This window comes from Rubricoccus marinus (genome assembly GCF_002257665.1).
Lineage (GTDB): Bacteria > Bacteroidota > Rhodothermia > Rhodothermales > Rubricoccaceae > Rubricoccus > Rubricoccus marinus.
In genome coordinates this window covers 115,343-168,486 of sequence record NZ_MQWB01000011.1, presented here as the reverse complement: position 1 = coordinate 168,486, position 53,144 = coordinate 115,343, and the positions used below count along the sequence as shown (strand labels likewise).

General features: G+C 69.2%; 38 protein-coding genes (1 of these 38 cut by a window edge). 28 read left to right on the top strand and 10 right to left on the bottom strand.

Annotation, left to right across the window (positions count from 1 at the left end; all coding sequences use genetic code 11):
* Positions 1–750, top strand: a 750-nt coding sequence (locus tag BSZ36_RS19615) for a hypothetical protein (protein ID WP_179271288.1), incomplete at its 5' end; no start/stop codon positions are given.
* 18 nt (positions 751–768) lie between these two features.
* Here the strand turns inward: BSZ36_RS19615 and BSZ36_RS18060 are convergent.
* On the bottom strand, positions 769–2,784 hold the full coding sequence (locus BSZ36_RS18060) for a hypothetical protein (RefSeq protein WP_094551911.1): 2,016 nt from the start codon (positions 2,782–2,784) through the stop codon (positions 769–771).
* A 1,604-nt stretch (positions 2,785–4,388) separates the two neighbouring features.
* Between BSZ36_RS18060 and BSZ36_RS18055 the strand changes: the two genes are divergently transcribed.
* The 16 genes from BSZ36_RS18055 to BSZ36_RS17980 all read left to right on the top strand — a co-directional run bounded on the left by BSZ36_RS18055 (position 4,389) and on the right by BSZ36_RS17980 (position 25,898).
* The gene (locus BSZ36_RS18055; protein ID WP_094551909.1) at positions 4,389–5,489 is read left to right on the top strand and encodes a tyrosine-type recombinase/integrase; all 1,101 of its coding nucleotides are present in this window, start codon (positions 4,389–4,391) and stop codon (positions 5,487–5,489) included.
* A 2-nt stretch (positions 5,490–5,491) separates the two neighbouring features.
* Entirely contained in the window at positions 5,492–5,893 is a 402-nt protein-coding gene (locus BSZ36_RS18050) for a flagellar hook assembly protein FlgD (RefSeq protein ID WP_094551907.1), read from the top strand.
* Positions 5,893–6,105, top strand: coding sequence for a hypothetical protein (locus tag BSZ36_RS18045; RefSeq protein WP_094551905.1), 213 nt, complete (start codon positions 5,893–5,895; stop codon positions 6,103–6,105). Before BSZ36_RS18050 ends, BSZ36_RS18045 begins: the two co-directional genes overlap by 1 nt.
* Before the next feature lie 41 nt (positions 6,106–6,146).
* Positions 6,147–7,826 (top strand): metal-dependent hydrolase, encoded by a 1,680-nt coding sequence (locus BSZ36_RS18040; RefSeq protein ID WP_245837542.1) that lies wholly within the window; start codon positions 6,147–6,149, stop codon positions 7,824–7,826.
* A gap of 379 nt (positions 7,827–8,205) precedes the next feature.
* Entirely contained in the window at positions 8,206–9,126 is a 921-nt protein-coding gene (locus tag BSZ36_RS18035) for a hypothetical protein (protein ID WP_094551901.1), read from the top strand.
* Positions 9,127–9,242: 116 nt separating this feature from the next.
* On the top strand, positions 9,243–9,590 hold the full coding sequence (locus tag BSZ36_RS18030; protein WP_094551899.1) for a hypothetical protein: 348 nt from the start codon (positions 9,243–9,245) through the stop codon (positions 9,588–9,590).
* Positions 9,591–9,602: 12 nt separating this feature from the next.
* A complete protein-coding gene (locus BSZ36_RS18025) occupies positions 9,603–10,526 on the top strand; it encodes a hypothetical protein (protein WP_094551897.1) in 924 nt (307 codons plus the stop codon).
* On the top strand, positions 10,527–12,158 hold the full coding sequence (locus BSZ36_RS19610; protein ID WP_094551895.1) for a hypothetical protein: 1,632 nt from the start codon (positions 10,527–10,529) through the stop codon (positions 12,156–12,158).
* Between the two features lie 163 nt (positions 12,159–12,321).
* A complete protein-coding gene (locus BSZ36_RS18015; protein WP_094551893.1) occupies positions 12,322–13,485 on the top strand; it encodes an ATP-binding protein in 1,164 nt (387 codons plus the stop codon).
* Positions 13,482–16,211, top strand: a complete 2,730-nt coding sequence (locus BSZ36_RS18010; RefSeq protein ID WP_143536995.1) for an endonuclease — start codon at positions 13,482–13,484, stop codon at positions 16,209–16,211. Before BSZ36_RS18015 ends, BSZ36_RS18010 begins: the two co-directional genes overlap by 4 nt.
* Positions 16,212–16,595: 384 nt before the next feature.
* The gene (locus BSZ36_RS18005; protein ID WP_094551889.1) at positions 16,596–16,865 is read left to right on the top strand and encodes a hypothetical protein; all 270 of its coding nucleotides are present in this window, start codon (positions 16,596–16,598) and stop codon (positions 16,863–16,865) included.
* Between the two features lie 16 nt (positions 16,866–16,881).
* Positions 16,882–18,276 carry an endonuclease gene (locus BSZ36_RS18000; RefSeq protein ID WP_094551887.1) on the top strand — a complete coding sequence of 465 codons (1,395 nt, stop codon included), beginning with the start codon at positions 16,882–16,884 and terminating at the stop codon, positions 18,274–18,276.
* Position 18,277: 1 nt separating this feature from the next.
* Positions 18,278–20,077, top strand: a complete 1,800-nt coding sequence (locus BSZ36_RS17995; protein WP_179271287.1) for an ABC transporter transmembrane domain-containing protein — start codon at positions 18,278–18,280, stop codon at positions 20,075–20,077.
* A 146-nt stretch (positions 20,078–20,223) separates the two neighbouring features.
* Entirely contained in the window at positions 20,224–20,928 is a 705-nt protein-coding gene (locus BSZ36_RS17990) for an efflux RND transporter periplasmic adaptor subunit (protein WP_094551883.1), read from the top strand.
* A gap of 197 nt (positions 20,929–21,125) precedes the next feature.
* Positions 21,126–21,887, top strand: a complete 762-nt coding sequence (locus BSZ36_RS17985; RefSeq protein ID WP_094551881.1) for a hypothetical protein — start codon at positions 21,126–21,128, stop codon at positions 21,885–21,887.
* 6 nt (positions 21,888–21,893) lie between these two features.
* Positions 21,894–25,898 (top strand): hypothetical protein, encoded by a 4,005-nt coding sequence (locus tag BSZ36_RS17980; RefSeq protein WP_143536993.1) that lies wholly within the window; start codon positions 21,894–21,896, stop codon positions 25,896–25,898.
* A gap of 15 nt (positions 25,899–25,913) precedes the next feature.
* Here the strand turns inward: BSZ36_RS17980 and BSZ36_RS17975 are convergent, their stop codons facing one another.
* The gene (locus BSZ36_RS17975) at positions 25,914–27,440 is read right to left on the bottom strand and encodes a replication initiation protein (RefSeq protein WP_143536992.1); all 1,527 of its coding nucleotides are present in this window, start codon (positions 27,438–27,440) and stop codon (positions 25,914–25,916) included.
* A gap of 406 nt (positions 27,441–27,846) precedes the next feature.
* Here BSZ36_RS17975 and BSZ36_RS17970 point away from each other — a divergent pair, with 406 nt between their 5' ends.
* Both BSZ36_RS17970 and BSZ36_RS17965 read left to right on the top strand, forming a co-directional pair.
* Positions 27,847–28,452, top strand: coding sequence for a hypothetical protein (locus BSZ36_RS17970; RefSeq protein WP_143536991.1), 606 nt, complete (start codon positions 27,847–27,849; stop codon positions 28,450–28,452).
* Between the two features lie 3 nt (positions 28,453–28,455).
* Positions 28,456–29,178, top strand: coding sequence for a hypothetical protein (locus BSZ36_RS17965; protein ID WP_094551873.1), 723 nt, complete (start codon positions 28,456–28,458; stop codon positions 29,176–29,178).
* Here the strand turns inward: BSZ36_RS17965 and BSZ36_RS17960 are convergent, their stop codons facing one another.
* Both BSZ36_RS17960 and BSZ36_RS17955 read right to left on the bottom strand, forming a co-directional pair.
* Entirely contained in the window at positions 29,179–29,571 is a 393-nt protein-coding gene (locus BSZ36_RS17960) for a hypothetical protein (RefSeq protein WP_094551871.1), read from the bottom strand.
* A gap of 96 nt (positions 29,572–29,667) precedes the next feature.
* Entirely contained in the window at positions 29,668–30,504 is an 837-nt protein-coding gene (locus BSZ36_RS17955; RefSeq protein ID WP_094551869.1) for a ParA family protein, read from the bottom strand.
* Positions 30,505–31,080: 576 nt separating this feature from the next.
* Between BSZ36_RS17955 and BSZ36_RS17950 the strand changes: the two genes are divergently transcribed.
* A complete protein-coding gene (locus tag BSZ36_RS17950; RefSeq protein WP_143536990.1) occupies positions 31,081–35,121 on the top strand; it encodes a hypothetical protein in 4,041 nt (1,346 codons plus the stop codon).
* A gap of 21 nt (positions 35,122–35,142) precedes the next feature.
* On the opposite strand, the gene BSZ36_RS17945 is transcribed toward BSZ36_RS17950, so the two are convergent.
* On the bottom strand, positions 35,143–36,483 hold the full coding sequence (locus BSZ36_RS17945) for a Y-family DNA polymerase (protein WP_218827759.1): 1,341 nt from the start codon (positions 36,481–36,483) through the stop codon (positions 35,143–35,145).
* 65 nt (positions 36,484–36,548) lie between these two features.
* Positions 36,549–37,055 carry a LexA family protein gene (locus BSZ36_RS17940; protein ID WP_218827758.1) on the bottom strand — a complete coding sequence of 169 codons (507 nt, stop codon included), beginning with the start codon at positions 37,053–37,055 and terminating at the stop codon, positions 36,549–36,551.
* Positions 37,056–37,575: 520 nt separating this feature from the next.
* On the opposite strand from BSZ36_RS17940, the gene BSZ36_RS17935 reads away from it, so the two are divergent.
* From BSZ36_RS17935 to BSZ36_RS17915, 5 genes are all read left to right on the top strand, one after another.
* Positions 37,576–37,827, top strand: a complete 252-nt coding sequence (locus tag BSZ36_RS17935; RefSeq protein WP_143536989.1) for a hypothetical protein — start codon at positions 37,576–37,578, stop codon at positions 37,825–37,827.
* A 154-nt stretch (positions 37,828–37,981) separates the two neighbouring features.
* Entirely contained in the window at positions 37,982–38,527 is a 546-nt protein-coding gene (locus BSZ36_RS17930) for a hypothetical protein (protein ID WP_094551863.1), read from the top strand.
* Between the two features lie 341 nt (positions 38,528–38,868).
* Positions 38,869–39,405, top strand: a complete 537-nt coding sequence (locus BSZ36_RS17925) for a hypothetical protein (RefSeq protein WP_143536988.1) — start codon at positions 38,869–38,871, stop codon at positions 39,403–39,405.
* A 95-nt stretch (positions 39,406–39,500) separates the two neighbouring features.
* A complete protein-coding gene (locus BSZ36_RS17920) occupies positions 39,501–40,667 on the top strand; it encodes a methyltransferase (protein ID WP_094551859.1) in 1,167 nt (388 codons plus the stop codon).
* A 267-nt stretch (positions 40,668–40,934) separates the two neighbouring features.
* Positions 40,935–41,114 (top strand): hypothetical protein, encoded by a 180-nt coding sequence (locus BSZ36_RS17915; protein WP_094551857.1) that lies wholly within the window; start codon positions 40,935–40,937, stop codon positions 41,112–41,114.
* A gap of 48 nt (positions 41,115–41,162) precedes the next feature.
* Here the strand turns inward: BSZ36_RS17915 and BSZ36_RS17910 are convergent, their stop codons facing one another.
* Complete coding sequence (locus tag BSZ36_RS17910; RefSeq protein ID WP_218827757.1) at positions 41,163–44,279, bottom strand: sialate O-acetylesterase; 3,117 nt, start codon at positions 44,277–44,279, stop codon at positions 41,163–41,165.
* Between the two features lie 110 nt (positions 44,280–44,389).
* Between BSZ36_RS17910 and BSZ36_RS17905 the strand changes: the two genes are divergently transcribed.
* Positions 44,390–45,307, top strand: coding sequence for an EamA family transporter (locus tag BSZ36_RS17905; protein ID WP_094551853.1), 918 nt, complete (start codon positions 44,390–44,392; stop codon positions 45,305–45,307).
* Positions 45,308–45,362: 55 nt separating this feature from the next.
* Here the strand turns inward: BSZ36_RS17905 and BSZ36_RS17900 are convergent, their stop codons facing one another.
* The 3 genes from BSZ36_RS17900 to BSZ36_RS17890 all read right to left on the bottom strand — a co-directional run bounded on the left by BSZ36_RS17900 (position 45,363) and on the right by BSZ36_RS17890 (position 50,126).
* Positions 45,363–46,376: an aldo/keto reductase gene (locus tag BSZ36_RS17900; protein WP_094551851.1), complete on the bottom strand. Its 1,014-nt coding sequence runs from the start codon at positions 46,374–46,376 to the stop codon at positions 45,363–45,365.
* Positions 46,377–46,513: 137 nt separating this feature from the next.
* Entirely contained in the window at positions 46,514–47,521 is a 1,008-nt protein-coding gene (locus BSZ36_RS17895; protein ID WP_094551849.1) for a glycoside hydrolase family 5 protein, read from the bottom strand.
* Positions 47,522–47,654: 133 nt separating this feature from the next.
* Positions 47,655–50,126, bottom strand: coding sequence for a glycoside hydrolase family 9 protein (locus BSZ36_RS17890; RefSeq protein ID WP_094551847.1), 2,472 nt, complete (start codon positions 50,124–50,126; stop codon positions 47,655–47,657).
* A 72-nt stretch (positions 50,127–50,198) separates the two neighbouring features.
* Here BSZ36_RS17890 and BSZ36_RS17885 point away from each other — a divergent pair, with 72 nt between their 5' ends.
* Entirely contained in the window at positions 50,199–51,413 is a 1,215-nt protein-coding gene (locus BSZ36_RS17885; RefSeq protein ID WP_218827756.1) for a glycoside hydrolase family 5 protein, read from the top strand.
* 70 nt (positions 51,414–51,483) lie between these two features.
* Positions 51,484–53,144, top strand: the 5' portion of a protein-coding gene (locus tag BSZ36_RS17880; RefSeq protein WP_094551845.1) for a glycosyl hydrolase. The gene runs 67 nt beyond the window's last position; the window shows 1,661 of its 1,728 coding nt (coding positions 1–1,661); the start codon lies at positions 51,484–51,486; the stop codon falls past the right edge of the window.

Genomic DNA, 53,144 nt, shown 5'->3' with positions numbered 1-53,144 from the left:
CTCCCGCTCTCGGTCGAGGGGCCATTCGGCTACTCCCTCGCCCCTGAGGCCCCCCTCCCCCGCTTCGACACCACCGGCTTCGTCATCACTCCCCCGCTGCGGGTGCTGGAGGACTCGCAGCACGAACAGGAGACCAATAACGTCATCGACCCGGCCTGGTGGTTCGCTCGTGTCCGGTTCCGCCGCCGTATCTTGCGCGCCGGCCGCGCCCACAGCGAAGAGGAAGACGACCTGGACAGCCTCCCCACGAAGCCCATCTGGACCCAGTTCCTCCCCCCCTCCTCTCACTTCCGCTATACCACGGGGGGCACCTCGGGAGCCATTCCGGTCCGCGACCTCCGGGTGACGAGTCACTCGCCAGGCCAGTGGAAGGTGTGCCGAGGCCGGGACGAACCAGCGCTCCCTCTGACCCCGTCGGCGAAGCCCGACCGAATGCACCTCTGGGTGCTAATCACCGAAGCCTTGACCGACGCCTATGGGCGGCGATCGCAGGAAGCATACCTGGACCTCCAGCCCCTCGAGAAGGGGAAGTTCTCGACGGAGAAGGCGTTCGACCGAGTGAGTGAGTACCGAGTGCGGATCGTCGAGATCCATTCGACTCCCCCCCAGGAGGGGACGGCCCCCGAGCCGATCGAGAGCCTGAGCGGGCCGTCTCTGATGGAGGCCCTGTTCCCGGATGCCGACGCGGGCGTCGAGGCCAGGGCCCGCATCGTCCGGCTATCCGGATACATCCCCGTCACCCACTCGTAAGCCCCAGCAGTTCACCCGCTAGTCGACCGTGGTCTCTTCTACCGGACGAGGGGCAGACTCGCTGAGGCCCTCAAATACGGCTGCGACAAGCACGTCGAACACGGCCCGCGTCTTCCAATGCTCGGTGTGGGCCACGAGCGGTATCCGCGCTTCGAGATCCTCGATGTCGTGTACACAGTATGGGCTGGCGACGCGGCCCGCCCGCCAGGCCGCGAGCGCGTGCTCGTCGCATAGGCTCTCGGAGTTCTTCCGCCCCCTCCGGAGCCGACTCCGAAGCCGGTCCACTCTTATGTCCTGCCCCCCTTTAATCCGGGGCACGTCGTAGAGGTCGAGTGCGCTACCGATGACGTCTCGGGGCGAGTGGACGTTGACCCAGGGGAAAGTCCTCACACTCGGGTCCAGGATGAGAGGCTGGGCTGCGTTCGCCAGCGCCTCGCGGATGTCCGACAGGGATAAATTCTGGGCCCGGAAGATGTAGGCCGTTTTGTCGAGCGGGGACCCGAACGTGAGGAGCAGCCTTGTCCGCTCCTGCACGAGGACGCCGGGTCCAGTGGACCCGGCGTCCTCGGCGAGCATCCGGTTCAAGGCGTCGTACGCGACGACGGAGCCGAGGGAGTGGCCGACGACCGCCACGCCCTCATAGAGAGGCATTCCGTCCTTTCCCCGGGCGTGGTATACCGCGCGAAGGACCGACAACGACGCCTCCCGGATGGCCCGTCGTAGGTCCGCGAATCGGTCGAGCGTGTGTGGCGAGATGTACGCGACCACGTCGCCGAGGTACTGCACGATCACGTTCCGGATGTAGGCCGACACGCCGAACAGCAACACCCAGACGACGGGCCGTAGCACCGTCACCTTCGTCAGCGGGTCGTTCCCGTCGAGCCACCTTGGTAAGACGGGCGAGAGCAGGGCGACAAGGCACGCGAGCACGACGGTGACAGAACCGGCAAGAGCAAAGGTGACAGCGGTGAGGCGGGCCCCTGCAAGCGGCCGACGGTCGGATGAAGAGGATGGGCCCTCGTCTCCATGCTCCTCTTCCCATATACGGTAGGCCTCGTACCGCTTCATCCCATCCCGCTTCGATAGCCATCCGGCGACGGCGCCCGATACGAGCGCCACGGCTAACACGACGGCGACGGGCCCCGGGGCGAGCCTCGGCAACCCCGCCGCGCTGGCGAGCATAGCGAGCGTGCCCACACCGACCCCGATCGTTGCCACTACCCAGACCCAGAGCCCGACCTGGAGGACGCCGAGCCAAAGCCGCCGCACCAGTCCCGGCTCGCCCCGCCGATACCGGGCCGTCACAGTCGTGAGCACCAGAAGCACGCCGAGCCCGACCGTCAACGCGAGATATCCAAACACGAGCGCCGTGAGGGCCCGCGTCACAAGTGGAGCCGGATTGCGTTCCTCGCCGCCCGTGGTGTCCTCCTCGACTAAGCGGGAGTCTTCGGCCGCCGTCGTCGCAACCACATCAAAGGAGGCGTCCACCACGACGCCCGCGATCACGGCGTTCAGCAGCACGAGCGACCCGAGCACGAGCGTCGTCGCCAGAAGCCCCCCAAACGCCCCCCCTGGGACCTTGTGGAGCACCCGCCTCTCAAACATGAATCGCTCGATGGGTTGCCCAACCCCCTTCCGAAGCCCGTGCCACGCTCCCCGGATCAGGAAGCGCAACACGTCACGGAGCGTGACCTCACCCTCCGTCAACGGCGCCCAGTACCCCTCATAGACATGAACGGGAGCGACTGATTCCCCGCCATCGACACAGATCTCGACCCGATGGGTCCGAACCCTCCCCTGCATGACCGGAGCGGCCTTGATGTCGATTCTGCCCTCCCCCACGCCACGCCGGCCAAGTGCCTGGACCATCCCACCCACGGTTTCGTCTAGCGTCGCGAAGCTTAGTTGCTGGCCCATCCCGTGAGCGACGAACACGGCGACGGGCCTCCGCTCCCCACACTTCGCCTCCATCGCCTCCGGCCGCGCGGTGTCGGCATGGAGTGGAGTCGCGGCGCGAGCGCTGACTTTCATCATGGGTGGAACAAATGGCGAATGAGGGGTGGCGAATGATATGTCATACAACCCAATGCCCAGCCCGCCCGACCAAATCGCAAACCATGGGGTCCGACAAGCAACAGAACCATTGTGAACGGTTGGCGAGGACCACCAACCGGTTAGGACGCCCATGAGCACGCTGCGCGCTGTTCACAGACCTCTCGGAACCGGCTGACAGCTCTCGACTCATCAGTGTCTCGGCCTCATGACCGCTTCAGAGCCCAGATGATGACCTTCGTGATCGGTTACCGGACAATCCTGCGCGTTTCCTTGTCGGCCCGCCAGTCTAGGAGCGCCGAACTGAACAATTGAGAGGAGCCTTCGGAAGGCGGAGCGTCGTCCACCTCCAGCCCTGGTCGCGCCTAGTTGTCCACGAATACGTAGGCGACCTTCTCCGAATACCTGGGCAACCTTCGAATAAGTAGGCGACCATCATGTAAGGTACAAGAGCGCCGAGCTAGCGAATAAGTAGGCGACCTTCCTATATGGACAAAGTGCTGCCGGAGCGCGCAGAAGCGAATACGTAGGCGACCATCCTCTAACCCTTCCTCTTCTAATCTGGTAACTAGGCCGAGGTCGGCTGTGGAGAAGCGGCCTCCCGGCTGTCGCCGGGAGCGGTTTGTTTGGGGAAGATGGGGGTGCAATAATGGAAGTACCCGACGGAGGCCATGTGACTGCCGTGCTCCGGGGCGCCCTGTGCCACGCCCGGATAGACGGCCGCTGGCGCGGCCTGAGCCATCGCCTAGCACGGGGACGGCGAGCGCTGCGCGCTCACCGCCCCCTCTCAGCCACGCCCGATGAAATGCGGCACCGAAGGGGGGCGCTGCGAAAGTCAGGCCATGCTGGACCCACCCCCGCCCGCCGTTGGCGGGCGGAGAGCTTCGTCCCACCGCCGAGGCCCGGGAGGCAAGCCTGACCGTCAGCGCGCTGGACGACCGCCGAGCCATACCCGACCGGCGGCCAGGCGAGGGGGCGGCGCGCTGACCGACCGCCGAGTCCGAGGGTGAAGCCGCCAGGCGAAGGGGCGGCGTGCGAGCGCGACGTCGTGCTGGGCCAGGCCGGGGGGATGGGCGCGCGGCCGACGTATTCAGACGCCAAGCCCGCCCACTCCCTTCCTCTCGCGTGGACCGAGGACCTCGACGACCAGCTAAACCGCAGACCTTCGGCGGGGCTCTGGGGCAGGCCTCCAGACGACCGATCTCCCCTTATTCCGTCGGCGCTCGCTCAACGGTCTGCCAGGCTGACAGCTCGGCGATCCAGAGTCGAATCGGCCCGCACGACTCGGCGGAGCCGATGTCGACGAATGGCCGGAAAACCGCTCTTTTGGTGTCCCCATAACTAATGTTATGAGGACAGCCCCTCGAAAAGTTTCAAAGAAGTGGCCGATGTGTTGCCTTTTAAGGGTGTCGCACCAAATGGTGTAAAGCGTCGCGTGCGGCCCGATCTCGGAGCGGCGAGGAGCCGGTCGAGCCCTCTCCCACCGCCGCCCGCGGCGACGAGGTGCGCCGCAGCGGCTTGACACTGAGGCCGTCGCCCCGTTTACTTGTGCCGTCTACCTCATAGTAGACGGCACGCGCTGAGGCGTGCGCTCGACTCCCCAGAAAGGACTGTTGATCTCTCCATCTGACGCGACCGCACGCCTGGCTGCACCCGATCCGGGGAGCAGCGCGAGCGTGGAGATGAGTCTGGCGGAGGCCATCGAGTTGTTCATCGGCCGGACACTCCACACCAAGTCCGGCAGCCGCCACACCGAGAGCGCCTACCGATCCGATCTCAAACACTTCGGGCGCTTCCTCGCCAATGACCGGCTGCGCGTGGGCACCGTCGGGCGCCGAGACGCCGAGCGCTACCTCACCCGGCTCTCGACTAAGCTGGCCGCCCGGACGGTCGCCCGCCGGATCTACTGCGTCCGGTCGTTCTACCGGTTCCTCCGGGGCATCGACGTGGTGACCACCAACCCCTTCGACGCCCTCGACCTGCCCGGCTTCAACCGGAAGTCGGAGACGCACAAGGTCCTGGCCGAAGACGAACTCGAACGCGCCGTGGCCCGGCTGTCCGACGACATGGTGGAGGCCAACCGCCAGCTCGAAGCCTCCGAGCCCGGAGGCGACCGGCAGCGCGCCTTTGCCGCCCTCTTTACGGCCGCCCGCCGCCGAGCCACCTTCACGCTTATGGCGTTTGCCGGGCTCCGGCGTGAGGAGGTGCTGACGCTCCCCCGCGAGGCCATCGTCCCACGACCGGACGGCTACTATCTCTCGTTCACCGGCAAGGGTGACAAGCGCCGCACCGTCCCGCTCGTCGGTTTCGCCTACCCCGCGATGACCGACTGGCTCGCCGTCCGCCGCTACGTGCCCAACGTGGCCGATGAGGTGTTCATCACGCTCGCCGGCCAGGCCGTCGACCCCAAGCAGATCCAGCGCGATTGCGCCCGCCTCCAGCGGCACGTCAAGACCCGGCACAAGCTGACCCCCCACGTGCTCCGCCGCACGTTCGGCACCCGGACGCTGCGCTACACCGGCGACCTACGCGGGACCCAGGAGCTCTTGGGCCACGCCTCGATCCAGACCACCGAGGTCTACACCCACGTCGACGAGGAGAGCCTGCGCCGCCTAATGGAGACCAACACCGTCGGCGCCGCCGAGCACGCCCGAGGCGCCGTCCTCGCCCACCACGTCCCCGTCTAACCATGCGCCGACTTCCCGCCGCGCTGGCCGTGGCCCTCGCCCTCGCCGTTGGCTGCACGCCGCCCACCGGCCCGACCGACTTCCAGGTCGTGTCCGGCTTCCGGGTCGACCCCACGTTCAACGCCTTCAACGAGGCGTGCGAGATCCGGTACACGTTGGAGGAATCGGCCCTCGTCCAGATCCGGATCGTCCGCATCGCCAGCGACGGGTCGAAGGAACTGGTGCGCCAGATCACCGAGGAGCGGCGCGAGACCTCCGGGCCGCGCACCGCCGCGTGGCGCGGCGTGGGTCCCAACGGCCTGTTCGCGCCCCAGGGCGAGTACGTGGTTGAGCTGTACGCCCGACTCGACGGCTCCGACCGCACCGAGCAGTGGGACCTCACCACCATCATGTTCCGCTCGTGATGGCCCGTAGCCCCCTCACCGTCCGCAGGTCACCCACTGGGTTCGTCGTCCATGACCCCGCGCTGGAGGCGGAGTTTGGTCGCCACTCGCTGCCGTTGCCGTTCACGCCAGAGGCCTCTGGCGAGGAGGTGCTCGCCCACCTCCGCCGCGCCAACCCCGGGCGTGAGGTCCGGCTCGCGGACGCACCGCCCACCCCCTCCCCACAGCGATGAGACTGGGCACCCATGTCGCCGGAGGCGTCCTCGGATACACCGTGGCCGCCACTTTCTTCCAGGTCCCCTGGACCGCTACCGGGGTCGTCGTCGCGTCGGCTGCCGCCGCGGCGCCCGACATCGACACGCTAGGCTCGACCGTCGGCCGCGTGTTCTCGCCTCTGGCGCGCCGCATCGAGCGCCGGTGGGGGCACCGGACGATCACGCACTGCTACGCCGCCCAGACAGCCGTCGCCGCGCTCGCGCTGCCGTTCGTTTGGGCAGGACTGCCGCACATCTACGCGGCCATCGTCGTCGGCTACATCAGCCACCCGTTTCTCGACACGTGGACCGTCCAGGGCGTCCGCGTCTTCTGGCCGTGGAGCGACCGCCGGGGCGTCTTCCCCTACTACAACCGCCAGGAGACGAGCTACCGCACCACGACCGGCAGCCGCGTCGACGCTTTCTTCGGCATCTGCTTCGTCTGCCTCACCATTCCGTTCGCGGTCTTGGAGCACGACGGGTACCAGCGGTTCGTCCGCAGGGTACAGGCCGACGCCTCAGCGGCGGTCCGCGACTTTCTGGATTGGAGCGCCGAAGGCTACCTGGTGCAGATCGAAGTCGAGGCGTCCGACCCCCAGCACATGCGCTTGCTCGAAGGCACGTTCGAGGCCATCGGCACGACGGGCGCCAACACGCTGCTCGTACGCGACACGACCGACGGCCGCGTGTTCTCGCTCGGCCCGGCCTACACCGCCAACTTCCAGCCCAGCCGCGTGCTCGCCCACCGCGGCGCCCAGGTCCAAGTCTCCCGTCGGCAGATCGACCTCGCGGGCCGGGTCCTGGCGGACCTCGAGTCCCTCGTGCCCGCGGGCGCCGACGGCCACCCGGTCCGCCACTTGATCGACGGCCAAGTGACGGTGACAGAGGCCGCTGGCGTCACGCCCGACGAGTTCCGGTTCGACACCGTCACCGGGACCGACAAGCGCCTGTCGTTCCAGTTTGCCACGCTCGCGGACCTCACGCGCCTCGACCTCACCGGGCTCATCGTCGAGCAGGGCACGGTCACGCTCCGGGTCTACGTCCGCGACGGCGAGGCCGAGGACTACGACCCGCAGGACATGGCGCGCTCCCAGGTCCGCCGCGTCACCTTCGCGCACAAGCCGTCCGAGCCGCCCCAGCTACTCGTCCGCGAGGGCCAGTCCGTCGCTGTCGGAGACACCGTGGCCGTGCTCACGTCGTCGGCCATGAGCACCGCGCAGCTCGACGTCGCCGAGGCGCAGGCCGACCTCGCCGCCGCCCAGGCGACGGCGCCGCCCGTGTCGGCCGATCCCGTCACGCTCCGCCAGAGGCTCGTCCAGGCTGAGGCATCCGTTCGGCGCGTCGAGGACCGCCACGCCGAAGGCTTCGAGCCCCAGAGCGCCGTCGATGCCGCGCGCGCCGAGGCCTCCGATCTACGCGCCCAGGTCGCCGCCGCCGAGAGTGCCGGAGCCCGCCGCACCGCCGAGTGGCAGCGCACGCGCGCCGAGCGCATCCGCCAGGCGACCGCCCGTCTCCGCCGGGCCACCCTCCGCCAACAGCAGGCGATTCGTGACGGCTACGTGCGGTCCTCGGGCGCAGGCATCGTGCGCCGCATCGAAACCCGCGACCTCGGCCCCGACCGCACCGAGGTCCGCATCGTGCTCGTGTCCGACCGGGCGGGCGACTCCGGCACCCCATCCACCAGCCCCCCAGAGCCCTAAATGGAGAGCGGCCACCGAGGACTTAGAGCCCTGCCTCGGTGGCCGCCACTTCCGTTGCGCGCGGGTACGCGCGCTAGATCGACACCCTCAACCGTGGCGACGTGACGTCGCCAAAGAGCCACCGATCCATGTCCCGATAATACGCGACACGGAGGAGGAGGCTCCCCGAGACCCGACGACCGCCGCCACTCCTCCCGTCCTCGGGAGGGACGGCGCGACTCGGCTACACCGGGCCGAAGCGCACTTCCACCCACCGCCGGTGGGTGGGCGCCCACCGTCCATCCCCGCGGAGGCGTGCCCTCGCCCCGCTCCTTTACACCGGAAGCCCGCCACGGCGACGTCCCGTCGCCGCTCGGGCGACCACACCCTCAACCAAGAGATGCGACTCTCACTTCTGGCGGCCTTTTCGCTCGCCTTGACTCTCACCGCCTGCGACACCGCTGGCCCCGGCCCCGACGTACCGACCGGCCCGGATGTGATCGACCCGATCACCAGCAACCAGCAGGCTCTCGTGACCGCTGCCTTCGCGGAGGTCGAGGAGCTGTTCGACCTCGGGTTCAACTCGTCCTCCGCCGCCCGCGTGGCGAGTAAGGACGCCGCCTCGCTCCCGATGGCGATGGCGTCCATGAGCGCGATGGTCGACACCACGACGTACACCGGCATCTACGATACCGGCAACGCCAAGGGCTACCTCGTCCAGATGTCCTACCGTGAGCCCCAGGGCGTCGGCGTCTGGCAGGCCCGCGTGCAGCACGCCCGCGCGGTCGATCACGACAACAACGCCGCTACGGCGGCGCTGGACGCCGTCGAGTCGGTTACGCTGACCTTCCTCAGCTATCCCGACCTCGACGCCTTCATCACCGCCCTCGGGGCAGGCACCAACGCCTACCTGACTGGCACGTCGGACGACGCCGAAGCCAGCTTCACCAGCTACGACACCTGGCGCGTGGCACAGGTCTACTCGCCCGGCGTGGGCGAGGCCGTCGTCGGCTACGCGAACCAAGAGCTGCGCGAGTCGGTGACCGTCCGCGAGCCCGTCGTGACGCTCAACACCAACGGCACCGGCACGGTCCGTGACGGTGGCGCTGACGGCGCGGTGCGGACGCGCTACTACGGGGCCGACTTCGCGATCGCCGCCGACGGGTCGTTCTCGGGCACCCTCCTTCGGACCCTCAGCTCGTCGGGCGACCTGTCCGACGGCTCGCTCGTCTCCCGCAACGACTACGTCAACGGCACCTTCCGCCAGACGAAGCAGCGCGGCGGTGACGGCGTGGTGGTCCGCGAGAACACCGAGGGGTAGCGCTCGCTTCGCTCGCGGGCCAGTGGCCAGTCGGAAGGGGCCAGTAGGGAAACCTCTGGCTGGGTTTGCCACTGGCTACTGGCCCCTTCCCACTGCCGCGCCGCAGGCGCACCCCCATGCTTTCTCACATCGACCCGTTCCGCCGTCGCTCCGTCGCGCTCGCGCTCTACCGGATGCTGACCGGCCACAAGTACGACATCTGTGTCGTGACCGAGAGCATCCGCGCTGCGGGACTGGACCACGATCGCCAAGCGATAGCCGCGCTCCGGCTCCACCACTGCGAGCACTACGCCGAGATGCCCCCAGGCTTCCACGCCGATCTCGCCAGCCAGACGCTCGCGCTGTTCGCCGGCCGCCCCGTCCTGGGCGACGGCTTCCTCAAAGACCTGGCGGCCACCGCCGGGCTCCGTCCCGAGGATGCGCCCAGCATCCAACGCCTCGTGACCGCCACGGCCGAAGCCTAAATCCCAACTCCCATGCGCCGATTCACCGACGAGCTCGACGACGATCACGAGGACGACCACCGCGCAGCAGCCGGGCCGCTCCGCCTGGCCGTCGTCGTGCTTGCCCTGGCGGCGCTGGCTCTCCTTCCCGCCCCCCTGGCGACCGCCCAGGACCTTCCCGGCTACGGCCTGGACGGGATGCCGCAGGACGACCCGCTGACCGCACTCTCCATCCTGGCCGACACCAGCGATGCCGGGCTGCGCGTGGAGCGCGCCCGCCTCGACCTGGCCCAGACCGAGCTGCACGCCGTCACCGGCTGGCGCCGCTGGCGCCCCGCAGCCGACTTCTTCGTCAGCATGTCCACACGCGGCCTAGCCTTCCCATCGATCAGCAGCCAGGGCTACGATCCGCAGTACGCCGCCATCGCGCGCTGGCCGGGCGACACCTGGGGCGTCACGCTCTCGTGGAGCATGGACCAACTCCTCGACCGCCGCCCCGTCAACCGCGCCCGCAACGCCGTCGAGGTGGCCGAGGCGCGCATTGATCTCTACCAGGCCCGACGCGCACAGCAGCAGGCGAGAGAGCGAGAGCGGGTCATCGCCCGCGCCGAGCGCGAGGCCGACGAGCGCGAGCGCGACGCCGAAGAGCTGCGCCGCGCCGACCTGGCAGCCCAGCAGCTTCGCATCGAGGCGGGCTTTCTCGCACAGCGCGTCGAAGCCCAGCAGGAGTTGACGCGCCTGGCGCAGATGAAGTACGACCAGGGCGATCTCGACTACGAAGGGCTGGCTCGGCAGCGGCTCGCGCTGCTGTCTGCTCAGCACGCCCAGGCGACGAACGCCGCGCGCCTCGCCACGCTCGACGCCGGAGGCGGTACCGACGTCGCGCTGCGCGACGTGGCGGCGCCCGTCGAGACCACGACCACACCTCTGGCATCCAGCACCCAGAGCCCTGAGTAGATGCTGACCACGGCGCGCCCCATCATCGAATCGGTCTCGGCGTCCTTCCTGGACCCGGTCTCGCTTGCCGACCAGCAGGCCCAGGGCGTCGTGTCGCTCATCGTCGTCCGCTACGACGGGACCGGCAACGGTCCCACCGAGAGCGGTCCCGGTGCCTCTGCCGAGAGCCACAGCACGCTCGGTCCCACCTACGACACGTTCGTCGCCGCCAGCGGCCAGCTTCTCGCGGTCGCCCGAACCACGACCGACTACCGGTTCCCGGTCATGCCCGCGACCGCACTCGGGCGGTTCATCGAGCACCGCGACGCTGGGCGCCCGGCGTTCCTGTCGGTCTACGAACTGGACGAGGGGGACTGCGCACGCTTCCTCGAAACGGTGTTCTACTCGGAGTGCCTGAAACTCCACGTGGACGGCGCCGAGTCGGCCGCGCTCGTCGTGCACCAGATCGCGCGCTCGGGTTGCGGAAACGGCATTCTGGAAGTCAACGACTTCTCCGATCCGCTCGCCCCGCGCATCCGGCTCCTCGACCTCGACGGGCTGGCCGTGTCGATCGGGACCGTTCCGCCACCCGAAGAGCGCGACGCGGGCGAAGACCCAGCCATCGAGACCGGGACGGTCGATCCCGGAGGACTGACGGCCGTGCTCGCCGGGCATCTCGACGGCGTCCAGGGCCGCGTGCTTCTCTACGACCGGGCCAAAAACAAGGCCGCGATGCCCGCCCGGACCGACCGGGCGTTCGACCTCGACGGCATCATCGAGCAGGCCAACCGCCTAGCCGAAGCGCGGCGTGGGGCCTCTGGCGACGCCGCGGCCATCGCCATGCAGCGGACGGCGGCCGAGCTCCGAGCGGCCGCGCCCGACGAGCACACCGAGCGAGTCGAGAGCTACCTTCGGGATCACGCCGAACGGCCGCGCCTGGTCGAGCCGAACCACCCGCACGCGACCAACCTGGGTGTGCTGGTGGCGGAGTTGCAGGGCGGCGGTCCCGCCGCGCCGCCCTCGATGCCCACCAGACCCCGTAGCGGTCTCGCCTTGGGCGTGATGGACGAGCCGGGTGCCCCGGCCGAGACGGCAGCAGGCGATGGCGCGAGCGCTCTCCTCCCCTCCACGGAGGGGAGGGCCGTCATCGCTCCGGCCACTCCGGCACCGCCCGCCTCGACGCCTCCCACCTCGGGCACCGAAGGCGACAGCCAGGCCGGGCCTCCGCCCGTCCCCCAGCCTGCGCCGACGGCGGCACCCGTCCCCGCCGCGCCGTCCCCGGCGACGCTCCCCTCCCCCGCTCCGGCCTCTGGCGAGCGCCACCGCCTCGCCACCCAGCTCGACCGGCTCCGGGCTGATGTCTTCGAGCTGTTTGAGGACGCCGTCGGCCGCGAGCGCGCCGTCGCCCACGAGGGCCACATCCTGGCCGACACCGGCATCCCGTCGCCCGTCTCGGCCCACGACACCGTGCGCTACCTCCGCTCGCTGCTCTGCGACGAGCCGCCCAAGCGCTGGCACTTCTTCAAGCGCAGCCGGACCAAGATGTACGCCGAGGTCACGAGCAAGCTGCTCGCCTTCCACGCCGCCAACTCGCACGTCGACGACCCGATCGTCCACGAGGTCACCAAGCTCTGGACCCGGCTCCACAAATAGGCTATGCGTGATGGGCTCTTCCGTAGTCGAGCACGAGCAGGCGGTTTCGCCTGCAAGGCGCGTGAAGCAGTCGATGCGCCAGCATCGGCGATGCAGCGCAACGCGGCAGGCGGGACCGAACGCCGGGCGCAGACAGGACGAGTCCCTTCACACATAGCCTGAGATGGCCTCCACCTCCGCCCCCCGGCTCTCGTCCATCTCCCGGCCCGACGCGCTCGCCGCGTCCGTCCTCGCCTCCGGCCAAGCCGTTGGCGCGCTCCGCCCGGTCGGCGTGCCCGGTGCGCCCGACTGCACCGTCCTCACCGACCCGATCCGGCTGGGCAACGGGCATGTGCTGGCCGAACTCGTGGACCGCGCCATGTTGGGGCGGCACACGCTCTTGCGTGGCGACGAGGGCGTCGGCAAAACCCGCATCCTCGAAGACCTAGTGGCCGTCGTCGCCGGGCGGCGCGTGCTCCTGGACGGCGCCGCCCAGACGCGCGCCCGCCGCAGGTACGTCGAGATGCCCCAGGGCGCGGACGAGGCCTACACGCTCGTCTACGTGGCCGAGGCCGGGCCGAACGGCAGGCTGGTGGACGCGCTCGCCAAAGCCTTTCACGAGTTGGGGATTCTGGCCCTGCCCGGCATCCCGCCCGCGCTTCGCGCCGGAGCGTGCGACGAGTACGAGTGGACCGAGGTCAAGAAGATCCTCCGGACCGTGGACGAGCGGCAGGAAGCCGTGGTCGAGAGCCTGCACGACCTGGCCGGCGGCGGCCGGGCGCCGCGCCTCTTGATCGTCCTCGACGCGCTCGACCGAGCGAGCGCGAGTCAGGGCCTCTTTCTCCGCGAGTTGCAGCAGCGCGCGACCATCATCGGCGCCATTCGAGCCCTCCCACAGAGCCGCAGCCTGCGCACGTTTATCGCCACCTTCGGCCAGATCCCCGTCGAGGCGCTGGGCCAGGAGCACACCGCAGCCCTCTTCGAGTACTTCGTCTCGCGCTACGCCATCGCCAGCCCGGACGTCAAGCACTACCGGCGCGAGGTGCTGCGCCGCGCCGAGGGCAACCCGGCCATCCTCCGCGCCATGATGCACGACGGCGCGCAGTCGCAGATCGTGACCGAGCAGGACGTCCGCGACCTCCAGGCCCGAGACGACGCGCCCTTCTTCAACCTCGGCCTCATCTACGTCTTCTTCCTCATCGGGCTGGGCAGCGTCCGCGTGTTCATGTCAGGCGTCCAGAACACGGACCTGACCATCGTGCTCACGATCGTCACCGTCCTGGGCTACTTGATCTTCCGCGTCTTCCGGGTGCTGTTCATGTTCACGCCCCGGCCCGAGTCGAAATGAGAACCGCCACCCCACCGCCTCTGGCGTCGATCGTGCGCGGCGACCGCCGCTCTGCTACGTTGAGGGCGTTAGGAGGCTCTGCGGCCATTGCCGCAGCACGCTCCCTGGCAGGCGCGGCCGCCCGTGTGGTGGCGGGCGGTCGCGACCGGCGGGCCCCCTCCCCTCTGGCGCCAGAGGCCCGCGTCCTCCTCGTCGCGCTCCTCCTCGCCGCACCCTCCCTCCGTGCGCAGACCCACGCCGCGGACGACCAGACGCTGGCGTTCTTCGACACCCTATGCTGCCAGGCAGGCGGCACGCCCATCGACCGGCATGTCCCCGAGATCGGGCCGGTCTGGACCGTCGAGGGCACAGCCGACGACGCGCTCAAGCCCAAGGTCACGTCCAGCCGTGTAGGCTTCGAGCCCGGCGTACCCGCCGTGGCCGTGAACCGAGGGCCGACCGGCGCACGGACGATCCGCGCCGTCGTGTGGGAGCCCCAGGGCCACACCGCCGCCGTCACGGTCTACCTCATGGAGCGCTACCAGGACGCGCAGAACTATGCCACGCTCCGCTTGCGCTGGACGGCATCGGGCGCCACGATCGCCGTCGATGCCGTCGCCGTCGCCGGGGGCACCACCTCCGCTACAATCGCGCTCGGCACGATCCCCACCAGCGGCTACGCGCGCCTGCTCCCGGTCGAGATCGAGAGCACGCCGACAGCGGGCGGCCACACCTGGAGCGTCCACGTGGACGGTACGCCCCTTCCGTCGGCCACACTTCCCGGGCTCGTGGGCGAGTCCCGGTTCGGGCTCGCCGCCGAAGCGCCCACGCACCCGAACGGGGGCTACCACGCCCGCATCGAGGACCTGGTCGTGCTCGTGCCGAGCACGCCGGTCACCCTCGTCTGTGACGGCCTCCGAGGCTGGAACGCCGAGAGCTGCATCCGCGACGCTTACCCCGTCACGCGCACCTACGACTACGACGAGGCGCGCGACTACCTGTTCGAGACGGTCTGGGTCGAGAACGTCCGCCAGGCCGGGAGCACCGTCTACCGCGACGTGAGCGGCGTCTACGGTGGGCTCGTGCGGTCGTGGACGACCGACACGCCGTTCTCGCCGCGCGACCAGATGCAGGACGCCGACTTCAACACCGAGCACGTGTGGCCGCGCAGCCGAGGCGCGCAGACCCACCCGTCCACCGACGGCGCCGCACACAACGACCTCCACCACCTCGCCCCTGCCTACGGTACGTTCAACAGCGCCCGCTCGAACCGGGCCTTCGGCGACGACTTCGACCACGCGAGCGACACCCAGAAGTGGATTCGAAACGCCACCAGCCGCTACAACTCGTCGGGGCCACCGTCCGACCCCGCGACGTGGAGCCGCGTCGAGTACGACTTCCTCCGCCAGTCGGACAACGGCGACGGCAGGAAGGAGCTGGATGAGCTCGGCCGCTTCGACGTGCGCCACTCCATGCGCGGAGACGTGGCGCGCATGGCGGCCTACTTCCTGGTCACGTACCGCATCGAAGCCGAAGATGGCGACGAAGGCCGCGAGTTCATCGACGCCACGCTCGACGTGCTCCTCGACTGGCACGAAGGGGATCCCGTGGACGCCTTCGAGCGCGAGCGCAACGAGCGGATCTACCGCATCCAGGGCAACCGCAACCCGTTCGTCCTGGACGAGACGCTGATGCGCCGGGCGTTCTACCAGGGAGCGGGCCAGCCCCGTGCGCGCGACCTGTGGATCAACGAGGTCCACCACTCCAACGACGGCGCCGACGCCTTCGAGGGCGTCGAGATCGCGGGCCGCGCCGGAACGGACCTGTACGGCTACCGGGTCTGGGTCTACTCGGGCTACGGCTTCATGTACCAAGTCGACGGCAACGGCACTGACAACTCGCCCGCAGTCGCCTTCCGGGGCACGATCGACGACGAGGGCGGCGGGCTGGGCGCGGTCTGGCAAGGCGCCGAAGGGCTCCGCGGCGGCTGCCAGGGGCTCGCGCTCACCGACCCCGACGGCGTGCTGTTGCAGTTCGTGAGCTACGGCGGCTGCCAGTTCAACGCGATTGAGGGGCCGGTCTTCGACGCCGCCGAGACGGCGCAGCCCGGTGGCGGCTCCCCCGCGCACGCCGACTCCCTCGCGTGGAGCGAGATCATCCGAGGCGAGCGCTTGTCCAACGGCACGCACCGCCGGGTCCAGCAGTGGAGCGAGTTGCCCGCCGGGCACACGCTCCAACTCTCCGGCGCCGGAGACGCCTACGCCGACTTCGCCTGGTCCGGCCCGCTCCCCCAATCGCGCGGCCGTCTCAACGATTGGCAGGCGCCCGCCGCCGCAGCGAACGCCCGCAGCGGGTGGGCCTCTGGCGACGACGTGCCGCTCGGGATGGTGGCACCCGCCCACGACACCAGCCACGATGAGGACCGCGACGGCATTGATGCGCCAGACCTCGGTACCGAGGCGGGCACAGTCGACGACCCGAAGGACGGCGCCAGCCAGCTGGCGGTCTCGCTCCCCGCACCCAATCCGGCGCACACGTCGAGCCGCATCCAGATCACCGCACCCGTCGGCGCGCGCGTCCAGGCGGTCGTCTACGACGCGCTCGGCCGAGCCGTCGCACACATCGACGACGCGCCGGGCGACCTCCGCCTCGACGTGTCCGGCTTGGCCTCTGGCGCCTACATCGTCCGCGTGACCGCTGACGGCAGCGCCCAGACCGTCACCCATCGCCTCACGGTCGCCCGATAGGCGGCCTCACGTCGACAAAGCCCTCAGCGACCATGAACACGACATCGCGACACACTGCCTCGCCGCTCTCTGGTTCGGCGCTCGTCACCCAGGCGGGCGCGGGCGAGCCCACTGCCCGCCGGGCCTCCTCACACCGGGCCGCTCGCGCGGCCGAGGTCGCAGGGGAGGTGGGGGCGGCGGCGCTCTCTACAAGCAACACACCGTGCTCACGCCGTCAAGGCCTTCGGGCCGCGAGCGGCCCTCGCACGCGCCGCTCTCCCCTCCCGAGAGAGGGGAGGCGGCGGCCTTGACTGCGCTGCGCGCGGCGTGGGCGCATAGGGGTGCGCCGTCGGCGCTCCGTTCGGCTCCCGGTCGGGCGTCTTCGTCGTTTTGCCCCGTGTCGCCATGTCGTTCCTCTCTCGCTTCTCCTGGTGCCTGGCCGCGGTCGGTCCGTCGCTCCTCTACGGGCCGGTGGCAGCACTGCTCGCTTGGGCCTGCGTCACCGGCGGCTGGTCGCTGCACGGCTGGGTCCCGTCCGTCCAGTCAGCAGCGGCGGTCCCGTGCGGGCTGCTCTCGGTCGTCTTCGGCGGGCTCGTCGCCAGTGAGTGGCAGCACGCCGCGTCCATCCGTCGGCTCGTCGCCCGGCAAGCGGCCATCGGGGCGGCGGGCCGGTAGCCGCCTAGCGCGCTGCGTGGCCGCGCTGCTCGTCGCCCTGGCGGCGCCTCTGGCGCTCGCTCAGAGCGGCGGGACGATATACCCGGACCTCACCGCCGACGACCTGACGACCGCGCTGGCATCGGCCTACACGCCGACCTCGACGTACAGCTACGACCGCGCCCGCGACACCCTCTTCGCCGTCGTCCACATGGAGCGGCTGGACGATGGAACGTCCACCGACAGCCTGCGCGGCTTCTATTCCGGGCACGCCGTCTGGATCGACCCGGCTCTCGATCCGACGTCGGCCGCCTGGGCGTCGAGCCCACGCTACTCCACCGAACACCTCTGGCCCGAGAACCGGGGTGCGACCGAGGGCACACCGGCCCACAAGGACATGCACCACCTGGCGCCCGTGATGCAGTCGGTCAACAGCTCCCGCAGCGACCACCCATTCGCGGAGATCGACGACGCTGAGGCCGACCGCTGGTGGGGACCCGACGGCACCACCCGGACGAGCGCGCCGCCTCTGGCGACGCGCGACCTCTACACCGAGAAGCGCAACGGCACCTCTCCCCTGCTCGAACCGCGCGAGTCCGTCGCCGGCGACGTGGCGCGCGCCATGTTCTACGTCTGGACCGTCTACGGCACGCACGGCGCCGATCATCTCGACGTCCAGTTCTGGGCCGAGCAGCGCATCACGCTTCTCGACTGGCACGCGCAGGACCCGCCGGACCAAGCGGAGATCGACCGGACGCGCATCATCGAAGCCCACCAGGGCACGGCCAACCCGTTCGTGCTCGACGCGACGCTGGCCGCGCGTGCCTTCGGCCCGCCGCCCGTCCAGATCGCGCTGGCATCGTTCACCGCCGAGCAGACCGCCAGCGGCCAGGCACGCGTCACATGGAGCACGTCGGCCGAGGCGGGTATCGCCGCGTTCCGCATCGACGGCCGCGCCGACGTGTTCGGTTCCACTTGGACAACCTGGGGCACGGTCGATGCCGACGGGCAGCCGTCGGCCTACGGCCTGGACGTCGCCGCCCTCGCCGTCGGCGCCTACCGTGTCGGGCTGACGGCCATCGACGCCGAGGGCGCCGAGACGCCGCTGGGTGATGTCGGGCTCACCATCGAGACGCCGACCGACGGCGAGGACGACCCCGACGCGCAGCCGTTCACGCTGGCGGCGCCCGCTCCCAACCCGGCGACCGGACGCACGACGGCCACGCTCACGCTTGACCGTCCGACGCGCGTGCTCGCCGTGGTCTACGACGCACTCGGCCGCGAGGCGGCCGTCGTCTACGACCGCATCGCCGTCGGTAGCGTGGATGTCCAGGTCGACACGACCGACCTGGCGCCCGGCGTCTACGTCCTTCGAGCCGTCGCCGTGGACGGATCCGCCGCCCAGGCGCGGCGCTTCACCGTCGTCCGCTGACATGGCGAGTGAGACACCAGGACTCCGGCGATCGCTGGCTGACCTGCGCCGCCTGGCGCGGCTGTTCCGCTCGGAGTGGCCCGCGCTGAGGCGCGCGGGCGCGCTCTCCGTCGTCTCGGGTGGGCTCGGTCTCCTCGCGCCCGTCCTGGTGGCCGTGCTGTTCGACCGCGTCTATCCAGCGGGCAACGTGTCGCTTCTCGGGCTCGTCGTGCTCGGAATCATCGCCGCGACGGCGGGCGAGGGCGTGACGCGCAACCTCTACCGCTTCGCCGCCTTCGCGGCCCGAACGCGGATGCGCGACGTCGCGCGGCTGGCCCTTTTCAACCATGTGCTGCATCTGCCGAGCCGGGTTCTGGAGTCGAGACGCAGCGGCGAGATCGCCAACCGCTTCGGGGACGTGCGCGACGTGCTCGACACCGGCGCCGACGCCGCGCTGACGGCCATGAGCCAGAGCGTCTACCTGATCGCCGTCCCGCCGATCCTGTTCCTAATCGAGCCGCGCCTGGCTCTCGTCGCCCTGGTGGCCGTACCCATCACCGCTGCGATCACGGCCACGCTCGGCACGATGGCGAACCGGCGGTGGGCCACGACCTACGACGCCTACGACGAGTGGGCCGCGTTTCGCGTCGAGGCGATCCGCGAGGCGCGCACGTTCAAGTCGATGGGCTGCGAGGCGGCGCTGTACCGCCGCGCCCAGCGCCACGTCGCGCAGGCGCACGAGGGGACGGTCGCCGCGACGGGGCTCTGGTACATCTGCAACAGCGCCAACGCCGTCGTGCGCGCGCTCCACATCGCCGCGCTCACCTACGTCGGCTGGCGGCTCGTCCTGAGCGGCGGCCTCACACTCGGCGGCTACGTGGCCTTTCAGGCCTACGCGGCGCTGCTCCTCGCGCCGCTCTCAGCCCTCATTGACGCTGGCGGCAAGCTCCAGAAGTCCGCCGTCTCGCTCGGCCGCGTCTTCGACTTGGCCGACGAGCCGCCCGAGGCGGACCCGGCAGCCACCATTGCGCGCGCCGAAGGCGTGGCCCGGCACAAACGTGTCGCCTACACCGGCCGCGTCCGGATGCGCGGCGTCCGCTTCCGCTACGCGCCCGACGCGCCGGGCCTCGACCTCGACCGCCTCGACCTCGCGCCCGGCGAGGTCGTGGCGCTCGTCGGGCCGTCAGACTGCGGCAAGACGACGGCGCTTCGGCTGCTCGGCCAGGTCGAGCGCCCCGATGCGGGCGCCATCGAGGCGGAGATCGACGGCGACCACGCGACGACATGGACGCTGATCGGAGACGCACCGGGCTGGCGCGACCGCGTGGCCGTCTGCTGGCAAGAGCCCGGCCTGCTCTCGGCGTCGGTCCGCGACAACCTGCTCGTGGCCGCCGAGGACGTGGCCCGGCGCGAGATCTCGGACGCCGAGATCCACGCCGTCCTCGACGCGTGCCACCTGGGCGACCGCGTCCGCGAACTCGCTCGCCAGTCCGCCGCCGCGGACGGCGGAACCGACGATCCGCTCGACGTGGCGCTGACCGAGGGCGCAGCCTCGATCTCCGCTGGCGAGCGCCAGCGGCTCGCGCTCTTGGACGAAGCCGCCACCAACCTCGACGCGGCGACCGCGCACGCCGTGCTGACGTGCGTCCTAGACGAGCTGCGATCGCACCCCGAGCCGCCCGCCGTCGTGCTCGTCTCGCACCAGCCCGAGCACGCCGCGCTTACCGACCGCACCGTCCGCCTCGGAGCGCGACCCGTCGCGGGAATGCACACGTCGAGCGGCGACGGACGAGCCGGAGCGCTCCCGGCCCTCACGTCCTGACCCATGCACGGAGACGGTACCGCACGCACAGATGCGCCCACGTGGACGCTCACGGTCCCCGATGCCTCAGAGACCCAAGCGCCCTGGGCGGCCCAGAGCGCCCCGTCCAGGGCGCCGAGAGAGCCAGCCGCCGCATCCTCCGCGCCGTGGGCCTGGCGGCCATCGTCGCGGCCGTTGCCGCCCTCACCGTCCCCGTCACGCGCACGGTCGAGTTCGACGGCCAGCTCGTGCCCGAGCGCGTCGTACCTATCCGCGCCGAAGAGCCTGGCTTACTCACCGAGATCTACGTCGCCGCGGGCGACACCGTCCGTCCCGGACAGCGTCTCGCCCGGCTCCGCTCGCCCGAGCTCGACGAGGCGACGCGCGCCTCGACCGGCCACGACCCCGCCCTTCTCGCACGCCGCGTACGCCTGGACGTACACGCGCCACCATACGCCGAGCGCCAGCCCGACGGCGCCGCCGACGTGTCGTCGTTCTGGCGCGGCGGGATTGTGCTCACGGAGGATCTACGCGAGCGGCGCGGCGCGCGCATCGCTGCTGGCGACATCGTGCTCGACCTGGCGGCCGTGGATGCCGACGGCCGCGTGCCCTACGTCGTCCGCGCCTGGCCGCCCGAGCACGAGGCGCTACGCGCTCGCCCCGGAAAGCCCGCTCGACTCACCTTCTCCGCCGTCCCCCAGGAACGCCTCCGACAGGCCTCTGGCATTGTCCGACGTGTCGCCATGGCGCCAGAGGCTGACACCTACTCCGAAGCCTCTGGCGAGCCGCAGGCGGCGCGTTGGCGTGTCGAGGTCGATGTTGACCCTGATGCTGTGGCCACGATCGTCGGCGCGGCCGACACGCCGATATAGTTGCGCGCCGGGATTTCCATCGAGATCGCGATCATAGAACGTAGAGAACCCCTGTTGGCCTCCGTCCAGGCCTGGGCGAATGCCAGGATCGGGCGTCATGGGCATCGCGGGCGGAGGATACACGCTGGCCCTCCCGTAAGCCGCGCCCTCGGTGACACCCCATGACGTAGCATTACCCAAGATCCCAGCGCTCACTCGTGCAAGGCAGCTTTACCGTCCAGTTCTTCGACCTCGTCGTGCACATCATGCCCGGCGTCATTGTCCTGTCGGCTCTCGCTTTCGCGTTTTCCCCGGACCTCCTCGTCGCGCTCGTCGAGGCCGAGAACACAGCTGGTGTTCTCGCGCTCGGCTTTGTCGCCGCCTACGTCACCGGCTTTCTGATCCACGTCGGCCTCACTACCGTCCAGGGTGCCTTTGGTAAGCTGCGTGGCGAGCGCCGCATCCTCGACGCGATTCTCGCCAAGGACCCACATCTCCCTGAAGCCGAAGAGATCGCCACACGACTCTTCCACTTCGACCCCGTCACCATCAACGCCCAAGGCGAGAAGTACACCCGTGTACTCTACCGCTACGCGGAGACCGTAGTCGAAGACCAAATGTCGAGCCGGTGGTCTATGGCCCGCCGAGTTGGCGCGCTCGCCATTTTCAGCCGCAACCTTATCCCTCCCGCCCTCTTCGTCGCAGGAGCAGCTCTGGCGCGCGCCGAGCTCATCGGGTGGCCTCTGGCGCTCGTGATCGCCGCGGTCGCCACGGCGACCGCCGTCCTCTTGTGGTGGAACTGGCTTGTCTATTGGAAGCGGAGCGTGAGCTACACACTCCAAGCTTTTGTCTTCTGGTGCCGCCAGACAGAGCGCGAAGAAAGAACCCGTGCGGTTCAAGCCGCCACACCCTTCCACCTTCCCGCTCCCGCCGCACGACCAAGACTCGCGCGTCGTCTCCTCGACGCGCTTCTGCCCTAACCCCACGTGCCGACGCCTCCCCTTCGTCCGCCCACCGGCGACGCCGCCCGACAGGCTCCCGCTGGCACCCGGGGCTTCGTATACCAAGCGTGGCACGCCGTGCTCGCCTGGATCACGCTCGGCGACGACGAAGCTCTGTTCCTTGAAGCCGCCGAGGACATTGACCTCCGGCGCGATGGACAGATCGTGACCGGTCAGGTCAAAGACACTCCGGACAGCTCGCTCTCCCTGGGCACTCAGGAGGCCCGCACGGCGCTCAAACACTTTTGGCGGCACCGCGCGTGGAACCCACAGGCGCGTGTCTTCCTCCGCTATCTCACACGCGCACGGCGAGCACATGAGCAGACGCCGCTGGGCTCCGGACGCCGGGGCCTGGACGTATGGGACCTCGCCCTCCACGACGACGACGCCCTTCGCGAGCTCCGGACCTACCTCCACGGCGCGGACCTCCGCGATGCCAAAGTCTCTCCGGACCTCCACGCGTTTCTTCGAGCAGCTTCGGACACTGACCTCCGGGAGCACCTCGTATCACGAGTTCAGTGGGACACCGACGCTCCCGACCATGGAGACCTCAAAGGTCTCGTCAGCCGCCATTTGGCGCTCCACGGAAGACGACACGGCATCTTGCCCTCGCTTGCCACGTCCGTAGCAGAGTCACTTTTCACCGAGGCCATCGAGACGGCGAGTGCAGCCGGGGACCGGAGGCTCACCCAAGACGGGTTCCTGAGCCTCTTCGAGGACCGCACCGTCGGTCTGCAACCCGCCGCCGACCGCGCGACGATCGCGGCCACCGCCGCCCAGCTTGCCGCCACCACCGCGCCGCAACGCACGCCTGGCGACCCCGGCTTCCTTGACGTTGTCGAAGGATCGCCTCTCGCTTCTGCCCTACCACGCTCTCGCACGATCGAAAGCCTGCTCGCGCGCCTCGCCGCGTCGCCGCTCGTCGCCGTGCACGGGTCCTCGGGTATGGGGAAATCAACGCTTGCGGACCTAGCGGCGGCTGCATCGCCTGCGCCGTGGGTGCGCCTAGACCTCCGAGGCCTCGAAGGCGATAGCCTGGCCGACCGCCTAGACGAAGCAGCCCTTGCGGTAGCGTCTCTCCGCCTCGGCACGGTCGTCGTTGCCGACGACCTCGCACCTCCCCAAGGACGTGCGGAGAGCGCTCTCCGACGACTCTTTGTCGCCGTACGCGCTCGTCAAGGGCGGCTCGTCGTGACCGCACACTCGCCACTGCCTCATGGCCTTGCCGTTCTCGTCGACGGTGACCCCAACGTCGCAGCCCCTCCGCTCGACGAGGACGACCTCCGCCATCTTGCCCTCAACCGCGGATGCCCGCCTGGCCAGGCATCGGCGTGGGCCACCCTGGCCCTTATCCGCTCTTCGGGGCACCCTCTCCTTGCAGACGTCTACGCACGCGAAGCGGTCCGCGCCGAGTGGCCACCCATCCGACCAGAAGACCTGACAGCTCCGGTCCCGCCGCTAGCCGAGGCCCAGCGCGACGCGCGGAGACGCTTGCGCGATGCGCTGCCCGCCGACGCCGCCGATCTCGTCATGCGGCTCAGCGTCTTCACCATTCCGTTCACGCGCGTCCACGCACTCCGCCTCGCCCATGTGCCACCTCCCATCTCGGCAGCGGGGGACGGACTCGACCGCCTGATCGGTCCCTGGATCGAGCCCTACGGGCCGCTCCGGTACCGCGTCTCTCCTCTCCTCAAAGGCGCGTTCGCCACCGACCTTCCTCCCAGCTTGCAGACGCAGCTCCACACCGATGCAGCCGACGCATTGCTCGACGCTCCATTCACCGCCGTCGACATCAGCGGCGTCCTCTCCCACGGCATTCTAGGCAACAACGGACCCGCCCTTTTCAATGCATATGCCATCTGGTCCCAGGCCGACGAGAGCGTCCGCGAGGGTGTTGCGCCCTATATCGACTGGTTTCCTGCCGTTGGCACCGGCGGCGCGTACGCCCTCGTTGGCCCAGGCGACCCCACACTCAGCCTCACGCTCCGGTCGCTGCAATTCGAACTTGCGACGGCGTCGGGTCGCAGCCAGCAAGCCTTGGCCGTTCTCGACGCCTGGGAGCGCGATCTCACGGGCGCTTCGGGACTTCATCCAGAGGCCCAAGCGCTGTTCGAGCTGCAACTCCGCACGCACCTAGCAATCAATCTGGAAGTTCCCGTTCCCATCGAACGCGCCGCCGAGGCGGCTCAGGCTCTCCTGGCAACCGACCGCTTCGACCCAGACGTCGCGTTCATCGAGGCTCCGCTGGCAGACGGAACGCCTGGCCTTCTCGATCACCTCTCCTCCTCGACGCTCGCCGAGTTTCTCGACTTTCGCTGCACACGCGCGCCACACCTCACGGCACTTCTCAATCTCGACCTCCGCGAGCCGCTCCGCTCGGCCGTCGAGGACGCACTCCGCCAACGCTACGCTCTCACCGTGGGTATCGTCGGCCGCGTCTGGTCGAACGAGTCCCTGGAAGACGCTCCCGACTGGCCCGCGGTCCTCAGCGCGTTCGAGCTGGCTGGTGCTCTCGCCCGCACTCGGCGCCTCGACGCCCTCCTCACCGCCGTGGCGATCGGCCAAGCCACCGTCCACGCAGAATATCTCAGCGACACCCGGAGCGCCTTCGACGTACTCGACGCCGCCGACGCTTCTCTGCCGACACCGGACCCTCGCGTCGCCGCCTACCGCGCCAAGGTTCACGCGTACGACGGGGATCACGAACAGGCCCTCGCGGTCTTCGAGACTGTCCTACCCCGCTGGCGCGAAGTCTCGGACAACGACGCGCTCTGTGTGCCGGGTAGCTCTCTCGCCTACGACTTCTCCGATGCCATTCGGTCTGCCGGTGCGCTCGGTCGCTACGCCGACGCGTCGCAGTGGGCGGCTCTGGGCGTCGAAGCCGCTGAGCCTTTGGCGGCCTTCGTGCCATCGCTCCGCATCGGCTACGTCGCCGAGCGCGCCCTCGCCCGAGCGCTCGACCGAGACGTGTGCGGCGCCGTCGAGCTCCTCGCGCCCGTCCTGAATTCCCTGCCGCCCCCCGAAACGTCCATCCTTCGCAAGCTCCACCGCCGCCTTACGGTTCTAATTGCCTGGCTGGAAGAGACGGCAGGAGGGCGTGCCTTCGGGTTCTCCGCGCCTGAGCTTGGGCAGATCAGCCGCACCGACGAGGATGAATTCGACGACGTGGATCTCATGTCGCTTGCGAGCCTGTGGAGCGCGCTCGGCGAGGCCGAGCGCCACGCCGAGTGCGGTACAGACGTTCTCGAACGCGCCCGTTCGGAGCGGGCAAGTGCTCCAGACCATATCTCGACCACCGCTGGCTTCTTCTCAGACACCACGGACCTCGTCCAGAACGCGCCCTCAGACCTGCCCAACCAAGTCGCGCGGCTTCTCCACGCTGCCCAGGTCCACCTTGGCGACACCACAGCAACCGAGTCCACACCCCCACTCAGCGAGATCCCGCAAGGCACCCACACGCTGGTCTACCTCATGTCGCTGGCGACTACGGGGCCGTTCGCACGTGGCGAGGCCGCAGACCTTCCGCTCCATACCTGGCGCGAACAGGCCGAGGTGACTGGGGCGGATATGTCCCTCGTCAACCCGTGGATCGGCGTCGCTACGCTCGCCGTCGCCCACACGCTCGGCGACACAAACGCCACCCCTCACCTGCGGGACGCGGCCACCTCGCCGAGCGCACCCGCCATCCAGTGGACGGCGAGCCTCGCGCTCACCACGCACCCAAGCACTCAGCTCGAACACCTCTACGCCCTCGCCTTCCTCGTCGAGGCTAGCGGCGAGCCTCCCTTTCGGCCGGCCGTCGCTCGCTCCATCGCTACCCTCGCCGGCGTAGAGCCGACATCGTCACACCGTGACGGAGTCCACGCGGCGGCGGAAGCCGTCCTCCGCCGCCCACGCGCCAGCCAGTTGCCTCTGGCGATTGCAATCCGCCTCGCTACGCTTGCGAATGGCGGCGACCGGCAGACGGACCCCGCCGCGCCAGAACCGTAACAGTGCTTCATTACATCAGTCCCGAGGACTGTGCGCGTCCAGCGCCTCGTACCGGAACGCTTTAAGCGTCGTCCGCACCGCCACCGAGTCCTCACCGCTGGTCTCGTACGTCCGGTAGAGATACGGCAGTTCATTCCGCAATCGCTCTACCACCTCTGTCTCAATCCCAGACCGCTCTGTGTCGGAGAGTACAGACCAAGCAGCGTCCAGTCGCGCCGCACGCGCGTCGCTCTGGGTCCGAGTCTCCTGCTCTGCGCGCAGTTTGCGCGTGCGCGACGCATCCTCCGCGCGCTGGCGGGCACCGTCGGCCTCGCGCGCCTTCCGCTCCTTCGCCGATTTGCGAGCTGCCACCTCGCGCTGAATGGGAGCCTCTCCCCCACCCCGGTAGTCCGTCCGGATCGCACCGATCGTGAACGCCGCCACGTTCGAAATCGCGCGGCCCCGCTCGATCTCGCTCTCCACGTAGGCCAAGTTGCCCTCCACGCGGCCGGCGTCGTACTCCGTTGCCACGTCCAGCGCCTGCGCCTCCGTCAGCCCGAACGTCACCAGGCGCCGCTGCAAAGGGTCGAGCAGATCGCCCGGCTCCGGCGCCATCGCACGGGGGTCCGGGAGGTTGCCCGGAAACTCCCCCGCGCTCCCGGCCTCCTGGGCGGCCCGCTTCGCGCCGCCGCCCAGGTCCAGTTGGAGTTGATCGCTCTCCTCGATCCGGAACTTCAACGCCGCCACCCGACGGCCCTCCCTCTTCCGCTCCATCGAGACCCGGATGTCGCTGAACCGGTTGACCTCGGTGATCGCCGGTTTCAGCACGTCGCGGTTGAGGTACTTGAACGAATCGTACTGCCCTGGCTCCACACCGAGCAGGTCGCGCCACTGCTCCACGGAGATCCAGCCCGTCGACCCCACCTTCCGGAACCGCACGCAGTTCTCGTAGAGCGCCAGCGCGTACCCGCTCCCAAACCGCTCCTGCACCGAGAGGTTGATGCGAGCGTAGATCTCCGGGTTGTACAGCTTCTTCCGCAGGTCCGGTGCGTAGGCGTAGCGACACACGCCACCGCGCGTCACCGCCTGCGCGAGAAACGTCGAGACGCCCCACTCCTCCCCGCCCTCGGCGTCCAGGATGTTCCAGGTGATCGTCGTCCCCGCCAACGACTCCAACGACGCCCGCAAGAGCGCGTGGTCGTTCGAGTCGAAGCCCGCCACATCGGCCAGGGTCCGCAAACGGATCTCATGCTCGAACACCTCGGGGTTGGGCAGGTCCTCGTAGGCGTTGAGGAGCAGCACGTTCGAGACCTTCCGCTCCAATAGCGACAGCGAACCCTTCACGTGGACCGCGCCGACGTGCTTCTTGATCTCACCAGGAGCCACCCCCATCGCGTTAGGTGAGGGTTTACGGGACGGCACGCTCATTTCGAAGCGGGAAAAGGGGGGGTGAGTCGAGGATACGACGAACGGTGATCTGAGCATCCCGCATCCTATCACCTTTGGCGGTTGCGGCACCCCATCCCGTAGACGGTCACCTGTCGCCGTCCTGTAAACGATCACCTTTCGACCCCAGTGCCGTGGATAACTCCTCTGAGGTGATGGTTTACGGGACCGATCGCCATCCCGTAGATCATCACCTATGCTCCCGTAGAAGGTCACCTTTCGTCCCGCAGACCATCACCCTTTCTCCCGCTAACGATCACCTTTGTCCCTGGAAGCGATTGTCGCGCAGCCGTTTACGGACCGTAAACTGTATTTAAACTCTTCTAAACACTCTTTAAACGACGACGGCTCCCGTAAACGGTCACCTGCCGCCGTTCGTCGTCGTCGTCGGGTGATGGTTTACGGGATTGGGCTCTTCTCATGGTCGCACCTTACAGGCCTTCACAGGTCTCTCGCATCCACGAATCGCCGCCCGATGTGAAGGGTGATGGTTTACGGGACGCTTCTCCCCCTCCCCGCCTCTATGAACCCCGATCTGATTCTCTCCCGGCTCGACATCGTCCCGTCGGAGGTCACCGATGACGTCGTCGGTGACCTTCGGAGCGCAGGCTTCGACGTTGAAACCCACAAGCGAGAGAACCATCCGTTCGCCTCGCTGGAATGGCTCGTCCCGACGGCCATCACCCTCGTCATCTCGCAGTACGCCAGCGGCCTCGTTCGGGAAGCTGCGAAGGAGCACTACCCGGTTCTCAAACGCGCCCTCCTCCGGCTCGTCGGCCGGACGACAGGTCCCGAGCGCCAAACCCCTGTCTCCCGGGTTTCCACCTCGGGGAAGGACACAACCGGAGAGCCGCCCGTCGTGTTTTCCGTCCTGACGACGCTCCGGGACGAGAAGCGCGTGCGGTTCATGTTCACGCACGACCTCGACGCCGACCAGCACGAAGCGGCCGTCTCGGACCTTCTCGGCGCTATCGACCGCTACGCCTCCGGCGCTCCGGACGACCCAATCACGGCTCAGATCCCTGCCGAAGGCACGTGGCCAAAGAACGACCTCGTCCTCCGGTACTCGACTCAACCTGGGTACGGATGGCGCATCGTCGATCTTCGCCCTCCCCAACTCAGCTCGTAACCCATGGCGCGTACTGCCAGCGCAGAGAAGATCCGAGACCGCTTCACCGACGACGTCGGTCGCCTCGAATCGTTCTTCCACCGCACCTCCGCTGCACTCCGGGGCACCGAAAGCGAACAGGCCGACGTCAGCCGTTTGTCGCTCGCCGTATTCACCAGCGCGGCGGTGTCCTTCGAGTCGTTTTGGTCGGACCTATTCATTGCCCTCGTCAACCGGAAACCCGCCGTCTACCAAGCCCACCTCGTCGATAAAGCCCGTAGGCAGATCGACGAGCACGTCAGCGGGACTCTTCGCCCCCTCGTCTCCGTCGGCACGCCCTCTCGGCTCACAGTCCAGGACGTGTCTGCGTTTCTCGACGCGCAGGGTCGCAACGTCACCTTCCCGAGCGCGAGCGCGCTGTCCAGGCGCGCTGGACAATGGCTCGATCCCTCGTTCGCGGCACCCATCCGAACGCTGGCGAATACCGAAGGCGAGATGTACGAGGCCGTCCGAGAACTCCGCAACTACGTCGCCCACAGAAGTCCCGAGTCGCGGAACCGGTTCAACGACGCCACAGCCAAGCTCTCCCCCGGCCCCTACGCCCCACTCCACCGTGGAGACCAGACCACCCGGAACGCGGGCTCCTACCTCAAAGCCTACATGGACACGCCCACCGGCAAGACCCGCCGCGTCATGGTCTACACGGACTGGATGAAGCGCTCCGCCGCAGGCCTGACGGTGACGTAGTCACTCGTCGCCCACGTACCCGGCCCGCACCAGGAGCGCCTCGACGATCTCGCTCATGTTCGAGCCGTTCTCGTCGCCGACCGCCCCGGCCCGCCTCAGCGCCGAAGCCACGTTCGGGCTCAGGTGGACTGCCACCTTCGACACCAAGCCGCGCCGCTTGCGCTGGTACTGGCTCTTGCCGACGTACCCGTCCGGCGCGGCCTCAACGGCGGGCTCTGGAGCTTTCCGCTTAGGCGTTCGCTTTTTCGCCGCCGGCGTCTTCGCTTTGCGCGGACTCGGCTTGGGCTTCGCTGGCGCGCGTGAACTCGCATCCGGTTTGACAACGGTCTGGCCCTCTTTGGGGTCAGGCGAAGGCGGCGCTTCCGGCGCGCGCTTCGCGGGAGCGCCGCCCATCAGAGAAGAGAGTGCGTTGCTTCGGAGGTCTCGGCGGGCCATGGTGGTTCTGGATAGTGGACTGGTTGACTAGTAGACTAACAACAGACTAAGAGACTAGTCTCTCGTTCTCTCTTGGATCCGGTCGAGCGCGTCCAAGACCGCACCATAGTCCTCGACCGCACGGTCTGCGGCGCGGTCCCCCCTACCCGTCTCCGCACGCGCCGTGTCGGCGTACTCCGCGATCGTCTCGCGTGTGCCGTACGCCCGGCTCAACGCCGAGCTGTACCGCACCGGCTCCAGCACGTCTCCGTCCGGAAACGACCCGAAGGCCTCGCGCATCACGTCCAGCAACTCGCGTGTCTCGCGCAGCCGCGCGTCGGCCCCCGTCGGGAGGTACAGTGCTCGTAGAGCATGTCCCTGCTCGTTGGCGAGCTCCACCAATTGGCGCAGTCGCGCGATGCCGTCGAGCGCGATCGAGGAAAGCGTCACCGGTGCCAGCACCACGTCGGCCGCATAGAGCGCATTCGCCGAAAGAGCCGTGATCGCGGGGCCTCCGTCGAGCACGATCAGGTCGTAGCGCTCCCGGGCGTCCGCCAGCACGGTGCGGAGGCGGTCTGTGGCGCCGTCGCCGCCCAACTCGCGCTCGATGAACAGGAGCGCTTCGTCGGCCGCCAGCAGGTCCAGCTCCGGCCGGTCCTCCTCCGCCGCGCGTGCCTCCACGACGGCCTGGTCCAGCGTGACGTCTCCCGACGCCACCCCGTCGAGCAGGTCGCTCAGCCCGAGCACCGCTTCGCCGTCCGGCTCCACGTCGAGCCACCGCGACGCGCTCGCCTGCGGGTCGAGGTCGACGAGCAGCACGCGTTGCCCGCGAGCGCGGGCGACCGAGGCCAGGCTGACGGCCGTCGCGGTCTTGCCGACGCCGCCCTTCTGGTTCTGAACGGATACGATCATGGTCCGGGGGAGGGGAGAGGTCTACTAAGGTACTGCGTGGTCTACCAAGAAACTAAGGGACCACCAGTCAACTAGTCTACTTCAAAGCGACTAGTCTACTAGAATCGTTTTTTTTGCGTCCCCTGTGTGTGGGTAAGCACTTGCCTTCCGCCGCTACGGGCCCGCCACGTCGCGTGTAGTGCACGCGGACCGAATCTGCGACCTGGGAGACGCCCGTCGGGCTGGCGGGCCTCAGAGAGCGTTCTCCGCTTCAACCTCGGCGCGGGCGAATTCGCCACCACCCCAGACGCTAGTGTGAGTCCCACCCGACTGGGCGGTACTGCTACGAACCCAGATGCCGTCAGCACCGTCTGAGAAAACCTCCCGCTGCACAGTGGGACGTCCGTGGCGACATGAGGCGTTGCCGTCGCAGTCGAGACTTGCGTAACTCCCTCATCCCCAACCCGCTCATCCGTGGACGCCGATCTCGTCCTTCCTGTCTCCCGTGTCTGGGTTCCGATCGACGAATCGCCGAGGCTCAGCGGTGGTTTCCTCGCGACCGCGACGCCTATCCCTGGCTTCGAGGAGCCGGGACAGATGACTCTCAGGTCCGGCAACGAGCACTTCAAGTACGCACCCGGTCTCGTCAGCTCAGACGTTCTCGTCCTGCTCGGCCCCCCTGGCATCGGGAAGTCGACGGAGATCGGGGTGATGGCCGATCAGGAGGTTGGACCCAAGCTCGTGGTCGACCTCGCGGAAGTCTCAGAGTCCTCCGATCTCAGCGACCTGCTCGACCAGCCCGAAGTAGAGGCCTGGGTGCGAGGCGAACAGCGGCCGACCCTCTTCTTTGACGCCTACGACGAAGGCCGCACCGACGTCCGCACACTGGGCAAGGCCATCGTCCGAGCACTCAAGAGTGGGGGAGATGTCTCCAGCCTTTGCATCCGCATCGCCTGTCGAGACGGAGATCGCCCCCACACCCTCGAACGAGACCTGAAGGCGCTCATGGGTCGCGTCGAGGTCTATACACTGGCGCCGCTCCGGCGGCTCGATGCTTGGGCGATTGCAGCCGCAAGGCTCGGAGAGGGACATGCCGATCCGTTCCTCGCCGCCGTCGACGAGGCCAAGGTCGGGCCCCTCGCCGCGGCGCCGCTGACGCTCGATCTGCTTCTCCGCATCTACGAGAAAGACCAGCGGCTGCCCGAGAGCCGCGTCGCTCTCTACGGCCAAGCGGTCCAACTTCTTGCGGAGGACCCCAACGAGTACCGCCATGAAGTCGGCCGCGTCGGAACCACGACACCCGCCGAGCGCGTCCGCCTCGCGAGCCGCATCGCCGTCCTCCTGCTCGGGTCCGGACGGCTCCGCCTGCTGCTGGACGGCACGTCCGATGGCGATGCCATCACGCTCTCTGATGTTGAGGGCACAAGCGACACGTCCTGGGACGGCTCCGCGATTCGCAACGCCCTCAAAGAGTTGACGCTCCACTCCGGTCTCATCGCCACCGATGGCGCCGGGGACGGGCGGGGCTTCCGCTTCGTGCACCGCTCGTACGAAGAGTTCCTCGCGGCGCAGTACCTCGTCAATGCCCAGACACCCCCGGACGCCTCGAACACGCTCCTCTCGCACCCTACTGGGGGGGTCCGCCCACAGCACGCCGAGACTGCCGCGTGGCTCTCCGCGCTCGACCCTGACTTCCGGGCGCACCTCGTCTCCCGCGAACCTGGGGTCGCCCTCCGATACCTGGACGATTCTCTGGACGAAGAGGGCCGAAAGGCGGCGATCCTCGCGTGCCAGCAGGCCCACGATGCCGGACGGCTGAGCTACGGCGCGGCGCTGCCGTCGCCTCACCACCTCGTACACCCTGGCCTCGACGACCAGCTAGCCGCATGGATCAGGGACCCGGGGCACGCTCTCGGAGGCCGAACCGCCGCTATTCACGCCGCTGTCGCGACCCGTCGGACAGCGCTTGTCCCTCTCTTTGTCGAGATCGCGCTCGGCGATGCCCACGATGAGACCGTCCGCCGTCACGCGACCAATGCCGCACTCGAACTCGGCAACACCGACACCGCCGACGCTCTCTCGGCGCTAGAAACCCCGCCCGAGAGCGACGACCCCCACCGCTGGGTCGCGTTCTCCGTCCGGGCTGCCCGTTTCCCAGAGCGCCTCTCCTTCGCCGACCTCGTTTCTCAGATAGAGTCGGACGTGAAGGCAGGTGCGACCCAACTCGAAACCACAGCGGCGAACTTCGCAGAAGACCACGTCGAGAACGGCGACCTACCTGCCACGGCGCTCGTCGACGGTCTCACGTGGCTGGCCGGCAACCCGAGCCTAAACGTTGGCACCCGGCCTCTCGCGACGGCTCTCGTCCAGGCGACACAGCCCCGGGTCATGGACGACCCCGACATCGCTGCCGCGCTCGTCCGCGCCATCACGCCCACGTACGGCGAGACCGTTGTGCCCGTCGCCTACTGGCCAGTCGAAGGCACAACTCCACCGTCCGACGTGCGCCGCGCCCTCGTCCAAGCCGCAGTCGCACTTGACGCCGAGCCGATTCCTGAGCGCGAGACCGACATCCACCGGACGATATCCCTCTCAGGCCTCCGCGAGACCCTCGTACGCGATGACCTGCCCTGGCTCCTGGCTCGTCTCACCGAGGCCTCTGGCGAGACGCAGCGCATATGGGCCAGAGCCGTAGCGACCGTCGCACGGATGCCCGCCGACCGCGAGGCCCTTCTTGCAGCGGTCGGTCCCGCGCCTCGCGTGCCTGCGCTCGACAGTCTTTGGACGTGCTACTTCGCGCCGGTGCCTCTCGATCATCCAGATGTCCCCAGCGCGAAGGCCAAGCTCGCAGCGAAGGCGCGTCGCGAGGCGGAGCGTGAGGCGGAGATGGAGGAGCGCCAGACCCCCCACGTTCCAGACCCTCCGGTGCCGGACGTGATCGCGGATCTCTCTCTGGCCGTGATCGGCGGAGACTCGAGCGCGTGGGAGGATGTCGTCGCCCAGCTCAAACGTGACCCCGCCGACGACCGGAACACCCACACGCTCAACGTCCACGACGATCTCCGCCGCGCTCGTACCTGGCGGGTGCTCAACCCTTCGGCACGTAGCCAGGTCGCCCAGGCCGCGCTCAGCGCGCTGGCGGCCCCTGACGTCGCCCTGACGCCTTCTGCCATCGTGACCGCGTTCCGCATTGCGGAAGCCACCGATACGCTCGGCGTCGTCGCCCCGGATACGTGGAGGCGACACGTGAGGGCGCTCATCCGAGCCGACTTCAACTCCAACGGCACAACGACCGTTAAGCGCCGCGGCGATCTCCTCGTGCGCGCGTACCGAAAGGCTCCGGACGCGTTAGTCGCCGAGATCTCTGCGATGCTCGCCGAGGCCACCCCCTACGGGCTCACCGTTATCTACTCGCTCCGACCGTTCTGGAACGCCCGGCTCCGCACCGCCCTCGTTGACGCGGCCATCCAGCACGGCGACAACGACGTCAGGTTCTCACTCTTGGAGACGCTCGTCGTCAACCGTCAGCCGGAGGCCACCGGTGCCACGCTCGCCGAGCTCAAGGGCCGACTCGGTAGGGGAGAGGGGTTCACCGAGCAGGGGCTCGCCTACGCCGCCCTCGCCTTCCAGGCCGATCCCGACGCGGCCTGGAGTCTTCTCAGCAGCCATCTGGACGACGAGGCCGATGCCCGTGCTCTCTTCGAGGCCATCACGCACCAGGGCCGGTACCGAACCGTGCAGTTCGATACCGTCTCGCTCCACACACTCACCGACATCGCGCGGCGCGCGCACTCACTTACTCCGTCCGACGGCGTCATCGGCTGGCGCTCGACGCTCGTCAACCACTTGCTTCGCTCCATCGCGCAGCGAGGGACCCAGGAGGCAATCAACGCCCTGAAGGCGATTGGCGCAGACGTCCCCACACTCGACGTCACGAGTTGGGTCCGTAATGCCCGTGCCGAACGTGCCAAGCGCGACCCGGACTACCTCGCTCCCGCCGCCGTGCTCGCCCTCGCTCAGGATCCCGACGCCGCGCCGATCCGCAGCGACCGCGAGCTCCAGGCCGCTATCCTGTGCTCGCTGAAACGTCTGCAAACCAAGCTCTCGGGCCAACGCCAGGGCGCGTCCCCGGAGCTTTGGAATGAGGAACTCACCGCTCACCCCAACGTGGCACGACCTAGAGACGAGAACGGGGTCAGCGACTACATCAAGCGCCACCTCCAAGACGAACTGGGTACACGCCGCGTCGTCTTTGCGCGCGAGGCAGAATCCTTTCCACGCAGCGAGACGGACATCCTCGCTGTCCTCGCATTGCCGAACGGCGAGACCGTGGAGGTCATCATTGAGGTCAAGGGAGCCTGGAATGACGACTATGCAAACGGGCTCCTCGGTCAGCTCGCCCGCCGCTACCTCCGGGAGAGTGGGCGCCGCTACGGGATCCACCTCATTGTCTCCTTCGAGAAGACACTCTGGGATGACGCCGACTCGCGGAAGGGCAAAAGCACATCTCGCGAAACGGTGTGTGTGAACCTCCGCGAGCAGGCGAGAGTCGCGCACCTGGAGGGCTACGAGATCGCACCCGTTGTGCTGGAAGTCCTACCCCACCGTTCTTCCAAAGGCGCGAAGGGGGATACCTAGAAAGGATACCTGGTCGCCGGGCTAGCGGACCACCGCCAACTCGTCCCACCGCGTCGTGTACCGCGGGCTCATCCGCTCCCGTCGCATCTCCCACGCGGGCGCGCCTGACGCGGCCCGCGTCCGCGAGAGGGTTGAGGGGCACCCCTGCGATGCCACTACGACCGCCCGCTTCCCGTACTTCCGGTTCGCCGCGTCCAGCGCCTCCATCAGCGCCGCCCGCCTCTGGCGGTCCGACGCTGTGTCGCCATCCGTGACGGCGAACAGTCCCCGCTGCTCCGTCCCCACGGGCCGAATCTCCAACAGCGTCACGCCCGCCTTACGGTAGCGGTACGGCGTGCCTCTGGCGTCGAACTCCACGTACGCCCGGCCCAGGCTCCGCCGCGCCGCCGCGACCAGCGCGCCCGAATCGGCCGTCGCCTCGCCGAGCATCTCGCCCCGGCATCCCGAGCGGTGCGGACCGGCCCCGAACCGCTTCGTTGTCACGAACGCCTCGATCCGTCCCGCGACGAGCCCCTCGCGCCGGAGCTTTTCCGCCGCTCGCGCCGCGTGCGTCGCCACAGCCTGAGAGATCGTGCTGAGGTCGCTCGCGGGCTCCCCGAAGCTCCGCGACTTCACCAACGTCTGCCGCGCGACGGGCGCGTCCGAGAGCGGCAGACACGACACGCCCCTGAGTTCCATCGCAGTCCGCAGCAACACCACGTTGAACCGCTGGCGCAGCACGCCGTCGGGCAACGCCGCCAGTCCCGACGCCGTCGCCGCGCCCAGTGCCTCCAACTTGGCCGCCCAGCGCCGCCCCACGCCCCACACGTCGCCGACGGGCATCGACGCCAGCCAGCGCTCCCGTTCTGGGTGGCCCCACAGGCACACGCACGGCTCGCCGCCCGCTTTCAGTTTCACCTTGGCCCACTCGCTCGCCGCCTTCGCGAGCGTCTTCGTCTCCGCCCACGACACCCGCACCGGGATCCCCGTCCACCTGAGCACCTTCGCCCGGATCTCGACCGCGCGCCGCTCCATCTCGGCACAGACGGCTTGGGGCGAGCCCTCGGGTGTCGGCACGCTCAGAAACGCCTCGTCGATCGAGTACACCTCCACGTCGGGCGTCACCGTCTCCAAGACCGCCATCACCCGGCGGCTCATGTCCCCGTAAAGGGTGTAGTTGGACGAGAACACGCGGACACCTTGCTCCGCCAGCTCGCGCTTGTGCTTGAAGAACGGCGCGCCCATCGGGATCCCGAGGTCCTTGACCTCTTGCGAGCGCGCGATGATGCAGCCGTCGTTGTTCGACAGCACCGCAACGGGCACGCCGTCGAGCGACGGGTCGAAGACCCGCTCGCACGAGCAGTAGAACGCCGAGCAGTCCACGAGCGCGAACAGCCGCCGCGGGCGAGCATCGGCGCGAGAGGGGAGGGGCCCAGCCTCTGGCGCCGTCACGATCGCCCCCGAGCGTTGTGGAGCACGAACGTCACCACGCCCCACACCACCAGCTCCTGCCCCTCGCAGAGCTCGATGGACGGGTAGTTCGGGTTCGCCGCCAGGAGCGCCGTGCGCGTTCCCTGCCGCAGGAACCGCTTGACCGTCAGCTCGCCGTCGATGGCCGCCACGACGACGTCGCCAGAGGCCGGCTCGATCGCGCGGTCGACCAGCAGCCGGTCGCCACTCAGGATCCCCGCGCCGGTCATCGACTCCCCCTCGGCTTGCATCCAGTAGCACGACGGCGAGAGCGCGCCCGTCAGCTCGTGCATGTCGAGGTGCCCCTCGACGTAGTCGTCCGCGGGCGACGGGAAGCCCGCCGAGACCCGGCTGAGCACGAGTGGCAGCGGTGGCCCCGGCGAGACTTCGCTGGCGGGGACGTAGGCCGTCACCACGAGTTCGCCGGGCGTCGCGACGCGCGAAGACGCGCCGTCGCCGGAATGAGTCGTCAGAGGGAAGGGCACGGGCGGACCCGGAGGGTGGAAAGGGGAGAGGGGCAACCGAACGCTCGCCCCCTCCCGCTGCCACACCGTCTGTCACGGCCTCTCTCGCGTCCTCCGTGCCGCCTCTGGCGCGCTCGGCCTCTCGGTCTGACACGGAGGCCACATAAAAAGCCTGGGCGCTCTGAGGGGCTCTCAGAGCGCGAGAGCTTCTTGCACATGTTCGAGACATAGGCTGGGCGACTGGGAGATCACCAAAGGCACCCGTCTACGGGGCGAGTCGGCGCTCGTCACAGCGCGCGTTTCCGCGCGCAAGGGGCGCGCGGGCTACGCCCACTACGCCCCCTGATTCCTCACCCCGGCCGCCTCCCCTCCCGCGGGAGGGGAGGGCGCGGGGGAGGCCGTAGGGAGAGAAGCGCCCAGACGGCTGGTCTCACAGGTGCAGGTTATATGCGACATCCCAGAGTGTCTAGCTACGTAGCCTGAGCCCACCGCGCGCGCCCTGCCGACGTCCCGTTCGACTCTCGACCCGATCTCGACCGCTGTGACCCTGTCCCCCCGGATGCGAGCGCTGCTGGCCCAGGCCGTCGTCGACAAGCGGTACGGGTTCACGTCCCCATCGAGCTACGCGCCCCTCCTCGCGCTCGCCGACATCTTCCCGGAAGCCAAGGCCGAGGTCGAGGAGATCGAACGCCACCTCGACCGGGTGGATGCCGAGCGCGAAGACCCCGTCGCACAGTTCGAGCGGTTGGCCGGCCGAACGCTGAACGTGGACGGAGACTCCACCGACGCCTAACCCGGATCGCCCGAGCCTCTGGCGCGTAGCACGAGCGCCGGACGCCTACGGAGCGTCCGCCCCTTCCTGTGTAGGTCGGCGCGAGCCCTCGCCGCTCCTCTTCTCCGCGCACCTCGGTGCGCCCAGCGGCGAAGTCGCTTCGCCGGAGATCGCCATGAGCTACGCCCTCCGCGTCGGTCAGCCCGCCGCTACCACCACCCGAGGCCCCGTCCGCATCCCCATCGAAGGCGCGCGTGCCGTCGTTGACCGAGACGCCGTCATCGTCTTTATCGGCTTCCGCGACCCCACCGAAGCCGAGCGCGCCGCGGTCGAAACCGAACCGGTCTCGCTCGCCACGCTCACGCGCGAGGCCGTCGTCTCGCTCCTCTTCGAGATCGGGCGGGCCGAGGACGACGGGTACATCACCTGCGCGGCCCCGGTCAACCTCCATGACCCCGACGCCGAGCCCCAGGACTTCCTTGACGGCGACGGCGGCGCGCCCATCCGCTTCGCCTTGTGCGACAGCGAGAGCGGCGTCGTCCGCGCGCTCCGCGAGGTGCTCGGCCCCGACCGCGTGATCGAGACCATCCGCGCGCGTGGCCGCGCCCAGCTCGACGCCTTCGCCTCCGACCTCCAGGTCCGCGAGGCGTCGCTCCGTGTGCTCTACGGCGAGACCGTGCCGGCGCTGCTCGCACGCGGCGAGCGGAACGTCTGCGCCTGACGACGCCGGGTCTGACCCGAACGCCGGGCCAAGAGACCCGGACGGGCAGGTGAGGTCGGCATCGCGGAACGGGTCTGCACGCCGTGACGGAGAGCAGAGGGAGCGCCCGATTGGGGACTCTACACGCTCGGGCACGCCTCGGGCCTGGCAAGGGCCACTCCAGCCGCTGACGCGGCCTCCGGTTCCGTCCTCGCCATGCTCGCTCGGGCCAGCACGCTGGCCCGGCTGAGCGTGGCTCCGGGCGGCCCCGCGGATCGGAGATCCGCTTTGCCATCCCCTCCGGCGCGCCTCGGTGAGCAGTGTCGCCCCAGCACGGGGCGCCCCTCCTGCTCCCAGCCGCCATGCCCGCCTCCGTCTCCGCCCTCTCCCGCCTCCTCCGCTCCGCGTCCGTCGTCGGCGTCTCCGGCAGCCGCTCCGCCGCTCCCGGCTGCGTCCGGGCCATCACTTGGGCGGTCCGCCAGTTCGCCCCCGGCGCCTCCGTCGTCACCGGCTGCATGTCCGGCATAGACCAGGTGGCTCGCCAGCTCGCGCCGTCGGCGCTCGTGCTCCATGCCGCCAGCTTCGGGCGGGGGCGGGGCCGCTTCGCGCGGCGGTCCACCGCCGTCGTCCGTCGGGTGGCCGCTTCCGGCCCGTCGGCCCTGTGGGTGTCGGCTCCGGGCCGGGCGTGCCCTGCAGGCCTGGTGCCCTCGGCGTCCTCGTCGGCCTGCTTCGCCGGCTTCGGCTCCGGGTCGTGGGCCTCGCTGGCGCTGGCGCTCGGCCTGGGCGTCCGCGCCCTCGTGTGGCTCCCGGTCAGCATCACGCCGCCCCCATCCTGGGGGCTAGGGCTCGTGTGTGCCGGGCGGGCGGGCGCCTGGTGGGGCACGCCAAACATGGCGTGAGGACCCCTGGGGAGTGACACCGCGCTGAGTAGGACCGCGGACGCTGTGTGACCGGGGCGGCGGGGGCGACGCCCCGTCCACACACCCCCGCGACCATGACGCCGATTCAGAACGCCGCCGCCACCCCGCAAGGGACAGCACTAGCTGGCCAGAGTCTCGCCCGCGAAGTCGAACGCGCCATCGCATCCTCCCGAGCGCTCACCGCGCGCGACCTGTTCGCCCTCGCGGCTGACGCCTACGGCGGGACGCTCGCCGAGGGCGCCTTCTCGCCCCGCGACGCCTACGACGCCGCCGAGCTCGGCCTCCACCTCCACCTGCTCCGTACGGTCGGGCGCCTCCCGCCAGAGGCCTCTGGCGCGCGCGACGCGCTCGCCGAGGTCGAGCGGCTATCGGCGCTCTTGCCCAGCCAGACGCGCCGGACGGCCGAGCAGAACGACTACCAGCAGTTCTCGACGCCAGCGGCCTACGCCGGGCTGTGTGCCTGGGTCGGTGGGGTGGGGGAGGGGGACCGCGTTCTGGAGCCCTCGGCTGGGACCGGCGCGCTCTGCGCGTTCGCGCTCGCCGCCCGCGCTACGGTCCACGCCAACGAGTTGTGCGGTCGCCGGGCCGACCTGCTGGCGGTCCTTCTGGCCGAGGCAGGCCAGGACCCGTCCCAGACGCTCACGCGCGAGAACGCCGATCACCTAGACGCCATCCTGCCGCCAGAGGCCCGCGCCGACGTCGTACTAATGAACCCGCCCTTCTCCCAGACCGCCGGGCGACTAGGCCACCGCCGCGTCCCGAAGGTCGGGACCACCCACGTGCTCCAGGCCCTCCGTCGTCTCGACGCGGGCGGGCGGCTCGTGGCCGTGCTCAGCGCCGCCGTCCAACGGGGCAAGCCGACCCACCGACCGTTCTTTGAGGCCATCGACACGGACCCGTATCGTCTCCGTGCCGACTTAGAAATAGGCGGGGCGGTTTACCGCCCGTACGGAACATCGGCGCGTACGCGGCTCCTGGTCGTAGACCGAATGCCGACGGCCGAGTTCGGTGACCACCACGGGCGCGTGGAAGCCACCGCCGAAACGGTTCCGGACGCTGTGGAGGCCCTCGGTCCAGCCCGACGACTCCTCGCCTACCCTGTCCATCGGCTGACAGGCATTGGGCGCCCGCAGGGTGAAGCGGGTCATGCCCCGACCGACGCACTGAGAGGTTTTTGGAAGGGGACGCAGCGGCGTCGAACGGCGGCGGAGAACGTGCAGGACCGCCGGCATGGTCGATAAAGGTTGATGAGAGATGCCTCTGGCGTCAGCGAATGCACACCCAGGCTCCCAGGTTGATCGCCTATGCCCGGTCACAACCGAGACCCCAGCCACTGGCGGAACGCTCTGGCCACATCCCACTGCCCAACTACGCCGGTTAACTCACGGGTCGTCCAACTCCGAGCGAGAAGAACCACGGATGGAGGGCAACCCGGACTCCTGACCTCTCCGTGGCAGACACTCGCTCGAATCACGGCGCCTATGCCGCGAGCGACTTCGACCACGACCATGGCCTACGTCAGCGAGTCCGAGTTCGTCCTCGTCGAGCGCAGCTACGACGCTAGTCACGGCGCCCCGGGCTGGACGGGGACAGACGACGGCCGAATCGGCACTCGGGGTCACGACGGCGACACCGACTCGCTATCGGCCCACCCCATTGCCGAACCGCATGCCGCCCCGGCCGCCTAGCCACTTGTCCAACTCAACTTTCCCGCTGCGCTAAACCGGCGGGAAGCGTCAACGGACAACGGTCATGCGGCGGCTCTGTGCCGCGCGCCCAGCGGTGAGATGCAACACGTAAACGCCGACCGCGAGCGAGCTGGTCGAAACAGGGAGGGAGTGCTCGCCCGAGGGTTGATTTGCGTCGACGAGGACGGCGACACGGCGGCCCTGCACATCCAGCAAGTCCAGGCGGACGTGGTCCGCCTCAGGGATGGAATAGTGGATCGTCGTCGCGCCTCTGGCGGGGTTGGGACGCGGCGCGTCTAGCATCAGCGAGCCGGTGCTGGGAGCGTTCTCGCCAGAGGTCGGCGGCGTCGCGGCGCCCACAGCGAGGAAGTCCACGCTCATGTAGTTCCAGGAACCGACGAGCGAGATCGCGTTCTCGCCCGCGTTGAGCTGGACCTCCAGGCCGCGCTGCATCCAGGTCGAATTGTCCGGCGCGGTGAACACGATGGGCGTCGTCACACCATTGACGATGAGGTTCTGCGTCTTGGGCGACTCGTACGTCATCTGGTAGCCGATGCTGAGGAGGTACGTCCCCGCCTCGTCCACCGTCACCGGCGGCAGCGTGATCGCCCACTGCTCACGGAGGTCGAGGTACTCGCCGCCGCTGGCGGCGCTGCTGCTCGTCAGAGGCGTGTGACCGTTGCCATCGCTGCCGCCTTCGACCGTGGCGTCCTCCGCCTCGAAGCGGACGAGCGAGCCGTCGTCCACGAAGACGACGGCGGGCGCGGAGCGGACTGTGATGCCCGAGGCGTCCACGACCTCCACGGTGACCTCGGCGACGCCAGAGGCCTCTGGCGTCCACGACGCGATGAACGGCGCCGCGTCGTCGGTCGCGAGCTCGACGCCGTCAACGTAGAACGTCGCGGTCTGAACGCTCCCGCTTACGTCGGCGACGAGCGTTGTCGCCTCGCCAGCGGTGACAACGTTGCCCGTGCGTGGGCTGGCGGCTGCGGTCGGCGGGACGATGGCTGAGACCTCGCCGTAGACCGCGATGTCGAAGAGCGAGTAGCCAAACTGCTGTCCGGCGATAGTCGTCCGATCGATGCCTTGCATCCGGAGGTGGCTCCCGGTGACGGGCGCCGAGAAGGTGATGTCGTCCACCTCGCCGTCGCCTGCGTCCTCGCGGTAGACGGTCGTCCAGTTGTAGCCGTCGAAGGAGGTCTGAAGCTCGTAGACCGTCCCGAAGGAGGCCTCCCAGGTCAGAATCACGCGGTCGATGTCGATCGGGCCGCCGAGATCGACGGCGAGCCACTCGTCATCGGGCGTGCCGTCGTAGTTGGGGTCCTCGGGGTTGTCGCCCACGCCGTCGCTCCAGGCGCTGGCCCAGCGCGTCGTGAGGTCGTCGTCCACGGCGAACGCCGCCTCTCGCGGATCGCCGCAGCACGCCTCGACCGTCGAGGCCGTCGCGGGCTGGCTGCGGGCGCGGTTGATGAGGCTCGGGTCGATCACCTCAAGGGTGACGCTCGCCGTGAGCGTCTCGCCAGAGGCGCTCACGGCCGTGAGCGTGTAGGTCGTCGTGGCCTCTGGCGAGACCGATTGCGAGCCCTCCAGGGCCACAGGCGCACCGTCGAGCGTGACCGTGGCGGCGTCGAACACGCGCCACGAGAGGACGGTGTTCTGACCGGCCTCGATGGTCGTGCGGGCGGCAGAGAACTGCGCGATGGAGAAGCCGGGGTTGACCGCGGCTTCGAACGGCGCCGCGGGCAAGCCCTCGGCGTTGGTCAGGTCTGCCGCGCCGGGTACGCCCAGGTTACCCGGGTTGTACTGCCACGCGTAGCGCACCATGGCGGGGGTCGAGACGGACGGGCTCGACACGATGACGCGGTCGCCGTCGATCTCGGCGTTGGCCCAGACGAAGGTGCCGTTCGCGCCCGAGATGGTGAAGCCGTTCAGCGTGCCGTCCGCGTTCGCGAGGCCGCTGCCGAGGCCGGTGTAGCTCACCGCGACGCTGCCATCGTCGAGAAGCTGGTTGGAGGCGTAGCGCGGGCCGCTGGCGACGATGTCTTCACCGTAGGCGACCTCGCGGAGCACGAGCGCCATCCGCTCGCCGACCGGCTCCTTGTTGGTCGGGTGGATGTCCACGGAGCCGCTGGCGTCCGGGTTGCCGGTGTCGATGGAGATGACCTCGCCGGTGTTCGGGAGCGCGAGCGCGCGGCTCTGACCTGCACGAAGCTCGGGCCACGCGTTGTAAGTCGGCGGCGTGCCCTCAGCTACCGTCTGTAGGGCGCCGAAGTTGGGAAGCTGGACCCACACGAACGGGAGGTCGCCCTGGCCGAAGTCCGCGCGCCAGCCGGTGATCATGGTCTGGAAGAGGTCGCCGTAGGCGAGCGCGTCGTCCAGGTTGTCAGCGTTGGACTCGCCCTGGTACCACAGGACGCCCTTGAAGGGAAGGCCGAGCAGCGGGTGAACCATCTTGTTCCACGCGACTGTCGGCTGACGCTCGGGCTCTCCGTTGCCGAGCGTCACGTCGCCCTCGTCGTACCCGAGCATGTCTTCCGACATCCACGTCTCGATCCGGCTGCCGCCGTAGGACGTGTTGAGGATGCCGATGGGAATACCGAGCTCGGCGCGGAGGCCTCGCGCCGCGTAGTAGGCGACGGCCGAGAAGGCGCGCGTGGCCGCTGGCGTCGTCGCGCTGGCCCACGCAGCGCCCGCCGGGAGCGTGTTCGAGGGCTCGTTCGCGAGTCCTTTCGGGACCTTGAACTGGCGAAGCTGCGGGTCGTTGGCCGCGTTGGCCTCGGCGATGCCGCCATCGGCCTGGTCCAACCGCCACTCCATGTTGGACTGGCCCGAGGCCACCCACACGTCGCCGACGTACAGGTCCGTCAGCGTCCGCGTCTGCGCGCCAGACGCGATGGTCATCGCGAAGGGTCCGCCAGCGGCGCGTGCGGGGAGCGCGGCGCGCCAGCGGCCTGCGGCGTCGGCCGTTACGGTCGCGCTGGTGCCCGCGAGCGTCACCGTGACCTCGGCGCCCGCACCCGCCTGGCCCCAGACGGGGATCGGGGCCTCGCGCTGGAGCACCGCGCCGCTGGCGAAGTAGGGGAACAGCTGCAGCGGTGCCGAGGCCGCTGGCGCGACGACGAGAAGGAGGAGGGCGCCGAGGAGGCGCCAGGAGAACGTGGTCATCGAGGTGGAAGCGCTTTTCATCCAATCAATTTAGTATATCCGGTCCCGCGTGGCTGCACCTTACCTGGTCTGCTTCTCACGGGGCTCGACGCCCCCCCATTTAGCGCCTCATGTGGATTCCGCTCACCCTCCTCTCTGCCGTCGGCGCTGCCGGGACGGGGCTGGCGCTCAAGCGGACCCTGGGCGCGGGCGGCCTTATCGCCTCGACGGTGGCGTACCGGGCCGCTGGCGGAATCGTGCTCCTCGCGCTCCTCGTGGGGGGCGGGCTGGGCGCTCCGCTCGGCGCGGACTACGCCGTCGCGACCGCGCTCGTGATCCCGCTGGAGATCGTCGGCACGCTGGCGTTCTCACTGGCGCTGCGCGCAGGCGACCTCTCGCTCGTGCAGCCGCTCTTCGGCTTGATGCCCGTCACGGTGACGCTCGGCGGCGCCCTGCTGCTCGGCGAGCGGCCGACGCCAGAGGCCTTCGCGGGCGTGGCGCTGGTGGCCTCTGGCGTTTACGAGCTCGGGCTGGGAGGGGAGCGTGGGGTGCTGGCACCGTTCCGGGCGCTCGCGCGCGATCCGGCGGGCCGTTGGGCGGGCGTGTCCATCCTCGCGTGGAGCCTCACGACGGTGCTCCACAGGGTGGGCATCGCGGCGTCCGGGCCGATGCCGTGGGCGGTGACGCTCGCGCTGGGCTCGGCGGTGGCGATGGCGCTCGTGGCGCCGCTGCTCCCACGTTCTCTGCGCGAGACGGCAGAGGCGGAGACGCTGAAAGCCGAGCCGCCAGGCACGGAGCCGCCAGAGGCTAGCCGTTGGTGGCTCTGGGTGGTCGCCTCTGGCGCGCTCTACGCCGTCCAGCAGGTGGGCCTCCAGTTTGCGCTCAGCGAGGCGCCCGCCGGGTACGTCACGGCGCTGGCCTCGACGAGCATTCTGCTGGCGGTCGTGGCGGGGATGGTGTTCCTGGGCGAGCGCGGGGCGGGGCACTCGCGGCTCGTGGGCGGCGGGCTGGTCACGCTGGGCGCCGCCGTCGTGGCGATGTACGGCTAGCGCCAGAGGACGGGCCTCTGGCGCGTCAGGGTCCGCCTCTGGCGCCCGTGCGGATTCAGCGGCCGAGGATCGTCTCGATCTCGGTGATCTCGCCGTCCGCCAGAGGCGCCTGGCTGAGCATCTCGACGGCCTCCTCGATCTGTTCCACGCGGCTGGCGCCGATGAGAGTCGACGTGACCTCCGGGCGCCGCCGCGTCCACGCGAGCGCGAGTTGCGCCATGGACTGCCCGCGGGTGCGGGCGACCTCGCGGAGCTGGCGGACCGTCTCGACCACGTCGTCGGTGACCTGGTCCTCGCGCAGAAAGCCTGTGGCCTTCGCCGCGCGGGAGTCGTCTGGGATGCCATCGAGGTACTTGTCGGTCAGCAGCCCCTGCGCCAGCGGCGAGAACACGATGGCGCCGACGCCCTCATCCTCTAGCACGCCGAACAGCTCAGCCTCTGGCGCGCGCTCCAGCATGGAGTACTTGGGCTGGTGGATGAGCAGCGGAGTGCCCAGCTCGCGGAGGAGCGCCGCGGCCTCGCGGGTCGCCTCGGGCGGGTAGTTCGAGACGCCGGCGTAGAGCGCCTTGCCGCTGCGGACGGCGTGCGCCAGCGCGCCCATCGTCTCCGCCAGAGGCGTCTCGGGGTCGAAGCGGTGGGAGTAGAAGACGTCGACGTAGTCCAGCCCCATGCGCGTGAGGCTCTGGTCGAGGCTGGAGAGCATGTACTTCCGCGAGCCCCACTCGCCGTAGGGGCCGGGCCACATCCCGTAGCCCGCCTTGGTCGAGATGACCAGTTCGTCGCGGTAGCCCGCCAGGTCCTCGGCGAGGATGCGGCCGAAGGTCTCCTCGGCGGAGCCCTTCTCGGGGCCGTAGTTGTTGGCGAGGTCGAAGTGCGTGATGCCGAGGTCGAAGGCGCGGAGCGCCATCGCGCGGGCGTTCTCGTAGCGGTCCACGCTCCCGAAGTTGTGCCACAGGCCGAGCGAGACGGCGGGCAGCTTGAGCCCGCTCCGTCCGCAGCGGACGTACGCCATGCCGCCGTAGCGGTCGGCTTCGGGGCGGTAGGGTGGGGCGGGGTCGCGGTAGATCATCGCAGGGGAGAGGGGTAGGACCTCTGGCGCCAGAGGCATGAGGGAGACAGGGCCCGGTACCCGCAGACGGCGGCGGGGTGCCGGGCTCTCCAGAGGCCTCTGGCGGGGGAGGGGAGAGGCGTACGCCAGAGGCGCGGTTACTCGTCCGAGGTGCCGTTGAGGCGGCGGAGTTCGTCGCGGAAGAACGTCCCCTGCATGGTGGGCGTGAAGTCCCAGTCGGAGAACATCTGCGGCGACCACTCCGGGTCGAATACCCAGGCCGTCCACGAAATGCCGCGGGCCTCGAAGAAGTCCACGATGGCGCGGCCGTAGGTCTCGTCGGCGATGACGGGGACGTGGGCGCCGGGGCCGTCGGCGTTCATGAAGCCCAGTTCCGTCGCCACGATGGGATAGGTCTCGGCGGCGAAGCCCCAGGCCTCTTCCCACTTCGGCTCCCACGGCTGCTCACGCTTCTGCGGGTACGGATGCGCGACGTACGCGATGCCCTCGGCACGGACGGGGTCCTCGCGGAGCCCGGTCAGATCGTACGCCCAGTCCGGCCCGGCCACAAGCGGGATCGTGTCGGGGTCGTTCGCGCGGACGATCGTGATGAGGTCCTCCATCATCTCGCGCTGCTCGTGCCACGCCAGCCGCCCGAGCGTGCCGCGGTAGCTCGTCGGCTCGTTGAAGAGCTCGTAGAACGCGACGGTCGGGTTGCCCGCGTAGCGCGCGGAGACGGTGCGCCAGAAGCGCGCGGTCTCGGCCTTGCTCGTCTGGTACATGTCGGCCTGAAATACTTCGGTGCGGAGGTTGCCGATGGAATGCCAATCGAGGATGACGTACAGGCCATGCTCGGCGGCGAGTTCGACCCCCGCGTCCACGAGCGCGAGGTAAGCCGCCTCGCCGCGCTCGCGCCACGCGCGCGGGTGGATCGGGAAGCGGACGACGTTGGCACCCCAGTCGGCGGCGGTGGCGAAGTACTCGTCGTCCCAGTGGCCCTGGCTCTCCAGCTTGTCGGGGTCAGAGAACGAGACGCCACGCAAGATCACGGTCGCGCCCGCTTCGTCGACGATTCGGTTGCCCTCGACGTGGAGGGCGGGCAGGGCCTCTTGCGCCGCGACGGGAAGCGCGAGGAGCAGGGCGGCGAGGAGGAGGAGGCGGTGCATGGGAGAGGGGGGGGGGGAGCCTCTGGCGCCGACGCCAGAGGCGAAGTCAGCGCGCTGAGGCGCGGGAACGGCGAGAAACGGGCCTCTGGAGCCAGAGGCGGGGTCTGGAGAGGGCGGGTCGCCAGAGGCGGGCCTACTCCGCGTTGAGGATCTGGTCCGCCGCGAGGGCGAGGACCATGAAGTGCGTCGCGCCGCCGCCCATAACGTACTCGGCCTGCTGCCAGAGGTACGGGAAGTCCTTCAACTCGGGGAAGTCCGGCCGGATGAGCGCCGTGCCGCTGGCGACGCCGCCGGGGATGTAGGCGTAGTCGGCGCGGTTGAGGCCGTAGCCACGCTCCACGGAGTGGGCGCCGACGCCAGAGGCGAACGAGGCGGTGTTGGCGCCGGGGTGGACGCCGAGAATGAAGTTGAGCGCGTTGAGCATGTACTCCGCGCTGACGGTCTCGGGGAAGGCGCGGTGCAGGAAGTACTGCCGCACGCCGAAGGCCTGGATGTCCCAGCCCGCGCCCCAGATGTTGGGCTCGTAGGGGACGCCGTACGGCGTGCTCCGCTGGGCCTCGGCGGTGGCCGAGAAGTCGGACGCGACGGCTTGGCGGACGGCGCGCTCGAACCCGGCGTCGCCAAGACGCGGAACCGCGCGGCCGACGGTCCAGCCGGTCCGACCGATCTGGGCGACGATCTGGTCCTGGCTCGCCAGAAGCCACTGGCGGTAGCGGTCGCCGCCCGTCGTGAGGAACAACTCGACGCCCGCGGCGACCTTGTCGGCGAAGCCACGGGAATCGTCGCGCGGAGCGGCCCAAAGTCTCTCGGCGGCCTCGCGGGCCTCTCGCGCCAGAGGCGGGTTGTACTCGGCCAGCACGCGGGCGGCGATGGCGAGCGCGGCGATGCCCTTGTACTCGTGCCCAGCGTTCTGCTCGGTGAACACCATCCGGTCGTCCGCCACGCCAGAGGCCGTGGCGGTCCGGGCCTCTGGCGCGAGGTCGGGGTCGTAGGCGAGGTTGTCGGTGCTGCCCGCGAAGTCGCCGATCATGCGGTACTGCTCCAGCGTGGGCACGATGACGCCGCGGTAGAACCGGCCCAACGAGCGCACGCCGCCGACGATGTTCATCGTGCCGTGCTCGATCTGCTGGAGCAGGTCCGGGACGCCGTCGGGCTGGTGGATCTTGACGAACCGATCCTGCTGGCGGATCGTGGTGTCGTCGTAGTCGCGGAGCGCGTCGAAGGCTTCGTAAGCCGAGGCGAGGACCCACACCTCGTCCGCCTGCGACTCGATGCGGAGGTCGTCGTCGCCCGCGTCGTGCCAGCCGCCGACGTCGAGGCCGGGCACGCGGTCGTTGTGCTCGAACGGCGCCAGAAGCTCCGCGCCCTGCACGTAGCCGTCGAAGTGGTTCGAATCGGCGGGCGCCATGCGGGCGTCGTCCAGGTGGCAGGCACCGTGCCAGAGGCGGTAGGGGTCCTCCACGCGCATGTGGCACATCTGGACCGGCAGGAAGTAGTCCACGGTCGGCTGCCACACGTCGCGGGCGTAGACCTCTGGCGAGATCTGGAACGCGTGCGTCCGTTCGCCGCGGTATTCGATGGCGTAGAGGCCGGGCTGGGTCACGTCCGAGAAGTCGAAGAGGCGGTAGTCGTACCGCAGGAAGTCGCCGTCCCAGGCCTCTGGCGTGGCCTCGCGGATGGTCTCGGCGCCAGAGGCCGTGATGCGGACGAGGCGCGCGGGCGTGGACTCGGTATCGCGCGCGTCGTGCTCGATCACGGCCGTCTTCCGCTGCGCCGGGTGGTAGCCGACCTGTGAGACCTGCACGACGGGAGGGCGCACCCAGCCGGGAATCGCGTGTGGCCGGATCGTCCACTCGATGGCGCCAGAGGTGGCGCCCGCCGGGACCGTCTCGCGCACGATGAACCAGCCGTTGTTGTGCAGGGTGCGCCCATCTAGCAGAGCCAGTTCCCCCGTTCGGCTCTCGATGGTCAAGCGGAGGTCGTCCGTCTCCGGCGCGACAGTCAGGCTGCGGCCTCTGGCGAAGGGGATGGCCTCGGCCTCGCCTGAGGCGCTGCGGGCAGTCGGGCCGTTGGGTTGGCGCGGGAACTGGCCTCTGGCGTCGCCGAGCATCCAACTCTTGCCGAAGAGGTCCACGGGGAACAGCTCCAGGATGAAGCCGACCTGCCCCACGTACTCGGTGGGAAGCGGCGTGTCGAGGTCTACGGTGACGACGATGGCGTCGCCCTCGGCGCGGGCGCGGACGGCGTAGCCCATCTCCAGGTCGGGGTACTCGATGGGGTTGAAGCCGCGCCGGTTCTTGCCCGGATCCGGGTACGAGAGCCGCGTCACGATCTCGCCAGAGGCCTCCTCGCGGCTGTCCTGCTTGGGGACGGGGTCCCACTGCCCGGGCGTGGCGCCGAGCCGCAGGTCGCCGTTGGCCGCGATCCGGATACCGTGCTGGACGACGGTGATGCCGCCCTGGTGGCTATCGGGGTAGAAGTCCTGGAACGCCATCACGCTCACACCTTCGCGCTCGAAGTAGCCGCGCTCGGTCAGGGCGAAGTCGGCGGGCTGTGCAAAAGCCGCCAGAGGCGCGAGGAGAAGGAGGGAGAAGAGGCGGATCACGGCGGGAGGGGTTGGAAGCGCTTACGAGCAGACGTATCCTATTTACTCCAGTCAATTGATAAAAGCACGCCCATGGACCGCCGCGCCTTTCTCGGGACCGCCTCCGCCGCCGCACTCGGCGCCACCGCCGCCGGGTGCGCCTCAGGCGCGGCCGCCCAAAATGCGATGAACCCGGCTTCCGGCGCCGTGATGCCGCCAGAGGCGACCGGCGCCGGGCCTGCCCGCTCGACCGACGGCGAAGTCATCGTCAGCCAGCACGGCGCGCTCCCGGGTACGCGCACGCAGCCACGCATCCCGCGCTGGCGCGGCTTCAACCTCACCGAACTCACCGGCGGCGCCCGCGACCGCTCGTTCGTCGAGACGGATTTCGAGTGGATCGCCGAACTGGGCTTCGACTTCGTCCGCATCCCGATGTCCTACTGGGCGTGGTCCTCGCCAGAGGACTGGATGGAGATCGACGAGGAGGCGCTGAACACCGTCGATGAGGCGGTGGAGTACGGCGAGAAGTACGGGCTGCACGTCAACCTCAACCTGCATCGGATCCCAGGCTACTGCGTCAACGGGCGCGAACTGGAGCCGCACCTGCTGTTCGACAGCCCGCGCGAGGAGATGGAACTCGCGATGGACGCGGCCACGCTTCACTGGCAAACCCTCGCCGAGCGCTACAAGCACACGTCGAACCAGAAGGTCAGCTACGACCTCTTCAACGAGCCGCCGTGGAGCTACCAGGACCAGAGCCGCTACGTCGAGGTCGCCACGCGGCTCGTGGCCGCCATCCGGGACATCGACCCGGACCGCCTCATCGTCGCCGACGGCGCGGACATCGGGCAGACGCCCGTCCCGGGCATCGTCCCGCTCGGGCTCGTGCAGAGCACGCGCGGCTACCTGCCCAAGATGATCTCGCACTACACCGCCACGTGGGTGCCCGAGAACGAGTTCGAGAGCTTCGAGACCCCCGTCTGGCCCATGACCGACAAGGACGGCCGCCTCTGGAACAAGGAGGTGCTCCGCGAACAACTCGTCCAGGTCTGGCAACCGCTCGTCAATCAGGGCGTGCCCGTCCACGTCGGCGAGTGGGGCTGCTACAACAAGACGCCGCATGAAGCCGCGTTGGGCTGGATGCGCGATGTCACGAGCCTCTGGCGCGAGATGGGCTGGGGCTGGGCCATGTGGAATTTCCGCGGCTCCTTCGGCATCCTCGATAGCGGCCGCGAAGACGTGGCCTACGAGGACTTCCGCGGCCACAAGCTGGACCGCAGGATGGCCGACCTCCTCCTCTCCAGCTGATCCCGCTCGCCCGCTCACGCACACCCTCTCCAACTCGAACGGGTTCGCCAGAGGCGCCCCTCCGCTCTACATGCTCCGCACCGCCACGCTCCGCACCGCCACGCTCCTCGCCGTCCTCCTCCTCGCCAGCGGCGCCTCTCGCGCCCAGGCGCTTTTCGAAGCCGAGGACGCCGCGCTCGTCGGCAACGCCGCTGTCGCGACCGAGCGCGCCGGGTACTCCGGGACGGGCTACGTGACCGGCATCGTCCAGCCCGGCGACAGCCTCCGCTTTACCGTGGACGCCTCTGGCGACTTCGTCCAGATCCGTCTCGCCGTCGCGGCGAACGCGCGCTTCGCGTCGTACACCGTGCAGGTCGATGACCAGACGCCCATCTCGACCAACGTCCCCGTGACGGGCGCCTTCCGCGAGATCGTCGTGGCCGAGCGTCGGCTGAGCCCCGGTTCCCACACGATCACGGTCCACGGGAGCTTCGAGGTGGACTACCTCACGTTCGCGCCCGTCTCGTACCCCGGCCCGGCCGTCCCCCCGCCGGTTCTCTCGGACCCGGATGCGTCGCCGTCCGCACGCGCGCTCTTCGCCTTCTTGCTGGACGAGTACGGCGAGCACATCCTCTCGGCGCAGCAGGACATCTACAGCGGCTCTCCCCGCACGGCGGAGATCGACTACGTGACGAGCGTTACGGGCAAGGTGCCCGCCATCGGCGGCTTCGACCTGATCGACTACTCCCCCTCGCGCATCCAGTTCGGCGGCGCGCCGCGCGATTGGTCCGAGGAATGGATCGGCTGGGCGCAGACCGACGCCGACGGAAAGGAGGGGATCGTCAACCTGATGTGGCACTGGAACGCCCCGACGGACCTCTACAACACGGCGGATCAGCCGTGGTACCGCGGCTTCTACACCGAGGCGACCTCGTTCGACTTCGCCGACGCCCTCGCCGAAGGCCCCGGCGGCGCCAACTACGACCTCCTCTTGCGGGACATCGACGCCATCGCCGTCCAACTCCAGAAGTTCGAGGACGCCGACATCCCCGTCCTCTGGCGCCCGCTCCACGAGGCCGCAGGCGGCTTCTTCTGGTGGGGCGCCCAGAGCGGCGCCGACTACGTCGAGCTGTGGCGGCTCGTGTACGACCGGCTGACCGATGTCCACGACCTCCACAACCTCATCTGGGTCTGGACCTACGAGCCCGCGAGCGATCCTCTGGCGTGGTACCCCGGTGACGACTACGTCGACGTGGTCGGGCGGGACTTCTATTCCGACGACCCCGAAACGCTCATCACGAGCCAGTGGGAGCTGCTCCAGGACGCCTTCGGCGCCAACAAGCTCGTTTCGCTCACCGAGTCCGGGACGCTCCCCGACATGGACGACTCGGCCGACCGCGGCATCTGGTGGAGCTGGTTCAACGTCTGGAACGGCTTCGAGCGCGACATCCCCGCCGACCGCCTGACGCGGATTTACACCAGCGAGGTCGTCCTCACACGCGACGAGCTCCCCGACTGGCGCGATTACACGCTCGCCACCGCCTCCGAGCCCACGCCAGAGGCCCAAATCCCGCTGGCGCTCTATCCCAACCCGACCTCTGGCGCCACGACGCTCACTCTCACGCTCGCCGCCACGGTTGACGTAACCGTGGACGTGTTCGATCTCACGGGCCGCCTCGTCTCGCGCCAGAGGCTCGGCGTGCAGCCTGCGGGCGCGCTCCAGGCCGCCGTAACCGCCCCCACCGCCAGCGG

Coding starts and splice junctions, on each gene's coding strand:
- BSZ36_RS18060 (WP_094551911.1), bottom strand. CDS start 2,784: ATGATGAAAGTCAGCGCTCGCGCCGCGACTCCACTCCATGCCGACACC.
- BSZ36_RS18050 (WP_094551907.1), top strand. CDS start 5,492: ATGCGCCGACTTCCCGCCGCGCTGGCCGTGGCCCTCGCCCTCGCCGTT.
- BSZ36_RS18045 (WP_094551905.1), top strand. CDS start 5,893: ATGGCCCGTAGCCCCCTCACCGTCCGCAGGTCACCCACTGGGTTCGTC.
- BSZ36_RS18035 (WP_094551901.1), top strand. CDS start 8,206: ATGCGACTCTCACTTCTGGCGGCCTTTTCGCTCGCCTTGACTCTCACC.
- BSZ36_RS18030 (WP_094551899.1), top strand. CDS start 9,243: ATGCTTTCTCACATCGACCCGTTCCGCCGTCGCTCCGTCGCGCTCGCG.
- BSZ36_RS18025 (WP_094551897.1), top strand. CDS start 9,603: ATGCGCCGATTCACCGACGAGCTCGACGACGATCACGAGGACGACCAC.
- BSZ36_RS19610 (WP_094551895.1), top strand. CDS start 10,527: ATGCTGACCACGGCGCGCCCCATCATCGAATCGGTCTCGGCGTCCTTC.
- BSZ36_RS18015 (WP_094551893.1), top strand. CDS start 12,322: ATGGCCTCCACCTCCGCCCCCCGGCTCTCGTCCATCTCCCGGCCCGAC.
- BSZ36_RS18010 (WP_143536995.1), top strand. CDS start 13,482: ATGAGAACCGCCACCCCACCGCCTCTGGCGTCGATCGTGCGCGGCGAC.
- BSZ36_RS18005 (WP_094551889.1), top strand. CDS start 16,596: ATGTCGTTCCTCTCTCGCTTCTCCTGGTGCCTGGCCGCGGTCGGTCCG.
- BSZ36_RS17995 (WP_179271287.1), top strand. CDS start 18,278: ATGGCGAGTGAGACACCAGGACTCCGGCGATCGCTGGCTGACCTGCGC.
- BSZ36_RS17970 (WP_143536991.1), top strand. CDS start 27,847: ATGAACCCCGATCTGATTCTCTCCCGGCTCGACATCGTCCCGTCGGAG.
- BSZ36_RS17965 (WP_094551873.1), top strand. CDS start 28,456: ATGGCGCGTACTGCCAGCGCAGAGAAGATCCGAGACCGCTTCACCGAC.
- BSZ36_RS17960 (WP_094551871.1), bottom strand. CDS start 29,571: ATGGGCGGCGCTCCCGCGAAGCGCGCGCCGGAAGCGCCGCCTTCGCCT.
- BSZ36_RS17955 (WP_094551869.1), bottom strand. CDS start 30,504: ATGATCGTATCCGTTCAGAACCAGAAGGGCGGCGTCGGCAAGACCGCG.
- BSZ36_RS17950 (WP_143536990.1), top strand. CDS start 31,081: ATGACTCTCAGGTCCGGCAACGAGCACTTCAAGTACGCACCCGGTCTC.
- BSZ36_RS17930 (WP_094551863.1), top strand. CDS start 37,982: ATGAGCTACGCCCTCCGCGTCGGTCAGCCCGCCGCTACCACCACCCGA.
- BSZ36_RS17925 (WP_143536988.1), top strand. CDS start 38,869: ATGCCCGCCTCCGTCTCCGCCCTCTCCCGCCTCCTCCGCTCCGCGTCC.
- BSZ36_RS17920 (WP_094551859.1), top strand. CDS start 39,501: ATGACGCCGATTCAGAACGCCGCCGCCACCCCGCAAGGGACAGCACTA.
- BSZ36_RS17915 (WP_094551857.1), top strand. CDS start 40,935: ATGGCCTACGTCAGCGAGTCCGAGTTCGTCCTCGTCGAGCGCAGCTAC.
- BSZ36_RS17910 (WP_218827757.1), bottom strand. CDS start 44,279: ATGACCACGTTCTCCTGGCGCCTCCTCGGCGCCCTCCTCCTTCTCGTC.
- BSZ36_RS17905 (WP_094551853.1), top strand. CDS start 44,390: ATGTGGATTCCGCTCACCCTCCTCTCTGCCGTCGGCGCTGCCGGGACG.
- BSZ36_RS17900 (WP_094551851.1), bottom strand. CDS start 46,376: ATGATCTACCGCGACCCCGCCCCACCCTACCGCCCCGAAGCCGACCGC.
- BSZ36_RS17895 (WP_094551849.1), bottom strand. CDS start 47,521: ATGCACCGCCTCCTCCTCCTCGCCGCCCTGCTCCTCGCGCTTCCCGTC.
- BSZ36_RS17885 (WP_218827756.1), top strand. CDS start 50,199: ATGGACCGCCGCGCCTTTCTCGGGACCGCCTCCGCCGCCGCACTCGGC.